Source organism: Salinivibrio sp. VGrn1 (assembly GCF_009377995.1).
Lineage (GTDB): Bacteria > Pseudomonadota > Gammaproteobacteria > Enterobacterales > Vibrionaceae > Salinivibrio > Salinivibrio siamensis.
Genome location: NZ_SATA01000005.1, coordinates 57,672 through 114,917 on the forward strand (window position 1 = coordinate 57,672; position 57,246 = coordinate 114,917).

56 protein-coding genes (1 of these 56 cut by a window edge) are annotated in these 57,246 nt (G+C 52.3%); 42 read left to right on the forward strand and 14 right to left on the reverse strand.

The window, feature by feature from the left end; genetic code table 11:
- The 8 genes from ftsY to EHW56_RS09205 all read left to right on the forward strand — a co-directional run.
- Nucleotides 1-20: the 3' portion of a signal recognition particle-docking protein FtsY gene (gene ftsY / locus EHW56_RS09170; protein WP_152800406.1), read on the forward strand. The gene continues 1,291 nt to the left of window position 1, outside the view; only the last 20 of its 1,311 coding nucleotides appear in the window; its start codon lies beyond the left edge, outside the window; its stop codon occupies nt 18-20.
- Between the two features lie 2 nt (nt 21-22).
- Nucleotides 23-691: a cell division ATP-binding protein FtsE gene (ftsE, locus tag EHW56_RS09175; protein WP_046074629.1), complete on the forward strand. Its 669-nt coding sequence runs from the start codon at nt 23-25 to the stop codon at nt 689-691.
- The gene (ftsX, locus tag EHW56_RS09180) at nt 684-1,622 is read left to right on the forward strand and encodes a permease-like cell division protein FtsX (RefSeq protein WP_152799634.1); all 939 of its coding nucleotides are present in this window, start codon (nt 684-686) and stop codon (nt 1,620-1,622) included. Before ftsE ends, ftsX begins: the two co-directional genes overlap by 8 nt.
- A 133-nt stretch (nt 1,623-1,755) precedes the next feature.
- Nucleotides 1,756-2,607, forward strand: coding sequence for an RNA polymerase sigma factor RpoH (gene rpoH, locus EHW56_RS09185; protein ID WP_370517153.1), 852 nt, complete (start codon nt 1,756-1,758; stop codon nt 2,605-2,607).
- A gap of 319 nt (nt 2,608-2,926) precedes the next feature.
- Nucleotides 2,927-3,262 carry a thiosulfate sulfurtransferase GlpE gene (gene glpE / locus EHW56_RS09190; protein WP_077638726.1) on the forward strand — a complete coding sequence of 112 codons (336 nt, stop codon included), beginning with the start codon at nt 2,927-2,929 and terminating at the stop codon, nt 3,260-3,262.
- Between the two features lie 23 nt (nt 3,263-3,285).
- Nucleotides 3,286-4,122 carry a rhomboid family intramembrane serine protease GlpG gene (gene glpG / locus EHW56_RS09195; protein ID WP_152799630.1) on the forward strand — a complete coding sequence of 279 codons (837 nt, stop codon included), beginning with the start codon at nt 3,286-3,288 and terminating at the stop codon, nt 4,120-4,122.
- Nucleotides 4,123-4,367: 245 nt separating this feature from the next.
- Nucleotides 4,368-5,729 (forward strand): glycerol-3-phosphate transporter, encoded by a 1,362-nt coding sequence (gene glpT / locus EHW56_RS09200; RefSeq protein WP_046074634.1) that lies wholly within the window; start codon nt 4,368-4,370, stop codon nt 5,727-5,729.
- Between the two features lie 87 nt (nt 5,730-5,816).
- Nucleotides 5,817-6,611, forward strand: a complete 795-nt coding sequence (locus EHW56_RS09205) for a DeoR/GlpR family transcriptional regulator (RefSeq protein WP_077638730.1) — start codon at nt 5,817-5,819, stop codon at nt 6,609-6,611.
- Here EHW56_RS09205 and EHW56_RS09210 read toward each other — a convergent pair whose 3' ends face one another.
- Nucleotides 6,612-7,028, reverse strand: coding sequence for a flagellar basal body-associated protein FliL (locus tag EHW56_RS09210; protein WP_046074635.1), 417 nt, complete (start codon nt 7,026-7,028; stop codon nt 6,612-6,614).
- A gap of 157 nt (nt 7,029-7,185) precedes the next feature.
- On the opposite strand from EHW56_RS09210, the gene EHW56_RS09215 reads away from it, so the two are divergent.
- Together EHW56_RS09215 and ubiA are read left to right on the forward strand one after the other, a co-directional pair.
- Nucleotides 7,186-7,728, forward strand: coding sequence for a chorismate lyase (locus EHW56_RS09215; RefSeq protein ID WP_152799628.1), 543 nt, complete (start codon nt 7,186-7,188; stop codon nt 7,726-7,728).
- Nucleotides 7,725-8,579: a 4-hydroxybenzoate octaprenyltransferase gene (ubiA, locus tag EHW56_RS09220; protein ID WP_069361981.1), complete on the forward strand. Its 855-nt coding sequence runs from the start codon at nt 7,725-7,727 to the stop codon at nt 8,577-8,579. Before EHW56_RS09215 ends, ubiA begins: the two co-directional genes overlap by 4 nt.
- A gap of 87 nt (nt 8,580-8,666) precedes the next feature.
- Here the strand turns inward: ubiA and plsB are convergent, their stop codons facing one another.
- The gene (gene plsB, locus EHW56_RS09225; RefSeq protein WP_077522062.1) at nt 8,667-11,117 is read right to left on the reverse strand and encodes a glycerol-3-phosphate 1-O-acyltransferase PlsB; all 2,451 of its coding nucleotides are present in this window, start codon (nt 11,115-11,117) and stop codon (nt 8,667-8,669) included.
- A 213-nt stretch (nt 11,118-11,330) separates the two neighbouring features.
- Here plsB and lexA point away from each other — a divergent pair, with 213 nt between their 5' ends.
- The 6 genes from lexA to EHW56_RS09255 all read left to right on the forward strand — a co-directional run bounded on the left by lexA (nt 11,331) and on the right by EHW56_RS09255 (nt 17,301).
- The gene (lexA, locus tag EHW56_RS09230) at nt 11,331-11,957 is read left to right on the forward strand and encodes a transcriptional repressor LexA (protein WP_152799626.1); all 627 of its coding nucleotides are present in this window, start codon (nt 11,331-11,333) and stop codon (nt 11,955-11,957) included.
- Nucleotides 11,958-12,077: 120 nt separating this feature from the next.
- Nucleotides 12,078-12,872: a class I SAM-dependent methyltransferase gene (locus EHW56_RS09235; protein WP_321166655.1), complete on the forward strand. Its 795-nt coding sequence runs from the start codon at nt 12,078-12,080 to the stop codon at nt 12,870-12,872.
- 308 nt (nt 12,873-13,180) lie between these two features.
- Nucleotides 13,181-14,296, forward strand: a complete 1,116-nt coding sequence (gene coxB, locus EHW56_RS09240) for a cytochrome c oxidase subunit II (protein WP_069361978.1) — start codon at nt 13,181-13,183, stop codon at nt 14,294-14,296.
- A 9-nt stretch (nt 14,297-14,305) separates the two neighbouring features.
- Complete coding sequence (gene ctaD, locus EHW56_RS09245; protein WP_069361977.1) at nt 14,306-15,907, forward strand: cytochrome c oxidase subunit I; 1,602 nt, start codon at nt 14,306-14,308, stop codon at nt 15,905-15,907.
- On the forward strand, nt 15,897-16,424 hold the full coding sequence (locus EHW56_RS09250; protein ID WP_069361976.1) for a cytochrome c oxidase assembly protein: 528 nt from the start codon (nt 15,897-15,899) through the stop codon (nt 16,422-16,424). The genes ctaD and EHW56_RS09250 overlap by 11 nt, the downstream gene beginning before the upstream one ends.
- Nucleotides 16,425-16,434: 10 nt before the next feature.
- On the forward strand, nt 16,435-17,301 hold the full coding sequence (locus tag EHW56_RS09255; RefSeq protein WP_077456799.1) for a cytochrome c oxidase subunit 3: 867 nt from the start codon (nt 16,435-16,437) through the stop codon (nt 17,299-17,301).
- 1 nt (nt 17,302) lies between these two features.
- Here the strand turns inward: EHW56_RS09255 and EHW56_RS09260 are convergent, their stop codons facing one another.
- A complete protein-coding gene (locus EHW56_RS09260; RefSeq protein WP_069361974.1) occupies nt 17,303-17,509 on the reverse strand; it encodes a DUF2909 family protein in 207 nt (68 codons plus the stop codon).
- Nucleotides 17,510-17,554: 45 nt separating this feature from the next.
- Between EHW56_RS09260 and EHW56_RS09265 the strand changes: the two genes are divergently transcribed.
- Genes EHW56_RS09265 through cyoE form a run of 4 tightly spaced genes read left to right on the forward strand, consistent with a single transcriptional unit; the run spans nt 17,555 to nt 20,682 of the window.
- The gene (locus EHW56_RS09265; RefSeq protein ID WP_172970014.1) at nt 17,555-18,262 is read left to right on the forward strand and encodes an SURF1 family protein; all 708 of its coding nucleotides are present in this window, start codon (nt 17,555-17,557) and stop codon (nt 18,260-18,262) included.
- Nucleotides 18,259-18,780, forward strand: coding sequence for a hypothetical protein (locus tag EHW56_RS09270; RefSeq protein WP_077485945.1), 522 nt, complete (start codon nt 18,259-18,261; stop codon nt 18,778-18,780). Before EHW56_RS09265 ends, EHW56_RS09270 begins: the two co-directional genes overlap by 4 nt.
- Nucleotides 18,781-18,782: 2 nt before the next feature.
- Nucleotides 18,783-19,805, forward strand: coding sequence for a heme A synthase (locus tag EHW56_RS09275; RefSeq protein ID WP_152799621.1), 1,023 nt, complete (start codon nt 18,783-18,785; stop codon nt 19,803-19,805).
- Entirely contained in the window at nt 19,780-20,682 is a 903-nt protein-coding gene (gene cyoE, locus EHW56_RS09280) for a heme o synthase (protein WP_152799619.1), read from the forward strand. The genes EHW56_RS09275 and cyoE overlap by 26 nt, the downstream gene beginning before the upstream one ends.
- Before the next feature lie 4 nt (nt 20,683-20,686).
- Here the strand turns inward: cyoE and EHW56_RS09285 are convergent, their stop codons facing one another.
- Nucleotides 20,687-20,935 carry a DUF3862 domain-containing protein gene (locus EHW56_RS09285; RefSeq protein WP_152799617.1) on the reverse strand — a complete coding sequence of 83 codons (249 nt, stop codon included), beginning with the start codon at nt 20,933-20,935 and terminating at the stop codon, nt 20,687-20,689.
- A 218-nt stretch (nt 20,936-21,153) separates the two neighbouring features.
- Between EHW56_RS09285 and dinF the strand changes: the two genes are divergently transcribed.
- Complete coding sequence (gene dinF / locus EHW56_RS09290) at nt 21,154-22,494, forward strand: MATE family efflux transporter DinF (RefSeq protein WP_152799615.1); 1,341 nt, start codon at nt 21,154-21,156, stop codon at nt 22,492-22,494.
- 60 nt (nt 22,495-22,554) lie between these two features.
- On the opposite strand, the gene nfuA is transcribed toward dinF, so the two are convergent.
- Together nfuA and EHW56_RS09300 are read right to left on the reverse strand one after the other, a co-directional pair.
- Nucleotides 22,555-23,214: a Fe-S biogenesis protein NfuA gene (gene nfuA / locus EHW56_RS09295; RefSeq protein WP_152795962.1), complete on the reverse strand. Its 660-nt coding sequence runs from the start codon at nt 23,212-23,214 to the stop codon at nt 22,555-22,557.
- 36 nt (nt 23,215-23,250) lie between these two features.
- The gene (locus tag EHW56_RS09300; RefSeq protein WP_077666391.1) at nt 23,251-23,982 is read right to left on the reverse strand and encodes a ComF family protein; all 732 of its coding nucleotides are present in this window, start codon (nt 23,980-23,982) and stop codon (nt 23,251-23,253) included.
- A 39-nt stretch (nt 23,983-24,021) separates the two neighbouring features.
- Here EHW56_RS09300 and bioH point away from each other — a divergent pair, with 39 nt between their 5' ends.
- The 3 genes from bioH to EHW56_RS09315 all read left to right on the forward strand — a co-directional run bounded on the left by bioH (nt 24,022) and on the right by EHW56_RS09315 (nt 25,797).
- Nucleotides 24,022-24,801, forward strand: coding sequence for a pimeloyl-ACP methyl ester esterase BioH (bioH, locus tag EHW56_RS09305; RefSeq protein WP_152799613.1), 780 nt, complete (start codon nt 24,022-24,024; stop codon nt 24,799-24,801).
- Nucleotides 24,802-24,899: 98 nt separating this feature from the next.
- Nucleotides 24,900-25,259 carry a hypothetical protein gene (locus EHW56_RS09310; protein ID WP_077485933.1) on the forward strand — a complete coding sequence of 120 codons (360 nt, stop codon included), beginning with the start codon at nt 24,900-24,902 and terminating at the stop codon, nt 25,257-25,259.
- A gap of 64 nt (nt 25,260-25,323) precedes the next feature.
- Nucleotides 25,324-25,797: a hypothetical protein gene (locus EHW56_RS09315; RefSeq protein ID WP_077456781.1), complete on the forward strand. Its 474-nt coding sequence runs from the start codon at nt 25,324-25,326 to the stop codon at nt 25,795-25,797.
- A gap of 57 nt (nt 25,798-25,854) precedes the next feature.
- Here EHW56_RS09315 and EHW56_RS09320 read toward each other — a convergent pair whose 3' ends face one another.
- Nucleotides 25,855-28,152 (reverse strand): Tex family protein, encoded by a 2,298-nt coding sequence (locus EHW56_RS09320; RefSeq protein WP_152799611.1) that lies wholly within the window; start codon nt 28,150-28,152, stop codon nt 25,855-25,857.
- A 90-nt stretch (nt 28,153-28,242) separates the two neighbouring features.
- Nucleotides 28,243-28,737, reverse strand: coding sequence for a transcription elongation factor GreB (gene greB / locus EHW56_RS09325; protein WP_046074656.1), 495 nt, complete (start codon nt 28,735-28,737; stop codon nt 28,243-28,245).
- Nucleotides 28,738-28,958: 221 nt separating this feature from the next.
- Here greB and ompR point away from each other — a divergent pair, with 221 nt between their 5' ends.
- From ompR to EHW56_RS09340, 3 genes are all read left to right on the forward strand, one after another.
- On the forward strand, nt 28,959-29,675 hold the full coding sequence (gene ompR, locus EHW56_RS09330) for a two-component system response regulator OmpR (RefSeq protein ID WP_046074657.1): 717 nt from the start codon (nt 28,959-28,961) through the stop codon (nt 29,673-29,675).
- Between the two features lie 2 nt (nt 29,676-29,677).
- A complete protein-coding gene (gene envZ, locus EHW56_RS09335) occupies nt 29,678-31,003 on the forward strand; it encodes a two-component system sensor histidine kinase EnvZ (RefSeq protein ID WP_152799607.1) in 1,326 nt (441 codons plus the stop codon).
- A gap of 99 nt (nt 31,004-31,102) precedes the next feature.
- Nucleotides 31,103-31,498 carry a GntR family transcriptional regulator gene (locus EHW56_RS09340; RefSeq protein WP_046074659.1) on the forward strand — a complete coding sequence of 132 codons (396 nt, stop codon included), beginning with the start codon at nt 31,103-31,105 and terminating at the stop codon, nt 31,496-31,498.
- Here the strand turns inward: EHW56_RS09340 and recG are convergent.
- The 5 genes from recG to gmk all read right to left on the reverse strand — a co-directional run bounded on the left by recG (nt 31,483) and on the right by gmk (nt 37,522).
- Nucleotides 31,483-33,561: an ATP-dependent DNA helicase RecG gene (gene recG, locus EHW56_RS09345; RefSeq protein WP_046074660.1), complete on the reverse strand. Its 2,079-nt coding sequence runs from the start codon at nt 33,559-33,561 to the stop codon at nt 31,483-31,485. The two genes, EHW56_RS09340 and recG, sit on opposite strands and share 16 nt — an antisense overlap.
- A 39-nt stretch (nt 33,562-33,600) precedes the next feature.
- Entirely contained in the window at nt 33,601-34,302 is a 702-nt protein-coding gene (trmH, locus tag EHW56_RS09350; protein WP_077666395.1) for a tRNA (guanosine(18)-2'-O)-methyltransferase TrmH, read from the reverse strand.
- Between the two features lie 82 nt (nt 34,303-34,384).
- Entirely contained in the window at nt 34,385-36,484 is a 2,100-nt protein-coding gene (gene spoT / locus EHW56_RS09355; protein WP_046074662.1) for a bifunctional GTP diphosphokinase/guanosine-3',5'-bis pyrophosphate 3'-pyrophosphohydrolase, read from the reverse strand.
- Nucleotides 36,485-36,511: 27 nt separating this feature from the next.
- On the reverse strand, nt 36,512-36,784 hold the full coding sequence (gene rpoZ / locus EHW56_RS09360) for a DNA-directed RNA polymerase subunit omega (RefSeq protein WP_046074663.1): 273 nt from the start codon (nt 36,782-36,784) through the stop codon (nt 36,512-36,514).
- Nucleotides 36,785-36,898: 114 nt separating this feature from the next.
- The gene (gene gmk / locus EHW56_RS09365) at nt 36,899-37,522 is read right to left on the reverse strand and encodes a guanylate kinase (protein WP_152795953.1); all 624 of its coding nucleotides are present in this window, start codon (nt 37,520-37,522) and stop codon (nt 36,899-36,901) included.
- 307 nt (nt 37,523-37,829) lie between these two features.
- Here gmk and EHW56_RS09370 point away from each other — a divergent pair, with 307 nt between their 5' ends.
- From EHW56_RS09370 to EHW56_RS09415, 10 genes are all read left to right on the forward strand, one after another.
- Nucleotides 37,830-38,339 carry a sigma-70 family RNA polymerase sigma factor gene (locus tag EHW56_RS09370; protein ID WP_069361956.1) on the forward strand — a complete coding sequence of 170 codons (510 nt, stop codon included), beginning with the start codon at nt 37,830-37,832 and terminating at the stop codon, nt 38,337-38,339.
- A gap of 3 nt (nt 38,340-38,342) precedes the next feature.
- Nucleotides 38,343-39,269 (forward strand): DUF4880 domain-containing protein, encoded by a 927-nt coding sequence (locus tag EHW56_RS09375; RefSeq protein WP_152795951.1) that lies wholly within the window; start codon nt 38,343-38,345, stop codon nt 39,267-39,269.
- Nucleotides 39,270-39,348: 79 nt separating this feature from the next.
- A complete protein-coding gene (locus EHW56_RS09380) occupies nt 39,349-42,321 on the forward strand; it encodes a TonB-dependent receptor (protein ID WP_152795949.1) in 2,973 nt (990 codons plus the stop codon).
- 93 nt (nt 42,322-42,414) lie between these two features.
- Nucleotides 42,415-43,143: a Slam-dependent surface lipoprotein gene (locus EHW56_RS09385; protein ID WP_152795947.1), complete on the forward strand. Its 729-nt coding sequence runs from the start codon at nt 42,415-42,417 to the stop codon at nt 43,141-43,143.
- 58 nt (nt 43,144-43,201) lie between these two features.
- Nucleotides 43,202-44,656, forward strand: coding sequence for a surface lipoprotein assembly modifier (locus EHW56_RS09390; RefSeq protein WP_152799605.1), 1,455 nt, complete (start codon nt 43,202-43,204; stop codon nt 44,654-44,656).
- 86 nt (nt 44,657-44,742) lie between these two features.
- On the forward strand, nt 44,743-45,579 hold the full coding sequence (gene exbB / locus EHW56_RS09395) for a tonB-system energizer ExbB (protein ID WP_077649610.1): 837 nt from the start codon (nt 44,743-44,745) through the stop codon (nt 45,577-45,579).
- A 4-nt stretch (nt 45,580-45,583) separates the two neighbouring features.
- Nucleotides 45,584-46,015: a biopolymer transporter ExbD gene (locus EHW56_RS09400; RefSeq protein ID WP_069361951.1), complete on the forward strand. Its 432-nt coding sequence runs from the start codon at nt 45,584-45,586 to the stop codon at nt 46,013-46,015.
- Nucleotides 46,012-46,887 (forward strand): energy transducer TonB, encoded by an 876-nt coding sequence (locus tag EHW56_RS09405; protein WP_152799603.1) that lies wholly within the window; start codon nt 46,012-46,014, stop codon nt 46,885-46,887. The genes EHW56_RS09400 and EHW56_RS09405 overlap by 4 nt, the downstream gene beginning before the upstream one ends.
- Before the next feature lie 210 nt (nt 46,888-47,097).
- Complete coding sequence (locus tag EHW56_RS09410; protein ID WP_152795938.1) at nt 47,098-48,015, forward strand: phytanoyl-CoA dioxygenase family protein; 918 nt, start codon at nt 47,098-47,100, stop codon at nt 48,013-48,015.
- A gap of 131 nt (nt 48,016-48,146) precedes the next feature.
- A complete protein-coding gene (locus EHW56_RS09415; RefSeq protein WP_216644451.1) occupies nt 48,147-49,250 on the forward strand; it encodes a glycerophosphodiester phosphodiesterase in 1,104 nt (367 codons plus the stop codon).
- A gap of 211 nt (nt 49,251-49,461) precedes the next feature.
- Here the strand turns inward: EHW56_RS09415 and EHW56_RS09420 are convergent, their stop codons facing one another.
- A complete protein-coding gene (locus EHW56_RS09420) occupies nt 49,462-50,772 on the reverse strand; it encodes an MATE family efflux transporter (RefSeq protein ID WP_152795936.1) in 1,311 nt (436 codons plus the stop codon).
- Between the two features lie 678 nt (nt 50,773-51,450).
- On the opposite strand from EHW56_RS09420, the gene EHW56_RS09425 reads away from it, so the two are divergent.
- The 5 genes from EHW56_RS09425 to EHW56_RS09445 are packed head-to-tail and all read left to right on the forward strand — an operon-like array spanning nt 51,451 to nt 57,172.
- Nucleotides 51,451-52,476, forward strand: coding sequence for an ABC transporter permease subunit (locus EHW56_RS09425; RefSeq protein ID WP_046074667.1), 1,026 nt, complete (start codon nt 51,451-51,453; stop codon nt 52,474-52,476).
- A 1-nt stretch (nt 52,477) separates the two neighbouring features.
- On the forward strand, nt 52,478-53,521 hold the full coding sequence (locus EHW56_RS09430; RefSeq protein WP_152795934.1) for an ABC transporter permease: 1,044 nt from the start codon (nt 52,478-52,480) through the stop codon (nt 53,519-53,521).
- A 46-nt stretch (nt 53,522-53,567) separates the two neighbouring features.
- Nucleotides 53,568-55,394 (forward strand): extracellular solute-binding protein, encoded by a 1,827-nt coding sequence (locus EHW56_RS09435; protein ID WP_152795932.1) that lies wholly within the window; start codon nt 53,568-53,570, stop codon nt 55,392-55,394.
- 8 nt (nt 55,395-55,402) lie between these two features.
- The gene (locus tag EHW56_RS09440; RefSeq protein WP_077606755.1) at nt 55,403-56,269 is read left to right on the forward strand and encodes an ABC transporter ATP-binding protein; all 867 of its coding nucleotides are present in this window, start codon (nt 55,403-55,405) and stop codon (nt 56,267-56,269) included.
- Nucleotides 56,270-56,284: 15 nt separating this feature from the next.
- Entirely contained in the window at nt 56,285-57,172 is an 888-nt protein-coding gene (locus tag EHW56_RS09445) for an ABC transporter ATP-binding protein (protein WP_152795930.1), read from the forward strand.
- Nucleotides 57,173-57,246: the final 74 nt, after the last annotated feature.

Below are 57,246 nucleotides of genomic sequence, written 5' to 3' on the forward strand. Positions count from 1 at the left end.
TCTTTAGCCGGGAGGAATAACCGTGATTCAGTTTCAGCAGGTAAGCAAAGCCTATCGGGGCGGTCGTCAGGCGCTGCAAAAAGTCAGCTTTGAGCTTCCCAAAGGGGATATGGCGTTGTTAACCGGCCATTCTGGCGCCGGGAAAAGTACGCTGCTGAAACTGATCTGCGCCATTGAACGTCCCAGTGATGGGCAGATTTACTTCAATGGCCATGATATTTCCCGCATTCCGCGCCAAGACATTCCGTTTCTACGGCGCCATTTAGGGATTATTTTTCAGGATCATAACCTGCTGATGGACGCGACTGTCTACGAGAATGTGGCGTTACCGCTGCGAATTGAGCAGCAGCCAGAGGGTGAAATCAAAAAACGCGTGTCTGCGGCATTAGATAAAGTGGGGCTGTTGGATAAAGCGCGTTGTTTCCCGATTCAATTATCAGGGGGCGAACAGCAGCGCGTTGGGATTGCTCGGGCGGTGGTGAATCGCCCACAAGTCCTGTTGGCGGACGAGCCAACGGGGAATCTCGATGCCGCTTTGTCAGCGCAGATTATGGAGCTGTTTCGCCTGTTCAACCAAGTGGGCGTGACCATTCTTATGGCGACCCATGACACCAGCTTGCTTGAGCAGTACCGCCACCTTAGGCGGTTTGATCTCCAGCAAGGCAGTTTGGCGGAGGTCAGTCATGGCTGAATCTTTTATGCAGACGCAAAAACGTCATGCCTCTACTGCTTGGCGGGATCTGTTTCAACGCCCGATGGGGAATCTACTCACCTTGATGGTGTTAGCGGTTGCACTTTCCTTACCCGCGACCTTCTACTTATTGGCCAAGAATGTGGTGGCAGTGAGCGCGCAGTGGCATAGCCCAGCAGAGCTCAATGTGTTCTTAACCCCCGAGCAATCGTCGCAGCAAGGTGAAGCACTGGCTAAGCAGCTGAGGGAGTGGCCCGCCATTGATAGCATTGAATACATCTCGCCTGACCAAGGTATGGCGTCGCTAAAACAGCAGCGAGGCTTTAATCAAGCGGTGAGCTTGTTAGATAATAATCCACTGCCTGCTGTGTTGGTGGTGGTGCCTGACGTGACCCCCGCAGATGGAGAAGACGCCATCTCTTTGACCGCGCGTGTGGAAGCCTTGTCCGACAAGCTTTCGGCACTGGCTGAAGTCGAGGAAGTGCGGTTAGATACTGATTGGCTGGCACGGTTGGACGCGATCAAAACACTGGCCATTACGCTTGCTTGGCTTTTTTCCGGGTTGATGTTGGCAGCTGTCGTGCTACTTGTGGGGAATACCTTGCGGTTGCAGGTACTCCATCATCGTGCACGGATCCAAGTGATGAAAATGGTAGGAGCCACCGACCGTTTTATCTTACGGCCTTATCTTTATATGGGCGCATGGTTGGGCGGACTGGCGGCGATAGTCGCGTGGTTACTCACCGGATTAAACACCTGGTTGATGGATGGGGCGGTGCGGCAATTTGCACAGCTTTATGACAGTCCCTTTACCCTTAGCGGACTCAATTGGGATGAATCTTTGCTATTGTTAATGGGCTCAATCCTACTAGGAGTGTTGGCGGCGTTGCTGGCGACGCGCCGACATTTAAAAGAAATTGAACCTGTGTAGGGTTAATACGGTCATAGACTCACAACAGACAGATAAAGGCTTGCAGTTTGCCCCTGCTTGGGTATATTTTTGCATGCTTAATCAGCAATTCGGTCTTCGACGATTCGGAAACGAGGTTTGAATGACAAAAGAGATGAACGCATTGGCACCGATTGTTCAAGATAACATCGACGGTTATCTGCAAGCGGTAAACAGCCACCCTATGCTCAGCGCTGAAGAGGAGCATTCGCTGGCCGAGCGTCTCCATTATCATGGTGATTTGGAGGCGGCGAAGTCGCTGATCCTATCTCACTTGCGTTTTGTTGTTCATATCGCCCGCGGATACACCGGATACGGTCTCCCGATGGCAGACTTGGTACAAGAAGGCAACATTGGTTTGATGAAGGCGGTGAAGCGCTTCAACCCAGAAGTTGGCGTGCGCCTCGTGTCCTTTGCTGTCCATTGGATCAAAGCTGAAATTCACGAGTACGTATTGCGTAACTGGCGTATCGTTAAAGTGGCAACCACCAAAGCGCAGCGTAAGCTTTTCTTTAACTTGCGTAAAAACAAAAAGCGCTTGGGTTGGTTTAATAACGACGAAGTGAATATGGTCGCAGAGCAACTCGGCGTGGAAGCGTCTGAGGTGCGCGAAATGGAAGCTCGGTTGGCCGCACAGGATGCGACTTTTGAAGCGCCGGCGAATGCCGACGATGAGCGCGAAAGCGGTCCAATGGCCCCTGTCTATTATCTGGAGGACAAAACCTCAGATATTGCCGCGTCGCTAGAGGCGGAAAACTGGGAGTCGCACGCAAACCGCCGATTGGCCAGTGCGCTATCCGCATTGGATGAGCGCAGTCAACATATTGTCCGTTCTCGTTGGTTAGACGACAACAAAGCCACGTTGCAAGATCTCGCGGATCATTATCACGTGTCGGCGGAGCGGATCCGTCAGCTTGAGAAGAACGCGATGAAAAAGCTTAAACAAGCAATGGGTGATGCGCTGTAAGATCGTCTTCGATCAAAGCTGAACCGGCCATGAGGCCGGTTTTTTTATGCCTGTTGTCAGGGAAAAAGAAAAGTGTTGAAGAGGTTATTCACAGCTTATCCTGGATCCTTACTACATCTAGTGGATCCGGTATGACGATCATCGCTTATCAACGCAATCCACACCTTTTTCCACAGTCGGCTAAAAAACGAACACTGTTGGCGGGGGGAAGCAGACGTGTGAGATCAAACTCAGGTACAATGCGGACTTGTTTCGAGGAGCACGTTATCCTCGTGTGACGTCAGCTGGGAATAACTTTGTGAGTGAAGGGGTAAAAGGTATGGATCAGTTTGCACACATCTCTGTGACCGATGCGTGGGAAATGCTGCGTGATGATCAGCAAAATGCAGTATTAGTGGATATTCGCGATCCACAAACGTTTCAGGTTGCGCACCCTCAAGATGCGTATCACCTAACGAACGATACCTTGGTGGCGTTTATGGATCAGGTTGACTTTGATCAGCCGGTGCTGGTGATGTGTTATCACGGGATCAGCAGCCAAGGCGCGGCGCAGTACTTGATCAATCAAGGCTTCGATGCGGTATATAGTGTCGATGGCGGGTTTGAAGCCTGGCAACGTCAAGCCCTTCCCACCGCGTCGGGTATCGATATTTAATAGGGGCCTCAATAGGACAGCTCATGCAAAAAATCGCGGTACTGCCAAATGCGCGCTTGGCTCAGGCGTTTGTCGATTATGCGGCAGCGCATCACGTCACTCTTGAACTCGCCCCTGAGCCGGAAACGCAGGTGGCAATTTGGTTGGTGAACGACAACGATAAAGCCTGGGTGGATAGCGAGCTGGAGCGGTTTATCGCTGACCCCATGCATAGCCGTTATCAAGCGGCGTCTTGGCAGGTGGCAGAAACCCGCCATGCCCGTTTTCACTACCCCTCTTCAGGGTTATGGCAAACGGTCAAAGATAAGTCTGGTCCGGTGACCTTGGCGGTGATGTGCGCCAGTGTGGTGTTGTTTGCGTTGATGACGCTGGGCGGGTTTGAGGTTGTCGTACGCAGCTTACTGTTTCCGGCTGATAGTGGTCAGCGCTGGCAGCTGTGGCGTCTATTCAGCCATGCGCTCCTGCATTTTTCCGCTTTGCATATTATCTTCAACTTACTCTGGTGGTGGGTGCTTGGTGGTCGCATCGAGCGCCTCGGCAGTAGCAGTAAGCTGGTTCAAATCTTTTTATTTGCCGCGCTTTTCTCGGGACTCGGTCAGTATTGGTTGGAAGGGCCTTACTTTGGTGGTCTCTCGGGCGTGGTTTACGCGCTGTTAGGCTATTTATGGTGGATGACTTGGCTGGCGCCATCGCGTGGCCTCACGGTCGAAAAGCCATATGTTGTCTTTATGCTGGCGTGGTTGGTGATTGGCTTTTTCCAGCCGATGGGCATGAACATCGCCAATATGGCGCATTTATTTGGTCTGATCATTGGCTGTTTGCTGGCGCTTTGGGATGCAAAACGCCATTCAACGGGCTGAAAGGGGTCTACACGTGGTGGGTTTATCCGCCGTTGATAGAAAAAAGAGCAGGTAACTGCTCTTTTTTTGTTCGTAAGCGCAATTTTATTGCGTCAGATCTATGTTTTTATGTTCGCTTTCACGGTTTTTGTTTTCAGTTTGAGTAATTATTCTACCCGTTGAGCGAATACGAAAATTTATTGCTCACTTCTTTGATTTTTATCCTTTTATAAATCCATCGCGTACATCTTACTGAGGACCCTCTCATGTTTGGAATCTTCCGTCCGGCTGCTCACCGGCAAAGATTGCCTCAAGCGCAGATCGGTGACACCTACACTCGACTGCGCTGGCAACTGTTTATCGGGATTTTTATCGGCTATGCCGGCTACTATCTCGTGCGTAAAAACTTTAGCTTGGCCATGCCGTATTTGATTGATGAATATGGCTTTAGCCGTGGTGATTTGGGGGTAGCGCTCGCCGCTGTGTCCATCGCTTACGGCTTATCAAAATTCTTAATGGGCAGTGTCTCTGATCGCTCAAACCCACGTTATTTCCTAAGTGCTGGGCTGCTAATGTCATCGTTGGTGATGTTCAGCTTTGGTTTCCTTCCTTGGACAACCAGCAGCATTACCATCATGTTTATCCTGCTGTTTATCAATGGTTGGGTGCAAGGTATGGGCTGGCCTGCCTGTGGGCGCACCATGGTGCACTGGTGGTCACGGAAAGAGCGTGGTGAGCTGGTGTCGGTTTGGAACGTGGCGCATAACGTCGGGGGTGGCTTAATTGGGCCGCTATTCTTGCTCGGCTTGTGGCTGTTTAATGATGACTGGCGTGCGTCTTTTTATGTACCTGCATTTTTTGCCGCATTGGTCGCGGTGTTTATCTGGTTAACGCTACGTGACACCCCACAATCGTGTGGCTTGCCACCGATTGAGGAGTATAAAGACGATTATCCAGAGAACTATGACGAGGAAGCGTTTGAAAAAGAGATGACCGCCAAAGATATCTTCGTTACCTACGTGATGAAGAACCGTTTGCTGTGGTATATCGCGATTGCCAATGCCTTTGTCTATTTGATTCGCTATGGCGTACTCGATTGGGCACCGGTTTATCTTGATGAAGCGAAAGGCTTTACCGTGGATAAATCCTCTTGGGCCTACTTCCTCTATGAATGGGCGGGGATCCCAGGCACCTTATTATGTGGCTGGATGTCTGATAAATTCTTCAAAGGGGCGCGAGCACCTGCCGGTGTGTTGTTTATGGTGCTGGTGACCGTGGCAGTGTTGGTGTACTGGTTTAACCCAGCCGGCAACCCGGGTATCGATATGGTAGCGTTGGTGGCGATTGGTTTCTTGATTTACGGGCCGGTGATGCTGATTGGCCTGTATGCATTGGAGCTGGCACCGAAAAAAGCGGCGGGCACCGCGGCCGGCCTGACCGGTTTATTCGGCTATCTGGGTGGCGCGGTTGTCGCGAACATTGCGCTTGGCTATACCGTCGACCACTTTGGCTGGGATGGTGGCTTTATGCTGCTCACCGGCGGGTGTGGGTTGGCTATCTTCTTCCTGTGTTTGGCATGGGTCGGGGAGCATCGTGTGCGTCGTGACACAGCTGTGCACGCTGTCTAAGTGATCTGTCTTGGCATCGCCTAGTGGCTATGCGTAAACTAGGAAGCCCTCGTGATCGCGGGGGCTTTTTTTGTAAGGGGAGAAGCAGTGAAGCAAAACAAACGTCATCAGCAAATCATTGATCTGGTTAAGTCACAAGGATACGTGAGCACGGAAGACTTGGTTGAGCGCTTCAATGTCAGCCCGCAAACGATTCGACGCGATCTCAATGAATTGGCGGCAGAGAACCACATTCGTCGTCATCATGGTGGCGCGACGGTGCCGTCCAGCTCAGAAAATACCGCGTATGCGACCCGTAAGGTGCTTCAGCAGCAAGAAAAAGACACCATCGCACAGGCCTTGGTCAAACATATTCCTGATGGGGCGACCTTGTTTATCGATATTGGTACCACACCCGAAGCGGTGGCACGTGCGCTACTAGACCATCATAACCTGCGCGTGGTGACCAACAACTTGAATGCGGCCGCGATCTTAATGCCAAAGCAGGACTTTACGGTGATTATTGCGGGCGGCGAGGTACGGAATCGCGATGGGGGGATTGTCGGTGAGGCAACGCTCGACTTTGTCTCTCAGTTTCGGCTCGACTTTGGCATTCTTGGCATCAGTGGTATTGATGATGATGGCTCATTACTCGACTTTGACTACCATGAAGTGCGCGTCAAAAAAGCCATTCTTGATAACAGTCGTTGTGTGATGCTGGCAGCAGACCATACCAAGTTTGGCCGCAATGCTATGGTGAATTTGGGCAATATAACCCAGCTGGATATGGTCTTTACTGACGCAACGCCACCAGCTCAGATCCGTGACATGCTGAGTGCACAGGGAAGCCACCTTGAGGTGATTAGCCACCCTGAGCCCGCCGCTAACGTCACGGCTGAGTGATTATTGATATAAGTATTTTGTGAATAACAGGTCGGTGAGCATGCGGCGATTGGTTTCGGCGAGTAGGTGCTCGTTGACTTTCTCTAAACAGGTTTTGCGAATCGTTTCTCGGCCAGACAACGACTTTATCTGGGTGGCGGTTTGCTGGTTTAGGGTTTCAATAATCACATCGCGGATCAGGGGAGAGTGATACTCCAGCTCACTGACGAGTTTGGGGTTATCGACCATCAACTCGACTTTCACCTTGATAAAACCTAATCGACGGCCTTCGGTGACATAGTTGGTGGTAATCTCAGGCTCTAAGGAAAAGTAACTGTATTTGGGGTTACCCTCACCCTCTTCTTGTGCATGGACGGCGGCACTAAGCCAGAACAACACGCTCAGTACGACCATTAATAGGGGTTGTTTTTTACTCATAGTGACCCAGTTATTCCGTTCATGGTGTGACAGGGATAGGCTGAGCGCATTCTCCAAACGCAACCAGCCTGATACAATTACCAGCCGAGTATAGCAACATTGTCCCCCTCTTAGCGGTAAGGACAGGCGAATTTTGCGCGATGTGGCACAGGAAACAATGTCGGAATTAAATCATACCTATTTAGAAGCGCTGCAAACGGCACGCTGGGAGCGACCAGATATTGCGGCGCTAAAGCGCACCGCAGAAGGCAGTTGGTTACTCGAATCACATTCGATGACAGCAAGGTTGAAGCAGCACTGTCATGACTTTGACGTGGATGTGATTGCCGTTTATCAATTAACCCCAGACAAACTGACTGACAGCGAAGTGGCGCTGATTGGCCAAGAGGCTTGTGTGGTGCGTGAAGTGGTATTAAAAGGCGATGGACTTCCTTGGTTGTGCGCGCGTACCTTGATGCCGGCCTCCACCTTAGAAGGACAAGGGGGACACTTGCATGCCTTGGGAACAGAGCCATTAGGCCAACATGTCTTTAAGCAGCGCGCCTCTCGCCGCGATGCGATTGAAACCGCCAATGTGGCGTGTCTGTCGCATCAGTTACATGCGCGTCGCTCTCGCCTTTGGCTTCACAATCGGCCAATGTTAGTGGCGGAGCTGTTTTTGCCAGACTCACCTGTGTATGGAAAGGAGATCCCGGCATGAGCGCAAAACTGGCGGCCTTTGGACAGTTAGCACGTTTAGACCGACCTATTGGCACCTTACTGCTGTTATGGCCCACTCTATGGGCTTTGTTTTTAGCCGCGGAGGGTCTACCGCCACTATCAACTTTAGCGGTCTTTGTGCTCGGTGTGTATATGATGCGCGCTGCAGGTTGCGTGATTAATGACTATGCAGATCGCCACGTCGATGGCCATGTTAAGCGTACTAAAGACAGGCCGTTACCGGCCGGACGGATCAACGAAAAAGAGGCCATTGGCTTTTTTATTGCGTTGGTATTGGGCGCTTTTTTGTTGGTGCTCACTCAAAACCGTTTGACCATTCAACTCTCTTTTGTTGGCGTTGCGCTGGCGTTTATTTATCCTTTTATGAAGCGCTACACTCATCTGCCCCAGTTAGTGTTAGGGCTGGCGTTTAGTTGGGCGATCCCGATGGCGTTTGCGGCGGCGCAAAATGCGCTGCCCCCCGTAGTTTGGCTGTTGTTTCTGGCTAACATTTGTTGGACCATCGCTTACGACACCTTGTATGCCATGGTCGACAGAGACGATGACGTTAAAATTGGCATCAAATCGACCGCTATTTTATTTGGCCGCTGGGATAAAGCGGCAGTGGGTGGCTTGCAATTATTCACCTTGGGGCTGCTGATGCTCGCTGGGCAGTGGTTAGCGCTGTCGCCAGCCTATCAGTGGAGCTTATTGGCCGCTTTTGCCTTGTTTGTTTATCAGCAATACCTTGCCAGAGAGCGCGAGCGAATGGCGTGCTTTAAAGCCTTTTTGAACAATAACTATGTCGGCCTAGTGATTTTTATTGGTGTATTGCTGGGTGTGTACGGTTAGCCCAGTTTGAAAAGAAAGATAAGAAAGGCGCTTCTTGGTAAAGCGCCTTTTTTTGATCAGGGCTGATTGGTGAACGGGCGGTTTCGCTTAGCTTTTGTCCGTCTTGTGCGTACCTAGTGGCTGATTAAGCACCGCTTGAATGGTCAATTGCACTTCCGGTGAAATTAACCCACACACCAGATCGTTGAGTGCGGCGATACGCTCGGCATTGGCTTTGGCATCATCATCTAAATAGCCTTGCTCACGGAGCGTATCGACGAAGGTGCTAAATACGCCTTTGTCAAAAAACTCAGGTGCATTAATACCGTGTAAGCGGCTCAGACGCTGTGCCAGCATTTGACTGTGTTTTTCCAAATCGCGCTTATCAATGTGTGGCTGGTGGCTGAATAAGGTGAGCGTAATCGCGTAGCGCTGCAGCGTTTCGGCAATGGTACGGCCAAGTAATTGCAGCTCACCGAGCTTGGCATTATTCATGGTCACTTTGCCATCGTCACAACACAGCAGCGACTGATCGTGCATCGCATGTAGCAAGGCATCGAAATAGCTTTCGAGTCCCGCGTCATCAAAACTCATAAAAAGTTCTGCTTTGAGCAAGGGATACAGCTGCTGTACGCAGGCGCGTAAGCCCGATTGGCTAATCGATTTGTGGGTCACTAATATTTGCGCGATCAGCGATGGCAGCGCCACCAGATGAATCACATTGTTGCGATAGTAGGTCATCAAGATCGCTTGCTGGCGATCAAGCGAAATGACTTCACCCATAGTGTCTTTTTCGACCACCAATTTGTTGAGTGATAACGCGTGATCGACCAAATCCGCCGGTGATGCTTGAGGCACACTGCTGCTTGGCGAGTAAGGCGCTTGCGTTAATAAAGCCTTATACACACCCAGTTGTGTTTCCAGTGCTTCACGGCTTAAGGCGCGCTGGCGCGAGGCGAGCAATGCAGTGGCACATAAGTTGAGGGCATTCGTGGCCGCCGCATCGTTAATGTGGGTCATCACCTTGGTGGCCAAATCGCTGACGACTGGGTTCATCCACGCCGGCTTTTGTGGCTCGATGGGATTGACGTAGTCGTGCCAATCAGGGACTTGTTCATTAAGGTGCTGATTGAGGGCAATGGGCTCGCCAAAGTTAACGTAACCGAGGCCATAATTACGCAGTTTGCGCACAATACCAAGCACCTGGCCAAAGCTTTCTTTCTCTTTGCGTTGACCTTGGAGCTCTTTGGCGTAGGTGTTGACCTCCATGACGTGCTCGTAGCCGATATAGACAGGCACCAAGGTAATGGGACGTTGTTGACCGCGCAGCATGGCTTGCAAGGTCATGGCGAGCATGCCTGTTTTTGCTGGCAGTAAGCGGCCTGTGCGAGAGCGGCCACCTTCGGCAAAGTATTCCACCGAGTAACCTCGGGCAAATAACTCGGCCAAGTACTCGCGGAAAACGGTGGAATACAGGCGGTTGCCCTTAAAGCTGCGGCGAATAAAGAAGGCACCACCACGACGGAAAAGCGGCCCAGCGGGGAAGAAGTTGAGGTTCACGCCAGCGGCAATATGCGGTGGCACCAACCCTTCTTTGTACAGCACATACGACAGCAATAAGTAGTCCATGTGTGAGCGGTGGCAGGGCACATAAACGATTTCATGACCGTCTTGTGCTAACTGACGTACTCGTTCGGCATTATTGACGTTGATGCCTTGATAGAGCTTGTTCCAAAGCCAGGTAAGAATGCGGTCACTGTAACGGATCAAGCGATAGGAAAAGTTAGCGGCGATCTCTTCCATCATATCGACCGCTTCTTTACGGACTTTCTCGACCGAAACGTCACGGCTTTGCGCTTCGTCGTGGACGACTTTGTCGATGGCCTTTGATGCCAGCAGGCGTTTGAATAGCAGAGCGCGATTAGGCAAACGAGGGCCTGAAGCCGCGAGTTTTTGCCGCGAGAAGTGGATCATCGCCACCCGCGCCAATTTATGGGCGATGGCTTGGTCGGTGCCGTGCTTGTCGGCCATGTAGCGCAGCGACACCGCTTGGCTAAGTCGCACCATGCCATCACGGCCACGGGTAAGAATGGTCCACAGCTTCTCGGGGCCATTCATCGCGCGCAGAATGGCTTGATGGCGCTGGGTCTCATTGCCCGGATCGCGCTGCCAAAGCACCGAGGCAGGCACAAGTTGAATATCTAACTCGCTGTCTTGCCGGTGTAAGTGGAGTAAGTCTTTAAAATGCGCGAGCGAGCGCGCAGGCAGATCGTCATCACCGGAAAACACCTTGCGTCCGTGACTAATAAACACGTAGCGCGGCAAGGTGACATCGCCAATGGTCAAGGGCGTTAACGGATCGGGAAGCCCTTGACGCAGACAGGTACGCCGTAAGGTTAATAAATCCGAATGAGACCGAAACGGCAACACATACACGATGGGCCGTGCGAGTGACAGATTAAGCTGTTCGACCGGTTCAGAGGGAATGCATTGGGTTTTTACCCAGGCAGAAAGCGGCAAATTCAATAGCTTGTAATAAATCTTTTGCCAGAGCGCCATGATTGTCAGTGCCTCAAATTCAAAATCCGCGCCAAGGATAGCAGAAAAGTGCCGCGAACTTGCAAACAAAGGTCGAGATTGACCGCGCTGCTGCGCGTCATCGGCGGCGTTCACGAGAATGAGATCCGCTTCTCGTGGGCATAATTAGTGCTTTTCAAGCTGCAGTTTACTGGATATACTCACAGTTAACTGTATAAAAAGACAGGTAAGAGCATGAAGCCGTTAACCGCGAGACAGCAACAGATCTTCGATTTGATTAAAGCACACATTGAAGAGACAGGAATGCCCCCCACCCGCGCCGAGATCGCCCGTCAATTGGGGTTTCGTTCGGCGAATGCCGCTGAGGAGCATTTAAAAGCCTTGGCCCGAAAAGGGGTACTGGAGATTATCCCAGGCGCCTCGCGTGGTATTCGTTTGATCAGTGAAGAAGAAGTGGTGACGCCGGAAGAGCAAGGGCTGCCCTTAATTGGTCGTGTCGCCGCCGGGGAGCCGATACTGGCGCAAGAGCACGTGGAAAGCCACTATCAGGTTGATCCTGCGCTATTCAAGCCTAATGCTGACTTCCTGCTTCGTGTGAATGGCATGAGCATGAAAGACATTGGTATCCTCGATGGTGATTTGCTCGCCGTCCACAAAACGCAAGATGTGCACAACGGCCAAGTGGTGGTTGCCCGTGTTGATGACGATGTGACGGTCAAACGGCTTGAGAAAAAAGGCGCACAAGTGGTCCTTCATGCTGAAAACGATGAGTTTATGCCTATTTCGGTGGACTTAGCCGCCCAGTCGCTGACGATTGAAGGCGTCGCTGTGGGGGTGATCCGTAATACCGACTGGATGTGATCCTGGCCTGGGCGGGCGAGAGCGTCCGCCATTAAAGCGCGGTTAAAAAAACACCTTTGCATTCTTGCTAAGTTAAACGATAATTATTATCATCAGTGATTATCGTGTGTGGAGGTGTCCGTGCGTACTCAACAGCATTCTGTTCCCAGTAAGCTATTTAAGCCAATGTGGCTGCGCAGTCGTGAGAGCCTGACTGACGACGGGGTGATCTATGATCCTATGGCTGCCGCGGCCTGTCAGGGGTGCGTGTTGCAGCCCGAATGCGATTGGCGCAACCTCGATCAAACCCAGCTGCTTTATGCCACACTCACTAGCCAATGTGATGCTATCGTCAAACAGTTTTTGGCCCAGCATCCCACTGCGTGGATTATTAACGTGGGTGGCGGATTAGATACCCGCTTTTATCGATTGGATAACGGCCGCTGTCGCTGGTTGGAAGTGGACGTGGACGAAACCCTGCTCTGGCGTGAGCGCCTCTTTCATACCAGTGAGCGGTTTCGGATGGTGCAAGGCTCGGTCAAGCAGCTTGACTGGTTGGCGCAGTTGGCGGTGCCGGCCGGTCACCCGACGATGCTGATTTGCGATCAAGCCTTGTTAGAATGCACTAACCAAGACATTTCTGCTTTTTGCCACCATATTAGCCGTTATTTCCCCCAACTTGAGGCTTGCTTGGTCTTGGCGGGGGACAAATGTCATACTCGCATGGGCCAAAAGCTCGGCTGTGAGCGCTACCAACACGGGTTCACCGACCCCAGAATGGCGATTATTAATGCGTTACCTTGGGCGTGTCGCGTGGAAGAAAAATCCCCGCTCGATAAGCCGTGTCCGCGTTGGCGACTGTGGCAGCGTGCGCTGGCGGCGATGCCGCGTTACCGTCTGCGTTTTACCCCGGTGGTTCTGCACCTAGAACTGTAGTGCGGCGTGGTTCGCCGCCTGCCGCGCCTGCGTGATGTATCAGTATGTGCTTGGCATCACGATCTTTTTCTGCTGTTTTTTTGTCCTTTAGGCAAACCTCTCCTAAATTGAATGTAAATAAAACGTTAATGAATGTGACCGGCTGTATCGCGTTTTTTCCTTAACGACGGCTTGCTGATATCGCCACTCTGACTGCTATCACGGCGTGAGACGTTGGTATGTGGCCATAGGCAGCGAGGCTTTGCATTGATGCCGTGAGGCAGGAGGGAGCCGTGCTGAGGCACCAACGACGAATCCTAGCATTGGGAATGGCTTTGCTCAGTGGCCCAGCGCTGGCCGCCGAGCGTGAAGGCTGGAACCTCACCCAAGGGGTGACGGCCATCAGTCAGCAGGTGTATGACCTGCATATGACCATCTTTTACATCTGCGTGGCGATTGGCGTGCTGGTATTCGGGGTGATGTTTTGGGCCATCATCCGCCACCGCAAATCCAAAGGCGCAAAGCCTGCCTCGTTTCATGAAAGCACCAAAGTAGAAATTGCGTGGACGCTCGTGCCGTTTTTGATTTTGGTGGGCATGGCAATTCCGGCCACCCAGGTGTTACTTGATATGGAAGATACCAGCGAGCCGGCACTCACGGTGCAGGTAACGGGCTCACAATGGAAGTGGCATTACCGCTATTTTGACCATGACGTTGCCTTCTTTTCACTGCTTGCCTCAAGTCCTGAACAAATCCGCAATGAGAGACAAAAGCGGGACACCTATTTGCTCGAGGTCGACCAGCCGCTGGTGTTGCCAGTTGGGCGTAAGGTGCGATTTTTGATTACTTCGCAAGATGTGATTCATTCGTGGTGGGTGCCTGCCTTTGCGGTGAAAAAAGATGCTAACCCCGGCTTTATCAATGAGGCGTGGACCAAAATTGATAAGCCCGGCATTTATCGCGGCCAATGTGCAGAGCTGTGCGGGAAAGACCACGGCTTTATGCCGATTGTGGTGATCGCCAAGCCCCAAGCGGAATTTGATGCTTGGGTGCAAGAAACCGCCTTAGCACAGCAAAAAGCGCGTGAAGAAGAGCAACGCTTGCTGGACATGGAAATGCCGATGGATGAGCTGATGGCGCTCGGCAAACAAGTGTATGACAGTCGTTGTGGCATGTGTCACCAAAGCGAAGGGCAAGGGATGCCGGGCGTGTTCCCCGCGTTGGCCGGCGCTGAGATTGCTACTCAACCGGATAGATTGGTCGACCATATCGATATTGTCGTCAACGGTAAAGCGGGCACTGCCATGCAAGCGTTTGGCCCGCAATTGTCGCTCAAAGAATTGGCAGCGGTGGTGACCTATGAGCGTAATGCGTGGGGCAATGACACTGGTGAGACCGTACAAGCTGCGCAAATTAACGCGGTGAAGTCAGGTGAAGATCTTTAGGAGCGCGTGATGACAGATACTACCCCAGATAACCTGCATGACGATCATCACCACAAACCACGTGGGATCATGCGTTGGGTGTTGACCACCAACCACAAAGACATTGGCTCCATGTACCTGATTTTCAGCTTCACCATGTTTTTACTGGGTGGGGCAATGGCGATGGTGATCCGCGCCGAGCTTTTCCAGCCCGGGCTACAATTGGTTGAGCCTAACTTTTTCAACCAAATGACCACAGTGCATGGCCTGATCATGGTGTTTGGCGCGGTGATGCCCGCGTTTACCGGTTTGGCTAACTGGATGGTGCCGATGATGATTGGGGCGCCGGACATGGCGCTGCCACGGATGAATAACTGGAGCTTTTGGATCCTGCCGTTCGCATTCTTGCTACTCATTGGATCCTTGTTTATGGAAGGCGGCGGCCCTAACTTTGGCTGGACGTTTTACGCGCCGCTGTCGACCACCTATAGCCCAGACAGTACCGGCTTGTTTGTCTTCGCTCTGCATATCATGGGGATCAGCTCGATCATGGGCGCCATCAATGTGATTGTCACCATCACCAATATGCGTGCGCCGGGCATGACCTACATGAAAATGCCGCTGTTTGTCTGGACGTGGCTGATCACCGCCTTTTTGCTCATTGCAGTGATGCCGGTATTGGCTGGCGCGGCCACCATGGTGCTTACCGATAAGTACTTTGGTACCAGCTTTTTCGATGCCGCGGGGGGCGGCGATCCAGTTTTGTTTCAGCATATTTTCTGGTTCTTTGGTCACCCCGAGGTCTACATCATGATTTTGCCAAGCTTTGGCATTATCTCGGCCATTGTCCCTGCGTTTTCACGCAAGCGCCTGTTCGGTTATAGCTCGATGGTGTATGCCACCGCCTCGATTGCGGGGTTGAGCTTTTTGGTGTGGGCGCACCATATGTTCACCACCGGGATGCCGGTGTTTGCCGAATTATTTTTCATGTTCTGCACCATGCTGATATCGGTGCCCACTGGGGTGAAGGTCTTTAACTGGGTGGCGACCATGTGGCGGGGATCCTTGACCTTTGAAGTGCCCATGTTGTTTGCGATTGCCTTTATTGTCTTGTTCACCATCGGTGGGTTTTCGGGCTTGATGCTGGCGATCACGCCGGTCGATTTTCAGTATCACGACACCTATTTTGTGGTGGCGCATTTCCACTATGTGCTGGTTTCGGGGGCGGTGTTCTCGATTATGGCCGCCGCTTACTACTGGCTCCCCAAGTGGACGGGTCATATGTTTAATGAAACCTTGGCCAAGTGGCACTTTTGGTGTTCGGTGATTTCGGTGAATGTGCTTTTCTTCCCCATGCACTTTCTGGGACTGGCGGGGATGCCACGCCGGATCCCTGATTATGCCCTGCAGTTTGCCGATGTGAATGCGATTGTCAGTATCGGTGGCTTTGCCTTTGGTTTATCGCAACTCATCTTCTTGGTGGTGGTGATTCAATGCGCACGGGGTGGCGCACCAGCGGCCGCTAAACCGTGGGAAGGTGCCGAAGGGCTGGAGTGGACTGTACCTTCACCGGCACCGTATCACACCTTTGAGACACCGCCTGATCTCAAGGAGGTGCGAGATGGCCACTAAATCAACCCGCTCCGCTCGCCGATTACTGCTACTCGCAGTGGTGATGTTTGGCTTTGCCTTTGCCTTAGTGCCTTTGTATGACGTGTTCTGTGAGGTGACGGGGATTAATGGTAAAACCGATACCGAGGCGGCCGCATCCAGCGCAGGCATTGACCAAGACCGCTTGGTGACCATTGAGTTTATCGCCTATATCAACCCCGGCATGCGTTGGACGTTTGAGCCCCAAGTCAACCAGATGCAAGTGCACCCTGGTGCGACTCACACGATTAATTATCTCGCAACCAATAACGCGCGCTACGACACCATTGGCCAAGCCGTGCCTTCGGTCTCGCCGGGTCTAGCGGCGCAGTACTTGAACAAAATTGAATGTTTTTGCTTTAACCGTCAGCCATTGCCACGTGGGGAGGATGCCTCTTTACCGCTGATCTTTTACGTGGATCCTGAGTTGCCGGATGACATTAACCACTTAACGCTGGCTTACACCTTGTTTGATGTGACCGCCAGCGCCGAGGAATAAGGAGGCGCTCATGGCGACGCCTGAACGTTATTATGTCCCAGCGGCGAGTATTTGGCCGATTGTCGGTGCCGTGGCGCTGTTTTTAATCGCTGCTGGCGCGGGGGCGACCGTGGGTGGTTTATTTGGTGGCAGTGGCCCTTGGCTGTTGCTGGCAGGCACCGTGCTTATTTTGATTATGCTCACCGGCTGGTTTCGCGACGTGATCCGCGAATCCATGCAAGGGCTGTACTCGGCGCAAATGGACCGCTCTTTTCGCCAAGGAATGAGCTGGTTTATTTTCTCTGAGGTGATGTTTTTTGGTGCCTTCTTCGGCGCGCTCTTTTATGCCCGTTTTATCGCTGTCCCTTGGCTCGGTGGTGCGAGCAATAACGCGATGACCGCGGCGGTGTTGTGGCCGGATTTTGTCGCTCAGTGGCCACTTACGTTGACCCCGGGCGGAATTGAAACCACTGCGATGCCGGCAATGGGACTGCCCTTGCTTAACACACTTATCCTACTGACCTCATCGGTCACGCTCCATATTGCCCATACCGCGATTGAAAAAAATCAGCGCGAGCGACTGAAAGGCTTTTTACTGGTCACGGTATTGCTTGGGGCGCTGTTTATGTTCTTTCAAGGTGAAGAGTATGTGCACGCCTATCAAGAAATGAATCTGCGTCTCGATTCCGGGGTGTATGGCAACACCTTTTATTTATTAACTGGCTTTCATGGCCTACACGTTACATTAGGTACCATCATGCTGTTGGTGGTGTGGCTGCGTGTGATGCGGGGGCATTTTAGCCCTGAGCATCACTTTGGCTTTCAAGCTAGCGCCTGGTATTGGCACTTTGTCGATGTGGTCTGGCTATGCTTGTTTGTCTTTGTGTATATCTTGTAGCTCAGTAAGGACGTGGGTTAGGGGCTATCCAGCCCATGGAGAGCGCAATCAGCAATAATACGAAGACAACCACGGAAAACAGCACACGCCGACCGAGATAACGCGATAAAGGCACGGAACTATCGCCTTTTAGGAGTACCGGCAAGGCACGAAAGAGATTAAACAGAATAAAAACCAGTAAACAAATCAGAATAGCTTTGACCAACATAAGCGCTCCTTAGCGCAATAGGTAATCATGAAACAAGGACGGCGAATGGGGTTTCTGATATTGACTGTGGTTGTGGTCTTGCTGCTCGTCAAGTTAAGCCATTGGCAATGGACGCGTGGCGAGCAAAAAGCCCAACATCTGGCACAGTTTGAGGCCAATCAAGCACCGGAATCGCTCTCAGGCTCGGTGCAAAAAGGGCAATACCTGGCGATTGATGGCCAGTTTCGTCCCGAGTTTGCCGTGTGGCTCGACAATCAGGCTCACCAAGGTCGCGTAGGCTACCGCCTTTTTCTTCCCTTCATTCCAAGCCAGCAGCCATCGCAATGGTGGCTAGTGGAGTTGGGCTGGATGGCCGCGCCTGCGCTGCGCCGCTTGCCACCCGTGCCAGAGTTGGCATCGCGCTACCAGCTGTCTGGTTTCGTTGACACACCGTCTAAGCGGGTGGTACTCAAAAAAGAAACGGCATCGCATGATTGGCCCGCTCGGAGGCAGCGCATTGACTTACAAGCCTTGAAGGCCCAATTGCCAACGCTGAATACGCAGTGGCTGATACGGACAGAAAAACTGGTGGATGTGACCACGCCGAGAACAGATGCCTTGGCGCAAGCTGGAGTGACGCCAGTGTGGCAGCCGGTGGTGATGCCGCCAGCAAAACATTATGGCTATGCTTTGCAATGGGCATTGATGGCGCTCGCGGTCAGTATTGGCGCAGGTATTTGGTGGTACAAAACAAAACAGAGGGAAGCGATGTGAAAGGACGCATGACGCTGGTGGCATTGATTGGCATTTTTGTCCTGCCCGTGGTGGTGGCGAAATTGGTGCTGGAGAAAAGCTGGTATGAAAAAGGGGTCACCAATTACGGACAGTTTCTCTCTGAGCCAGCGACCCTAAATTGGTTACCCGAACAAGGCCAGTGGCGGTTGATTTATCGGGTGCCAGAGCAATGTGATTCTGTGTGTGAACAAGCGCTGTTTCAGTTAACACAAATTCCCATTGCGGTGGGCAAAGAGCGAGACCGGGTCAGTAGCGTGGCACTGACGAGCACCGCCCAGAAAGCGCCGGAGGTACTGACACGGCAAACCCTGACGACGGAGCAGGCGCAGGCATGGCAGCAGCAAGCGTTTGATAAAAATACCATTTATCTTAGCGACCCGATGAACAATGTGGTGCTGGCCTATCCAGTCAGTGACGACAAAACGAAGTGGGTGGCGCAAGGCAAAGGCTTATTGCGCGATCTCAAACGGCTTCTCAAGTTGTCTAAGGTAGGCTGATTATGGCAACGCGTCGCTACCAACTCGCCGTCTTATCGACACTGATGCTGGCCGTGCTGGTGGTTGGACTCGGCGCGTATACCCGCCTGACTGAAGCGGGGCTGGGCTGCCCAGACTGGCCCGGCTGCTATGGCCATTTAGGAGTGCCGGCCAGTGACAGCGCGCAATCGGTCGCCATGTCGCGCTTCCCAGATGCGCCGCTCGATATCAATAAAGCGTGGAATGAAATGCTGCACCGCTACGTGGCCGGCACCCTAGGGCTGGCGATTTTTGCGTTGGCGGGGATTAGCTGGCGACGTCCTGACTATCAGGCGTTGCGACCGCTGACCACCTTGCTCAGTGTGGTGGTCATCGCGCAAGCCGCCCTAGGGATGTGGACGGTGACCCTAAGTTTAATGCCGGTGGTGGTAATGGCGCACTTACTCGGTGGTTTCACCACGGTATGCTTGCTGGTTTGGCTGGCGGTGGCAACAGGCGCGCTCCGATTGCCGGCAATTGCGGTGTCGTCTTCCGCACGTCGTGTGGGCACCTTGGCCTTGGTGGCGGTGATTATACAAATCGGACTCGGCGGCTGGACCTCCGCCAACTATGCCGCCACTGTATGCACTCAGCTTCCTATCTGTGAAAGCCCTTGGTGGCAGCTTTTCACCCCTTCCGCTTTTCATCCTGTCAGTCCTCTTAGCGATACCTATCAGTTTGGGGTGCTGAACCATGCCGAGCGGGTGACCATTCATGCCACGCACCGTCTGGGCGCCATGGTGGTCACCGCGTTAGTGCTCGCTTGGGTATGGGGGCTGTGGCGTGCTGGGGCGCGTGCGCTGGCAATGAGTGTCAGCGCCGTGTTGGCGATTCAAATTACGCTGGGCGTGACCAATGTGGTCGCGCTACTGCCGCTGAGTGTGGCGGTGGCGCATAACCTCGGTGGATTGTCGCTATTGGCCACATTGCTCCTCACCCGATTTTTATGTCTTTCAGCGTCGACCCGACAAGGAGCCCGTGATGGCACAGTTTCAACGTACCGCTAGTGTTTCGACACCTGCTGGCGCCAATTGGCGTGATTATTACGAGCTGACCAAACCGCGTGTGGTTGCCATGTTGCTTCTCACCGCGTTGGTGGGCATGTGTTTGGCAACCCCAGGTTGGCCACCTTGGGCGGCCGTGCTGGTGGGATTATTTGGCATTGGTGCGCAAGCCAGTGCGGCGGCGGTGTTTAATCACGTTATCGATTGGAAAATTGATACGAAAATGCAGCGCACTCGCCATCGTCCCGTTGCTGAGGGGCGAGTCAGTCAAGGTGCCGCGTTGGCCTTTGCCGTGGTGCTGATGGTGATGGGATTCATTGCCTGTTGGTGGCTGAACCCGCTTACCGCCTGGTTAACGTTTGCCAGCCTGGTCGGGTATGCGTTGGTGTATACCCAGTGGCTTAAACCTGCGACCCCGCAAAATATCGTGATTGGCGGTTTGGCCGGTGCGATGCCGCCATTGCTTGGCTGGACCGCGGTGACCGGAGAGATCCACGCGCACGCGCTGCTGTTGGTGATGATCATATTTACTTGGACGCCGCCTCACTTTTGGGCGTTAGCAATACATCGCCGCCATGACTATGCCAAAGCCGATGTGCCGATGCTGCCTGTCACTCACGGGGTAGGGTTTACCCAAACCATGGTCTTGCTTTACACCCTACTGCTGGTCATCGTGGGCATTTTACCTTGGCTGACCGGGATGAGTGGTTGGCTGTATCTGGTGGGGGCGACCACCTTAAATCTGGTCTTTGTCGGCTACGCTTGGCGACTGAAAACCCAGTCGCAAAAAGGCATCGCGTGGCAGACCTTTAAGTTCTCGATATGGCATATCTTCGCGACCTTTGTGGTGCTGCTTGCCGACCACGCGTTGCGCTATTGAGAGGCTACTTTAGCCCTTGCGCCGACAACACGGTGGCTTTGTCGGCGACAAACGAGACTTTGATATGTTTACCATCGCCGCCCCATACACAGTGTGTTAAGCCCATGGTGTCGTCGCATTGGCTAGGCTCGCCAATGTGGCTCACAACCACGTCATAGCTCATGCCGACTTCAAGTTGATCATAGTTTTGCTTGGTGACTTTCGAGCAGCTCGCGAGTAATACCACCAACACACAAGCAAAAAATACACGCATAACCCTTCCTTATTCATTCAGTGATGAGGGCAGTTGACGCAGTGTAACTGGCGCAGTGAGGCTGCCGCTCGTCGATGAGATTGCTGCAATGGTACACTGCTGCACCCATCAGGGCTACCCAAGGATGTGAGCGCTTGTCGATGCAATCATGTTCTTTATCAAAAATAGATTATGTCCCCCACTCAGTGTGGGTTCTTTAAGATTCAAAACGAGGCAGTATGTGGCAGTCTTTAACCCAGCGTGAGCTTCACTGGCGGGTCTTATCGCTGGCTTTACCCATGGTGATCTCCAATATCACTGTTCCCTTGCTAGGGTTAGTCGATGCTGCGGTGATCGGCCATTTAGACCATGCATGGTATTTAGGTGGTGTGGCGGTTGGCAGCACCATGATAAATGTCACCTTTTGGCTGTTGGGCTTTTTGCGTATGGCGACCACCGGGTTTACCGCGCAAGCCTATGGCGCCAATGATAACCGTGAGCTGGCGGCCACCTTTGTGCGTGGGGCGACCTTGGCGGGCCTGTTGGCTGCGCTATTAATCGCACTGCATGTGCCTATTTTAGAGGGGGTGATGCACGTTAGTGATGCCAGCGCTGAGGTGAAACATTACGCGAGCCAGTATTTCTCCATTCGGATCTTTAGTGCGCCGGCGACCTTGATGAACTTGGTGATCATGGGCTGGCTACTGGGGGCGCAAAATGCACGTCAGCCGATGTGGCTGCTGATTGTGGTTAATAGTGCCAATATTATCCTTGATTTGCTGTTTGTGGTGGGTCTCGATATGAAAGTCGAGGGGGCCGCGGCGGCGAGTGTGGTTGCCGATTATCTCGGCCTCATGCTGGGGCTCTATTTTGTTAAAGGCATCTGGCAATCTCGCCAGTTACCGACCGTTCGGTCGGTGTTTGAGCGCGGGCTGACTGGGATGAGCCGTTTGCTAAAGCTTAATCGAGACATCTTTTTGCGCAGCCTTAGTTTGCAGTTGGCGTTTACTTTTATGACCTTCCAAGGGGCTACGCTTGGTGACGAGATTGTGGCCGCCAATGCGGTATTGATGAGCTTTCTGATGCTGATTTCCTTTGCGATGGACGGCTTTGCTTATGCGATGGAGGCGATGGTGGGTAAAGCGGTTGGCGCGCAGAGTAAGTCTGCGTTGTTGGTGTCACTGATAGGCAGCACTTTTTGGTCGTTGGTGATTTGCTTGGCGATCACGCTGGCGTTTGGCGTGGCAGGCCATCACATCATTGCGCTGATTTCCGATATTGAGGCGGTGCGTGACCAAGCGGCACGCTATTTACCTTGGCTAGTAGCTATGCCTTTGGTGTCGATGTGGTGCTTTTTGCTCGACGGTATCTTTATCGGGGCCACGCGGGGTAAAGACATGCGCAATGGGATGTTTGTCGCCACTGCAGGTTTTTTTGCTGCCTGGTGGTTAGCGCAAGGGTGGGGCAATCACGCCCTGTGGTTAGCGATGCTTACTTTTATGGCGCTACGAGGGCTCAGTCTCGCGGTGTGCTTTGTTTACCATTGGCGACGAGACAGCTTTTTTGATGTCACCCACTGAGTCCTATCAACCAAAAAAACAGGCCAGTTGGCCTGTTTTTGCGATGGAGGGGACAGCGTCTTAGTAGTAAGAGTGATCGCCACGGGCATGCTCGGTGACATCACGCACGCCGTTTAACTCACCGCTGAATTCGGCCAGCAACTGCTTTTCGATCCCTTCTTTTAAGGTCACGTCTACCATTGAGCAGCCATTACAACCGCCACCGAATTGCAAAATCGCCACCGCGTCATCGGTGATTTCAATCAAGTTCACATGGCCGCCATGGCTGGCAAGCTGTGGGTTAACTTGGCTTTGAATCACGTAATCAACCCGCTCCATCAAGGGGGCATCGGAGGCGACTTTACGCATTTTCGCATTCGGTGCTTTCAGCGTCAGCTGTGAACCCATTTTATCGGTGACAAAGTCGATTTCCGCTTCGTCTAGAAATGGCAGGCTCATCTCATCGATAAAGGCAGAAAAGCCGTTGAACTTAAGTTCGGTATCGCTGCTTTCTATCGCTTCGGGTGGGCAATAAGAAACACCGCACTCGGCGTTTGGCGTGCCTGGGTTAACCACAAACACGCGAATATTGGTGCCCTCGGGCTGCTGCTCAAGCAGCTTCACAAAGTGGCTTTGTGCATTTTCTGAAATATTGACTTCTGACACGACAAATACCTGACTAATCCAGTGTGTTTTATACAGTGTACTCCGGTTTGCGTTGGCTATCACCCCTTGAAGCATGTGGCTACTTTATGAGCATGGATAGCACGCTTTCCGTTAGGGTAGATCGGTACGTGCTAAACAGTAAATATCGATCGTTTCTGCTCCCGCACGGCGTAATAATCGGCACAGTTGTGACACCGTTTGTCCAGTCGTGACCACATCATCAACAATCGCCACATGCGAACTTGGCAGCTCGCCCCTGATCGCAAACGCATGTTTCAGATTAGAGAGCCGCGCCTGTCGGCTTAAACCTTGTTGTGGCGCAGTATGGCGATGTCGGACTAACACGTTATCGACAACTTGAGTATCAAGGTGGTCGGCCAGCGCCCAAGCTAAATGCACACTTTGATTAAAGCCGCGTTGCCAGCGACGCCGCCAATGGAGAGGGACAGGAAGCAGCACGGGAGCGGGGTGAAGGATACGCTCGCTTAACTGACGTGCAAAGGGCAAGGCCAACTCGAAGGCCTGCTGGTATTTGAATGCATGGACAAGTTGCGGCAAGGGATCATGGTAAGCGCTGATGGCAAACAGGTGATCCCACGCCGGTGGGTGGCTCAGGCAGGCACCGCATCGCGCTTGGGAGTCGGTCACCGGCAAACCGCAACACTGGCAAAGATGATATTGATAGTGGGCGTCCCAGCATGCGTCGCAACACAAAGCCTGTGTGGCCCCCACCGACGTGGTCGCCAGTGATAAGTGGCAAACAGGGCATTGCAAGGGCAAGATCTTGCCTCTCCAATGGGTCAGCCAACGCGTCAAGCGCCGTGGGTTGATTGCTGGTATCATAGGCACCTTGATTGAAAAGCAACCAAGGCAGTGTAAAGCATGGCGTTATGTGATTGGCAATCTTATGGTCAAGGCCCCGATCTGGTTCTCATTCACGGCTGGGGGATGAACAGTGCTGTTTGGTCGCTGTTACTGCCTTACCTGACCGCGCATTACCGTGTTCACTGTGTTGACCTACCAGGTTTCGGCCTCAGCGCCCACCAACCGGATCTTAATATAGAGAAACTGGCACAAGTGTTGCTTAAAGAATCACCAGCGCATGCAACTTGGATCGGTTGGTCGCTGGGCGGGTTAGTCGCCACACAGGCGGCATACTTATCGCCACAGCGTATGAGTGGTTTAGTCACCGTGGCCAGTTCACCCAAGTTTGTTGCAGAGCCAGGATGGCGCGGAATCAAGCCGGCAGTATTGACCGACTTTGCCGACCAACTTGAGCGTGATTTTTCGCAAACGGTGGAGCGCTTCATGGCGCTGCAAGCCATGGGATCACCCACGGCGAGAAAAGATGTGAAAGCGCTCAAACAAGCGGTGTTTTCGCGGCCGGCGCCCGACCCTCGTGCTTTGGCAGATGGATTGTCGATGCTGGCAAACACGGATCTGCGCCAGCAGTGTGAGGCGATTTCCGTGCCGTGGCTGCGGTTATACGGGCGGCTAGACGGTTTGGTGCCTGCGTCGGTGGCGGAAGCGGTGTCTGCGTTAGCGCCTCATTCGCAATGTGCGGTATTGGCACACAGTGCTCATGCCCCCTTTGTGACGGAGCCTGACGAAGTGGTGGACAAGCTACTTGCCTTTTTAGGCACAAACTTGCCGCCCAAATAGTGTGCGCGGATCGTTTTTTGGTAGAATTGACTAAATCCTGTCATGGTTCTGCCGATAAGTTAACTATGTCACTTGCTCTGACATTAGGAGAGACCATAATGAACGTAGGTAACGTTGGGCAGTCTCAGGCGTATCATCAACAAACGATGAAGCCAAAAGCGCCGACACAACCGCAACAAAATGCGGACAACGCGGCCAAAGACACGAAAACAGCCAAGGCGGCTGAGACGCTTTCCGCTGCCGAGGCAGCAAAAGAAAGCAAAGATGTGAAAGCAGCGAAAAACGCTGAAGGTGTTAAAAAGCCAGAAGAGAAATCATCGGTTGAATCCTTTACCTATGGTGCGTTGGGCATGGACCACCCGGACAAAGTGAAAGAAAACGATGATGCGGCCTATGGTGCGGGACAATTTTTGTCTGCGCTGGGCACAATAGGTACCATACTTGCGGTTGTCGTCTAAACTATAAGGAGACGAGGCCGCACTGACAATTAGGCCTTCAGCTGATGTTGGGAGGTAGCATCAGATGAATATATCGCCAGCAAGCGTCAGTATCCCAACTGTCGCGCCATCGGTGAACCCGCCAACTGAACAAGTTGCGCGGGATAATCGCATGCGCGAAAAAATTGTCCCTACCAAGCAAGCCCCAGAGCCAGAACACGGCAAAGCGGCGACCGATCAAGGTAAGCAGCTCGGCCGCTCATCCTGGGATCCGTCACAGCACCCTAATTATTCGCTCGACTACAGTCGCGAGTCCTTGTCCGACGCTGATTACGACGGCGCTAATATTGCTGGGCGTGTTGATGCCATGGCACGTAATGAGCCTGGAGAGCAAGCACGCAAAGACAACGGCTACCCCTTGGGGTTGAAAATGCCGGAAGAGGTGCTGGAGAAAGTTGAAGAGCTGAAAAGGTTCGAGCAAACGCGTGCGGTGGTTGCCATGCGTTATCAGCAAGCAACCGTGGCGAACATGCCCTCAGAAGTGCTGATTGTGATATAAGTGGTGTCCATGATGCCACGATGAAAAAGCCCCACGATGTTGCGTGGGGCTTTTTGGTTAGGAGCGCTTGGCGCGGGCAAAGGCATCGGCCATGCTGCCCATTGCGGCGGGTTTGTCCTGGCGCTTTTTCGGACTTTTGTCACGCGGTTTAGGGGCGGCTGCTGAGGGTTCGCTGGCGGCTGGGGTATCGTCGAGGCGCATCGATAACCCAATTCGCTTGCGCGGCGCATCCACCTCCATGACTTTCACTTTCACCACGTCACCGGCTTTGACCACGTCGCGTGGATCGCTAATAAAGCGGTTTGATAGCGCGGAGATGTGTACGAGGCCGTCTTGGTGAACGCCGATATCGACGAACGCACCAAAGTGCGTGACATTCGTGACCACGCCTTCGAGTTGCATACCTGGTTTTAAGTCACTGATTTGATTGACGCCCTCGGCAAAGGTTGCGGTTTTAAACTCAGGGCGCGGATCGCGGCCGGGTTTGGCCAGCTCGTTCAATACATCGGTGACGGTGATTTGGCCAAAGGTGTCATCCGCGTAGTCACTGGCGGTTAAGCTTTGTAATAAGCCCGTGTTACCCACTAAGGCATCGATGGCCTTGCCAGTCTTTTGGGCGATATGTTTGACCAATGGATAGGTCTCTGGGTGGACACCCGAGCGGTCAAGCGGGTTGGCGCCATCCATTACCCGTAAAAAGCCAGCGCATTGCTCATAGGCTTTGGGGCCAAGACGCGGCACCTTCAGCAAGGTTTTACGATCGCCAAATCGACCATTTTCATCGCGAAAGGCAACAATGTTTTGCGCCATGGTTTGGCTAAGGCCTGCCACCCGGGTGAGCAGTGGTGCGGACGCGATATTTAAATCAACCCCTACGGCGTTCACACAGTCTTCCACCACGGCATCGAGCTTTTTGGCAAGCTGACTTTGAGAGACATCGTGCTGATACTGACCGACGCCAATCGATTTAGGATCAATTTTAACCAGCTCGGCGAGGGGGTCTTGCAAGCGACGGGCAATGGAAACCGCGCCACGTAGTGAGACATCGAGATCGGGAAACTCATTGGCTGCCAGCTCTGACGCCGAATAAACCGAGGCACCGGCTTCACTGACCATCACGGTTTGAATGCTTAAGTCGGCTTGCTTGAGCATGGTGGTGACAAAGTGTTCCGTTTCACGTGAGGCGGTACCATTGCCGACGGCAATCAAGTTCACGCCATGGCGATCAATAAAACGGCGCAGGGTTTTGCTTGCCCCTTCAATATCGTGTTTAGGCGCGGTGGGATAAATCGTGGCGGTGTCGAGCAGTTTGCCCGTGCCATCCACCACCGCCACTTTACAGCCGGTACGTAGGCCTGGGTCTATCCCCATGGTGCAGCGAGGGCCAGCCGGTGCAGCCATCAATACATCTTTTAAGTTCGCCGCAAACACATCAATGGCATCATTTTCCGCGCGCTCTTTCAGATTGGCCATGAACTCGGTCTCGAGGTGCATCAAGATTTTTACCCGCCACGCAAAGGCAATCACCTGCTTGCGCCAACGGTCAGCCGGTGCGGTGCCTAAAGACAGCTGGTAATGCTGAGCAATCATGGTCTCGCACACGCTTTGCTTGCTGTCTGGTGCTTGGTCGGGATCAGCAACCAGTGCCAGCTGTAGCACGCCTTCATTGCGACCACGAAGCATGGCTAAGGCACGATGAGACGGTACTTTGGCGATTGGCTCTTGGTGAGCAAAGTAGTCTTTGAACTTGGCACCGGCTTCTTCCTGGCCAGCAACCACGGTGGCGCGCAGCACCGCGTATTGCTTAAGGTATTGGCGCAGCGTCTCTAATAAGCTCGCATCTTCGGCAAGGCGCTCCATCATAATGGCGCGGGCCCCCTCGAGTGCCGCTTTGGTGTCGGCGACGCCCTTTTCAGCATGGATGTATTGCTCAGCAAGTGTGTCAGGGTTGTGTGAGGCGTCTTGCCATAAGGCCTCAGCCAAGGGTGCTAGGCCGGCCTCAATCGCAATTTGGCCTTTGGTTCGGCGCTTGGGTTTGTAAGGCAGATAGAGATCTTCTAAGCGGTTTTTACTCTCGGCAGCGAGAATATCGCGGCGCAAGCTCTCGGTCAGTTTGCCTTGCTCGTCAATCGATTTGAGGATGGTGTCGCGCCGGGTATCCAATTCGCGCAGATAGACCAATCGCGTTTCTAGGGTACGCAACTGCGAGTCATCCAGGCCCTGAGTCGCTTCTTTACGATAGCGAGCGATAAAAGGGACAGTGTTACCATCGTCAAGCAGCTCAACCGCTGTCTTAACTTGACCTGGTGCGACATTGAGTTCGTGCGCCAGGGTTTGTGTAATGGATGTGTGCATGTGTTTCCTTTTCTCTACAAGCACGGCAGGGGATACCCTGCCAAGGGATAGCATTTTTGACCGCGATGGAGGCGAAGGTTCCCTCCGTGATTACTGAGCGTCGGTGTCATTGGGCTTTGGGTAGGTAATGGTATTCACAAACCACTGCTTTTCACCTTCAGGGGTTGAGACCACCACTTCGTCATCAACGGCTTTTTTTAATAGCGCCCGCGCCATGGGGGCATCGATAGAAATGTAATCTTTGCGTTCATAAATCTCATCAGGGCCTACGATTCGAAATTGCTTGGTGTCGCCGGCTTCGTTTTCAATTTCCACCCAGGCGCCAAAAAAGACCCGTCCTTCTTGCTCGGGCGCGTAATCAACAATAGTTAAGTCATTGAGGCGTTTGCGCAGATAGCGAACACGGCGGTCTATTTGGCGTAACAAACGTTTGTTGTAGGTGTAGTCGGCATTTTCTGAGCGATCACCCAAACTGGCGGCCCAGCTGACAATTTTGGTCACTTCTGGGCGCCGTTCGTGCCACAGGTAATCGTGCTCGGCTTTGAGCGCGTTAAACCCTTCTCGGGTCACCAATTTGGTTTTCACGTTACCTCTCCTTTCGCTAGCCATTCGGCGTCGCGCGATATAACCTTGTCCAGGAAAGTACAAGAAGCGGGCAAACTTGTCGAGGCAACACTCGGTAACAATTTACCCCTCGCTTGGCGGCAGACAAACACGCGGTCTGAAAGAGAACTGTGGCAAAATTCAGTATGATATAAGTGACGGTCAATCCATGGCCGGGCAACGATCAGCATTGAGGGCTTAGCATGCAAGAGAACTATAAAATTCTAGTGGTGGATGATGATATGCGTCTGCGCTCGCTACTGGAACGCTACCTGACCGAGCAAGGTTTTCAGGTGCGTAGTGTGGCCAATGCCGAGCAAATGGATCGCTTACTCGCGCGTGAAGCCTTTCACCTGATGGTACTGGATCTGATGTTGCCGGGTGAAGATGGCCTGTCTGTGTGTCGCCGTTTGCGTCAAGCGAATAACCAGTTGCCGATTTTGATGCTGACCGCCAAGGGCGATGAGATTGACCGCATTGTTGGCTTAGAGGTGGGTGCCGATGATTACTTGCCCAAGCCTTTTAACCCGCGTGAACTATTGGCGCGGGTACGGGCGGTATTGCGCCGGCAGACCATTGAAGCGCCAGGCGCGCCGAGTGCAGACTCAACCACGGTGACCTTTGGCGAGTTTCGCCTCAACTTGGGCACGCGAGAAATGTTTCGCAATGATGAGCCCATGACGCTTACATCTGGCGAGTTCGCGGTGCTTAAGGCCTTGGTCACCAATGCGCGAGAGCCTTTGTCACGAGACAAGTTGATGAACATGGCGCGTGGCCGTGAGTATTCGGCGATGGAGCGCTCGATTGATGTACAAATCTCGCGTTTGCGTCGGATGATAGAAGAAGACCCGAGTAAACCGCGTTACATTCAAACCGTATGGGGGCTCGGCTACGTATTCGTGCCGGATGGAGAGGTATAGCGATGCGGATGTCACCGCGGACTAACTTTGCACGTACCTTGTTTATCTTGGCTGGCTTATTAATTGCCAGCCAAGTTTTTTCTTATCTAACCATCGTTAATTATGCCTTGCTGCCCAGTTTGCAGCAGTTCAACAAGATCCTCGCTTTTGAAGTACGCTTGATGCTGGAAGAAGACTGGTATCTTAAGGATGGTGAAGTCCTTCACCTGGGTGAACCCGTGCGGCGGCAATTGTTGGAGCAGATTGGGGTCACCTTGCATGCGCCCAACAGTGAGCCTGCGGCGGCGTTTAAAGACGCCATGGAAATTGATTATTTAAGCGAGCATATCAGCGAGGAATTGGGCACCCAAACCGAAGTGCGCTTGGTCAGTGGTGAAGACAGTTACGTGCTGTGGCTGAAGTTTGACCAGATTGACGATTTTTTAATGCGGATCCCGCTATCGGAACTGCATCAAGACGACTTTGCGCCTTTATTTCAATACAGCTTAGTGATTGCCCTGTTGGTGATTGCGGGCGGGTGGCTATTTATCAAGATGCAAAACCGTCCGCTTGTGGCACTTGAGCGCGCGGCGTTAGATGTGGCAGATGGCCGTTTTCCCGATCCTGTCCCACCACGAGGGGCATCAGAAATTCAGGCGGTGACGGTCGCGTTTAATAAAATGTCAGCCGGTATACGCAAGTTGGAAGAAGATCGCGCCTTGCTGATGGCGGGCGTCAGCCATGATTTGCGCACGCCACTGACGCGCATTCGCCTTGCCACTGAAATGATGTCATCGGATGACGCCTATCTGGCCGATAGCATTACCGAGGACACCGAAGAGTGTAATGAAATCATCAACCAGTTTATGGACTACTTGCGCGCTGTGCAGCAGCAAGACCCTGATCCTGTCGACTTGGCGAGTATTTGCCGCGATGTGGCGAGTAATCAGCAACAAATGGGGGTCGATATTGATCTCGACTTAGGGGCATTGCACGGAGAGCTATTTGCTAATTCGGTAGCGTTAAAGCGTGCGGTGACTAACTTGGTGGTTAATGCGGTGCGATACGGTCATGGCTGGGTCCGTCTCGGTTGTGGCAGCAATGCCGATCACACCTATCAGTGGGTGGAAGTGGAAGACAATGGCCCAGGGATCGATGCCAACTTAGAAAACTCGCTATTTCAACCCTTTACACGCGGCGACACCGCACGCGGTAGTGAAGGGACAGGCTTAGGGCTGGCTATCGTCAAACGCATTGTGGAACAGCTCCATGGTGATATTCGTCTTTCTTCACGAACCGAAGGTGGGCTGAGAATTCAAATGACGTTTCCCGTGGGCAATAAAAAATAACCCCTCGTGTGCGTGTGACCACGTTTTTAGCGGCGGAAGTCGCGGAATGCGGGCGTTAGGCCATACTGTCATAGAGATTCAATACACTGGGAAAAGGCTATGCGTTTATCGCTAGACAGTCAGGATCCGACGCCTAAATTTCAGCAGCTTATTGACCAAATTCAACGGCAAATTGCCAGTGGTACACTTTATCCGGGGGCGCGCCTCCCCTCGGTGCGGCAATTGGCCAAAACACTGGCGATGAACCCAATGACGGTATCGCGCAGCTATCAGCAATTGGTTGAAGACGGGTGGCTAGAGCGCTTGCCCGGCGTGGGTATGCAGGTCAGTGATGCCATGCGTCCTGCTGAGCCAGAGCAACGTCTGCAATATGTTGAAGCAACGCTGGCGCAATTTATTCATGCGACCAGCGAAGCAGGCTACAGTAAGTCAGAAGCCATGGCGCTGATCATGACCCATTGGGAGCGTTATAGCGGTGATCAGGCGTTGGAGTAATGGGTTTTATGCCCCAGCCAGCGGCGAATAATCGCATCCGCATGTTGTGGGTAATGTTGATGGATATGGGTCGCCAGTTTTTGTACTTCAGGGATCAGCGCTTGGTCTCTCACCAAGTCGGCGATTTTAAATTCGGCCAAGCCCGTTTGCCGAGTCCCCAATAGTTCACCCGGCCCGCGGATTTCGAGATCGCGCTGGGCGATAACAAAGCCATCATTACTGTCGCGCAGTACCCCCAGCCGCTGACTCGCGGTTTTAGATAAGGGTGCATGATACAGCAGCACACAATGACTGGCGACTGCGCCTCGGCCGACACGGCCACGTAACTGGTGCAACTGTGCGAGCCCCAGCCGTTCTGGGTTTTCAATGATCATTAAACTGGCATTGGGCACATCGACCCCCACTTCAATCACAGTGGTCGCTACCAATAACTGCAGTTCGCCTTGCTTAAAAGCGTCCATCACCGCTTGCTTGTCCGTCGCTTTCATTCGCCCGTGAACCAAACCAATTTCCAGGTTGGGTAGGGCGTCTTTGAGTGCGGTGGCCGTGTCTTCGGCGGCTTGCGCTTCTAAGGCGTCGGACTCTTCAATCAAGGTGCATACCCAATACGCTTGTCGACCGGCGGCACAGGCGGCACTGACGCGGGCGATGATATCGTCACGGCGGGTGTCGGGGACGGCAACGGTTTGAATGGGGGTACGACCTGGGGGTAACTCATCAATCACTGAGGTTTCTAAATCGGCATAGGCGGTCATCGCCAAGGTACGAGGAATGGGGGTCGCGGTCATGATCAACTGGTGTGGATGCGCACCTTGTTGCTCGCCTTTTTCACGCAGCGCAAGACGCTGATGAACGCCAAAGCGGTGTTGCTCATCAATAATCACCAGTGCTAAGCGGTGGAACCGGACACTGGCTTGAAATAACGCATGAGTACCGACCACCATTTGTGTTTTGCCATCGGCAACTTGTGCCAGGGTGTCTTCGCGTGCTTTTCCTTTTAACTTGCCAGCCAGCCAACCAACCTGAATCCCCAATGGCTCAAGCCACTGGGAAAAGTTGGTGGCGTGTTGCTCGGCCAAGAGCTCGGTCGGTGCCATCAATGCCACTTGATGGCCTTGCTCAATCGCTTGCAAGGCAGCGAGGACGGCCACCAAGGTCTTACCCGCGCCGACATCCCCTTGCACGAGGCGCATCATTGGAAATGGTTTGGCCAAATCGGCACTGATCTCGCTCACCACTCGGGTTTGTGCGCCGGTGGGAGTGAAAGGCAGGTTATCTAAAAGACGCTGTCCCAGTGACTGACTGGGCGCGAGTGCAAACCCTTTCACTTGCTGTGCCTGGTGGCGCACAGACAGCATCGACAGGTGCTGGGCAAGGAGCTCTTCAATGATTAAGCGCCGCTGGGCGGGATGTTGACCGGTTAATAGATCCTCTAGCGCGGTATCTGGCGGCGGGCGATGTAATAGGTGCAACGCCTCGCGCAATGAGAGTTGTCGATCGTACAAGCCCTCGGGCAGCAGCTCGTCGACGCCACTTTTATCCAGCAACGCCAGCGCTTGATCGGTCAGGCTGCGCAGGGTCGCTTGGCGCAGCCCCTCCGTGGTGGGATACACGGGGGTCAGGGTTTCTTCCATCACCAATTCGGTGGGCTCAGAAAACACCTGATACTCGGGGTGAATGATCTCCAGCCCGTGCTTTCCGCGTTTGAGTTCGCCGTAGGCTTTCACTTGCTTGCCGACCGCTAAACTGTTTTTCATCGCGGCATTAAAATTGAAAAACCGTAGTGTTAACGCGCCGCTGCCATCTTGCACCCGGACGGTGAGCATCCGGCGGCGACCAAATACGGTATCGTTGTGGGTGATCTCACCTTCGATAGTCGCATGTTGGCCAGGTAAGAGGCTAGCGACCGGCCAGACACGGGTGCGATCTTCATAGCGATAAGGCAGGTGAAACAACACGTCCTGCACTGTATGCAGGCCAACTTTTGCCAGTTTTTCTGCCATCTTGTTGCCAACACCGCTTAAGGTATCGACAGTAACGGCACTCAGCATGGAAGATCGCATCCGTTTCTCTATTTGGTTAGCGCTGGCTATTGTACATGACTACCGTGCGTGTTTAGCCGCTTGCATCTGTGCCCACCACGCCTCGTCCGCCACGATTTGACCATGTTCATCTAAAGGCGGATAAGGCAAACCTTTTTGTTTTGCCACCCGGGCAAGTACCGGATGGCCGCGCTCGAACAAAATGTGGTGGACCTCGTGTTCGGGTAAGCGGGTTTTATCCTGTTGATACATGCCAGCCGCTTGGCGCTGGCGCTGTGCTTCGTACAAAATCAAGGCACTGGCGACTGACACATTAAGTGACTGTACCATACCCACCATAGGAATGAGGATGTCTTGGTCTGCTTTATCCAGTGCTTCGCGACTGATGCCTTGTTTTTCTTGCCCCAGCACGATGGCAGTCGGACGGGTGTAGTCAATCTCGCGAAAATCGACCGCGGTATCCGATAAGTTGGTGACTAACACCTGCATCCCTTGGGCTTGCATGGTATCAAACGCTTCTTCCGTGGTGTTGTGAGTCACCACATCTATCCAGTTGCGTGAACCGGCCGATGTGCCCCCGAGGGTGCGCATCTTGGTGCCTTCTGGCCACACGGCATGCATGCGATGAATCCCCACAGCGTCGGCAGTGCGAATGATAGCGGAAATATTATTGGGTTTATGAACTTGCTCCATGCAGACAGTGAGATCAGGCTGGCGTTGGGCCAAGACCTGATGAATGCGTTCAAAGCGTTCAGGGGTCATGATTCAATTCCGTAAATGGCAGACGAAAAACAAATGCGCCCGCCAAAAAGGACGGGCGACGGGCAATAGTGTATTGAGGCGATCAGTTTTTCTGGCGGCTAACCTTCACCACGTTAGGCATCACCCGCAGGCGGCGCATGATATTGGCTAGGTGCACTCTGTCTTTGGTCGTTAGGCGAACAAAGATAGTGTACAAGCGGCCATCGCGCTCTTCGGTGGTTAGCCCTTGGATATTGGAGCCGGTTGATGCAATGGTATTGGTTAAATCTGCCAGCGCCCCTTGATGGTTTTGCATATCCACACGCACCCGTGTGCTGAACTCTTGTTCAAAATCATCCGCCCACTCGACGGGCATATATTTGTCCGGCTCTTGGCGGTGACCACGGATGTTGGCACAGGTCTCACGGTGGATAACCAAGCCTTTACCTGGGCTGACATGGGCAATGATCGGGTCACCTGGGATTGGACGACAGCAATTGGCATAGGTGACCAAGATACCATCGGCACCACGGATAGGCATTTTGCCCTCGGTGGGGGCCGCCGGGTCTTGATCTAGCAAGCGACGTGCGATCACCACGCTCATGAGTTCGCCAAGGCCAATCGACGCGAGTAAGTCGTCGCTGGTTTTCAGCTTTAAGTCACTCAGTACTGCCTCAACCCGTTCAGGGTTGATATCCGGCAGGTTTTGCTCTCCAAGCGCATGATTGAGCAGACGACGCCCTAAGGTCACCGACTCTTCACGGCGCATGGTTTTCAGCACTTGACGAATTTTCGTCCGGGCCCGTGCAGTCACCACATAGTTAAGCCAAGCCGCGTTGGGGCGCGCGCCGGGTGCGGTGATAATCTCTACTGTTTGACCATTTTTGAGCGGCTGACTTAGCGGGTAAGGTTGACGGTTAACCCGCGCCCCGACACAGGTATTGCCCACATCGGTATGGACGGCATAGGCAAAGTCGACCGCGGTGGCATCGACAGGGAGCTCGACAATCCGCCCTTTGGGGGTAAAGACGTACAGCTCATCGGGGAAGAGATCCGACTTGACGCTCTCAATAAATTCAAACGAGCTACCGGCGCTTTGTTGGAGCTCAATAATGTTTTGCATCCAGCGCTGCGCCCGTTTCTGTGCGGTGGTGCCAGAGGGCCTGTCGGCACCGCTTTTATACGCCCAGTGTGCCGCGACCCCTTTGTCGGCCATTTGATCCATGTCTTCGGTACGAATTTGTACTTCCACCGGGACACCATGTGGGCCAATCATCGAGGTGTGCAGTGATTGATACCCGTTGGCTTTAGGCACCGCGATATAGTCTTTGAGCCGGCCTGGGCGTGGCTTATACAAGTTATGCATTTGCCCTAGCACGCGATAGCAGGTATCAAGATCACCCACAATCACTCGAAACGCGTATAAATCCATGATGGTATGGAAACGCTGCTCTTTATTCTTCATCTTGTTATAGATGGAGTAGAGGTTTTTCTCTCGGCCCAGCACACGGGCGTTAATCCCGGCATCTTCCAAACGACCTTCAATTTCCGCATGGATTTTTTGGATCATCTCTTTGCGGTTCCCCCGCGCTTGCGCGATCACCTTTTTAAGGACGCGGTAGCGATTAGGGTACAAGGCCTCAAAGCCGAGCTCTTCAAGCTCCACTTTTATATTATGGATACCCAAGCGGTGGGCGAGAGGGGCGAAGATTTCTAGCGTTTCACGGGCAATACGGCGTTTTTTGTCTGGGCGGAGGGCGCCCAAGGTACGCATATTGTGGGTGCGGTCACTCAGTTTTATCAGGATCACGCGAATGTCATGGGCCATCGCCATGACCATTTTGCGAAAGTTCTCGGCTTGGGCTTCTTTACGGTCGCGAAATTTAAGCTTATCAAGCTTAGAGACGCCGTCGACCAAGTCAGCCACCACATCACCAAAGCGTTGCTGCAGATCGTCTTTGGTCACCTCAGTGTCCTCAATGACATCATGCAGCAATGCCGCCATCAGGGTTTCACAGTCCAAGCGCATTTCCGCCAAGATCCGTGCCACCGCGATGGGGTGAATGATATAAGGTTCGCCGGTTGAGCGAGTTTGCCCGTCGTGGGCATCCCTGGCTACTAGGTAGGCTTGCCGAAGCGCTTCAAGCTGTGACTCCGGCAAATACTGGCTAGCAACTTCTTTCAGGCTATCAAATAGATACAAACGGCCTGTCCCTGATAAATGCAGCGTTTAACGTTGACCCGAAATGGTGCTTACCGCGGCCATTTCAGCGGCTTCTTGCTCTTGCTTTTCCTGACGCTCACGCGCGTCGAGGACTTCTTTGTTGATCAGTCCTTCTTCAACTTCACGCAAAGAGATCACTGTGTACTTGTCGTTTTCTTCTGCGACGAGGGCATCTTTGCCACCCGTTTGCATTTGACGGGCGCGGCGAGCCGCAACCAGAACGAGATCGAAGCGGTTACCAATTTTTTCAACGGCGTCTTGAACAGTTACGCGTGCCATGAAGTACTCCAGCTATGTCATCAATAGGTCATTCAAAATGACCGAAAAGTATACAAAAGGCCGCGACCTATTGCCAGCGTTGGCTGGGGCAATGGCCACGTCTCAATGTGGTGGTTAGTCAGCCAACAGTTCGTCGATCATTGCATGATACTTGCTGGCTTGTTTGGCTTGTGCCATCCGCTCGGCACGGATGATGGCCTTAATATCCATCAATGCGACATCAAAGTCATCATTAATAATCAGGTAATCATAATCAGCATAGTGAGAGATCTCGGAGCGTGCTTCCTGCATGCGTTGCGCAATCACTTCCTCACTGTCTTGGCCACGTGTCGTGAGGCGTCTTTCTAACTCTTCACGGCTTGGTGGCAAAATGAAAATACTCTTGCTGTTCGGCATTTGCTGACGAATTTGCTCAGCGCCTTGCCAATCGATATCGAGAAAAATATCGACACCATTATTAAGCATTTTTTCAATCCATACGCGCGAGGTGCCGTAATAATTGCCAAACACTTGTGCGTGCTCTAAGAACGCTTCCTGTGCAATCAGTGACTGAAATTCTTCCTCGGAGACAAAATGATAATGCACACCGTTTTCTTCACCAGGACGCATAGCGCGCGTCGTGTGAGACACAGACACTTTCATGTCATAGCGAGGGTTATCATTCAGCAGCGCTGAAATCAGACTAGATTTGCCCGCGCCACTTGGGGCGGAAACAATGTAAAGCGTACCTTGGCTCATGGATTGATCACTTTCACTGGCTGACGCCCATCCGCAGTATAGCGTATACGTACAGGCGTCGATCGACGAATAGATAGTTGTTCCCCGTGGGAGGCGCGCAGGGTAGCACGAACCGGCGGGGATTTGAACGCTAGAGCGTGAAGTTACTGACTCGATACACGCGTGCGCGATTGCCGGTGTGACACAAACTGTGCGCTGAGTCGATAAAGCATGGCTCTATCTAGAACATGCTTGCATATACGCAATTATTAATGATAATTGTTAGCGTTTGTATTTAGTGGTCGATTAGATGTAGGGAGCACATTCAATGATAGGGAGTCAGCAGGCGTTACATCAGGGTGTTACCTCGCTGTATGTGTCACATCAGCGCTGGCTTTCGGGCTTTATTCAGCGACGAATGGGTTGCCCGTCAACGTCGGCAGATTTAGTTCAAGACACCTATTTGCGTTTGCTTAACTCTGGCCGTTTGCCTGATACAGACAGTGCGCGTGCTTACCTTACCCATATCGCCAAAGGCTTGATCATCGATTGGTATCGCCGTCGTCGCGTTGAGCAAGCTTACTTAGACTATCTGCAAGCGCAGCCAGAACTCATGGCCAGCTCGCCCGAGCAACACCAACAAACCATGGAAGCCTTGGTGGCGGTTGATGCGTTATTAGGGCATTTACCGGTCAAGGTGCGGCAGGCTTTGCTGATGCGCCAGCTCGAGGGAATGAGCTATAAAGACATCGCAAAGGCGCTTTCTGTCTCGGTTTCCTCGGTAGAGAAATATGTTGCCAAGGCACTGGCTGCCTGTGTACTCGCCGCGCAAGAGTGATTCATGATGTCGTCTTTATCACCTCATGTGGTTGAGCAAGCGGCACAATGGATGGCCCGTATGTGGGCGGACGATGTGTCTGAGCAGGATAAACAAGCGCTATCACAGTGGCGACGTGCTCACCCTCATCATGAAAAGGCATGGCAAGCGCTGGAAGGTGTGCAATCCCAGCTTCAGGATGTCTCGGGACATCATTCGGTCTTATTGCGACAAAGTGGCTTGTCGCGCCGGCGGTTTTTGGTGCTCGGTGGCATTGGTATTGGCGCAGGGTGCTTATTGGCATGGCGCTCCAATGCGCAGCGTTACGAACAGGGCGTTGCCTTGGCAAGCCGAGTCGGGGAACTTAAGCAGTTCACCTTGCCGGATCAGAGTCGTATCGCGCTAAACACAGATTCGCGGGTGTGGGTCGATTATCAAGGCGGGAAAAAACAGATTTTCCTTGAGCGCGGTGAAGTGATGCTCGAGGCGGCATCGCCTTTATCGGTTCTCACCGCCCATGGTCAGGTGTGGGTTGAGGAGCAAGGCCAGCTTGCTGTGCGCCAGTTTGCGCGCTTCAGTGCCATACAATTGTTATCGACCAACGCGCGTATTCAGCCGTATCAGGGTCAACTGCGTCACATTCCCGCCGGGCATTCGGTGCAATGCACAGCCAATAAGGTGCAGCATCTTGCACCTTTAGAAACTCACGCGGTGAGTTGGTTGGAGCAAAAACTTGTGGCTGAACGCATGCCGCTTTCGGCGCTGGTTGAAGAGCTCTCACGGTATTTCTCAGGCTGGTTGCGCTTAGATGCACAACTGAATGATCTAACCGTGACGGGGGTATTTTCCACCCGTAATATCCAGCAAACGCTGGCGAATTTAGAAACCATTCTGCCTATTGCCCTGCGCTTTCGTACTGCGCTCTGGGTGCAAATTATTCCAGCCCAATAAAAAATGACACTCATCTTTACGGATCTCACGCCTTCGTTCGGTGTATCGGTTAGTTCATTCACTTAAGTGGAGCCGTATTGTGAAACTGCAGTCATCGATATTGTGTCTATCGTTAACCTTGGGCGTGCCTTTTTATTCCCCCGTTTATGCCCAAACAGACACGGTAAATACCTACCAGATTCCCGCCGGAGAGCTTGATGCGGTATTAAAAGCCTTTGCGCTGGCATCGGGTATCGAATTTCATCTGGATGCGCGTTTGTCCGAAGGTTTTTACAGTGCGGGGCTCGACGGACAGTTTACTCCAGAGCAAGGCCTCAACACCCTGCTGACCAGTACGGGGTTGACGGCACACCGACAAGCCGATGGCAGCTATCAAATTACCGACAGCACAGAGTCGCTGACGCTCGATACCCTAGATGTGTCGTTTTCGGAAGGGGAGATTAGTCGCGATGAAGCGGGTAAATATGCTGTTTACGATGACAACCGGTCAACGGTGTACGCGGGCAAAAAAGAGGTTGAGCGATATAAAGGTAAAGATGCGGCTGATCTCTTTAAAGGTATGCCCAATGTGTACAGTGGCGATGCGCGCAACGGCGGAGGCATTGACCCAAATATTCGTGGTGTCCAAGGGCCGGGTCGTGTGCCTGTTCTCATTGATGGTACAGAGCAAGGGCTGACTGTCTGGCGTGGCTATCGCGGTGTCTCGAATCGCAGCTATATTGATCCCAACTTAATTGGTGGTGTGCAGGTCATCAAAGGCCCCAATACTGTGGCGAATGTCAAAACATCCACAGGCGGCGCGGTGGTCGTCAATACCCTCTCTGCGCAAGATATTTTGCTGCCGGGAAAAGACTTTGGCGGTGAGTTCTTGATTGAAGGTAGCAACAATGCGGTTGCGCCCACGTTAGGGACCTTATACACAGGGCAAGACTATCGAGAAGTCGACGGGTTTCCGTCCACGCCGCAATACCCTTACGCCGATCCTTCGCTTTGGCAGCCGATGAGCCACAACAAGAACAACAATCCTTTCTCGGGGGATGACTACGCTTACCGTCTTGCGCTGGCGAAACGGGGCGAAAGCATGGAATGGTTAGCTGCTTACGCTTATCGCTATAAAGGCAATTATTATGGGGGCAAACATGATAGTGGTTTTTATAAAAGCGGCGATTCGAAAGAAGCCTATATGACCAAGATCGATCCAGAGACCTTGGCGCTGCGCCATCTGCCGGGCGCGGAAATTCCCAATACGTCCAGCGAAACCGAATCTGTGTTGCTGAAAAGTACATTCCTTTTCGAGGGCGCGCAGCAATTGAGCCTTGGTGCGCGCTACACCGATGCCGAGTATGGTGAAATCATGGCGAGCCGCTCTGGCGACTTAGTCGATGGCAATAAAATGGCGCAATGGCCACTTAGCCAAGTACGAGCGCAAGCTTATAACCTTGATTATCATTGGTCGCCAAAGGACCCTTGGATTGATTTAACGGCCAAGTTATGGACCACCTACACCGTCAGTGATACCAATACCCGAGGTGGGTTTCCTAACTATGCCAATAACCATGACCTGTTACCGGGCTACAGCACCCTGTTGCGCAATACTGCTGCGTCCAATGCAAAAGATAGCCGTATTGGCCTGAATATCAGCAATACCATGGCGTTCAGTGACACCTTATCTATGACTGCCGCAGGACGATACCAATACCGAGAGCAACGTTCTGATGATACTTATGATGCGAACAAAGCCGATGGTTGGGTGCACTTTCCACAAGAAGGGACCTATCAAGAATTTGATGCCAGCTTACAAGCCACTTGGCAGCCACATACCCAATGGACGCTTAACGCTGGTGTGAAGTTTCAAGGCTTTGATGTTAAAGATGACTTCCTTGCAGCGCGCCAAGCCGAAGGGGGCGATACCCTGTTCATGCAGCAGGCTGTCTCACCGGGGCTTGAAGCCAGCTATAAAGTGCGAGTGTTCCTGAGTGAGGCTGAAATTCAGGCGATACTGGACAGTTATCGTAGAATGCTGGAGGATTTTGGGTTCCCTGAGAGCCAGATATTGGCTGATCTTGCTGAAGAAGAAGCCAAGCTGCGCGAAGAAGGTCAAATTGAAGAGCGCACACAAGCTTGGTTACATGATGGAAACGGTAAATATAGCCGTGCGCAAAACCCCTGTGACCCCGCTAATGGACTATTACCAGACAACTACATTGAAGGGACGTGTCGTGCGACCAATCAATTGAATACCAAAGTGAACATGCGTCCCAAAACACACGATCACGGGCAGGGTTGGTCACCGTTTGCCTCCGTGGCATTTTCTCCCACGCCGCAAGACCGTATTTACTATCGCTACAGCCAAATGTTGCGCTTTCCAAGCCTCTTTGAAAGCACACTTAGCTTTTCCGCGTTAAATAATGCGTATACCAGCCTCAAACCCGAAGCAACCGTGAATCACGAGTTAGGCTACATTCATCATTTTACTCACGGTGATCTGAAACTGGCTTACTTTCACCACCTCACTGAAAACGTGATCGAGCGAGATGACATGCTGCGCTTTAGCAATATTGATTCGCAGACGCTGGCAGGATTGGAGCTGCAAGCGAACTACGATGATGGTGATTGGTTTGCCGATTTAAATGGCGCTTACATGCTCACCAATAAAGTCTGTGATGAGAGCTCCGTCGTCACACGTTATCGCCCCGACGAGCCAGAATATTACCGCAATTGTCTGTTTGGCGGTTTTCCTGGTGGATATTTAGAATCGCAAGTCCCCCCAGCGTGGTCGACGTCACTGCAACTGGGCCATCGCTTTTTCAATCGTCAGTTAGAAGCTGGGATCAAAGGCGCGTACCTTGCTAAAGCCAAGTCAGATGAGGTGGTCCAGCGCGACGATACCTTAACGTTTGATGCATTTGCCAATTATCAGCTATCACGCCACATCGCGCTTGAAGTCGTAGGGACCAATTTAACCGATGTCTACCACATTGACCCACTGGTGCGTTCCAGTGTACCGGCGCCAGGGCGCACTATTAAATTGATGCTAAAAGCAAAATTTTAACGACGCGGTTACGGGTTTGCCTGAACTAAACGGTAAAGAGGATGAAGCAAATAATTTGCTGGACGTTGAAATCATTTACCTAGGAGTCACATTATGCCTTACAAAACCGTCGTGATAGCACTAAGTGCCATTTTAACTACCACATCTGCTTTGGCTGATATTGTTGGCACACAAAGCGATGACGCCAACATTGAAGTCGGCACATCCAATGTGCCTTTTGGCCCCCATACAATGGGTAAGGCGGGGATTGGTAATGACAACCGTATCTCCTCGAAATTCAAAGTGGACTTTGAAGGGTTGACCCGTGCCAGCAGTACCCAAAAGCAAGGCGACATTTACACCAATGGCACATCACATGCCGGGGATGCGGGAGTGTTTAACTTTGCGCAGGCCGGTGCGGGCGACGTGTGGTTTGGTGAATGGTCGCAAGACTTTGCCGGTAATGGTCAAGATCGCAGTGTGTATTATGCGGGCGATAACACCCAAACGAGTCTGCCCACGTCGGGCACGGCATCTTATGCAGTGACTGGCTTGAACCGCTTTACTGGCAATAATGCGTTGACTGGTGAGTTTAACGCAGACTTTTCCGCTAAAACTGTTCGTGGCACCATCAGCAATGCTGCGATGAAACTAAGCATTGATGCAGGTATTGATGCGAAAACTGCGGCGTTTGAGGGTAAAGCGGTTGCTTTACATGGAGGTCAAGGGGTTAAAGGTGCTACACAAGGCCATTTCTTTGGTACAGACGCCGCAGCCCTTGCTGGGATTGCAACCTTTGCCGACCGCGATCTAAATACCGCCTTTGGTGGCACCAAAAAATAGCGTTTATTTTTTATGATGCAGAGGCGATGTGCCTCTGCTTTTTATTTGCGGGTGTTGCATGCGGTTTTATTTACTCGTCGGCGTTATTAGCTTGATGATCACGCCCACATTGGTATTCAGTAGCCAATCCGAAACAGACCTTCGTATTGAACAGCGTCAGAGACAACAACAAAAACAATCGGAAGACAAAGCGCTGGCAGAGGCCGATTTAGCACTGCCCAGCACACCATCATGGCATGTTCCTTTGGAAACATTGGATGTGAATGCATTGGGAAGAGCGCTCTACCAAGCGATACAGCAACACGCTTGGGATAGGGTGGCTGAAGGACTGCCTTACTATCAAACATTACCCGGCCACGATGCGATGTTAATCCTTTATGCCAAGGGGGGCTTAGCCCGACAGGCAGGAAACCTCGCCCAAGCCGAGCATTTCTATCAAGCTCTACTTAAGCTTAAGCCTGATTTTTTACTGGCGCAGTTATCATTAGCGCGCGTGTTATTTGAAGATTATCAAAGCCGGGAGGCTAAACAGTACTTTGAGGCTATCGCGACAAGCATTGCTGGTATGCCTCACGCAGCTGGTGTTCAGCGAACCGTCTCGGCCTATTTACAAGCACTGTCTTTGCGTCAGTCATGGCAAGGCTCGTTGGCGATTGGGCCTGAGTATCACACCAATATCAATAAAACGTCTCACAGTGAAACCTGTTTGCTATCGGTGGCTACAGGGTGTGCTTACGTACGAAAAACGCCGGACGCGATTGCCAGTTATGGCTGGGGAGCCACGCTCTCGGCAGCAAAAACATGGGCTGTATCTGGTCATCATCATGGCTTTATCCGTGGTATGGCATATGGTGCGGATTACGATAAAAACGATACCTATAACCAGTGGGACACCCAGTGGCTGATTGGGTATCGGTATCAAAATGCGGCGAATCAACTCTCAATAGGCCCCTTATTGGAAGGCACTTGGCAAGGAGGCTCTTGGATCTCCCATAGCTTTGGCGTCAACCTTGACTACTTACGTATCCTTACTCCTGCATCGACGTTTAAGGGAACGGTTGTCAGCAAAGATATCCGTTATCAAGGCGCACAGCTGAAGGCGCTGTCGGGGCAGGAAACCTATTTGTCCGCAACATGGTTCTCTCAGCTTCATCCCAACTGGTTAGCTTTTATCGGTGCAAACTACACGGATAGCCAAAGTGAGGATACTGTCTTTGACTGGCACAGCCTAGGAGGACGAGTCGGAGTGAGTTTTCAGCCGACGCCCGAACTCGATGGCCTGTTTAGTTATGCCTATCAAGATCGTAACTATCAAGAATACAACGCCATGTTGGGGGATAAGCGGCATGATATTCAACATACGCTGGTATTGAGTTTGCGCCTGCCTACGCTAACTGTGGCGGGTTTTTCTCCGGTGATCACAGGCCAGTATCATCAAACACGAAGCAATGTTGATTGGCTCTATAGCCATGATTACACGCGCATCCAAGTCCAGTTTGAAAAACAATTTTAAAAATTTTTACGGGTTTTCGTTATTCGTTCGGTATAGCGGGTAGATAACCGATATGGCGTATTACGCATGGATAATAAGGACTCAAAATGAAGCGATATTGGATAGGACTGGGGCTGTGGCTCTTGGTCATCACGGTGCATGTGCAGGCGAGTGAATCCACGGCACCTGCGGAGAGCGGGTCAGTGGTGACCGCTTCAGGCTCGCAGGCCACCCATTTGTCCGTTGATGCACTGTCTCCGCTCGGTATGTATCAGGCTGCGGATCCTATCGTTAAAGCGGTCATGCTGATATTGCTGGCGGCTTCCGGCGTGACATGGGCTGTACTCGTCACTAAGCAGTGGCAACTCGGTCGTGCACGTCGCCGCTTAGCGCCACTGGTGTCACTTTGCGCTCACGCTGAAAGCTTTGCGGCGGCCAAAGCGGCGGCATCATGTCATCAGGGCACTGGGCTGGCGTTTCTTAGTGCGGCGCAAACCGAGCTTGCCCTATCCGAACAAGTAGATGCAGTCAGTCAAGGCGTTAAAGAGCGGGTACAAGCACGGTTGGAGCGGGTACAGGTGGCACAGGCTAGCATGATGAATCGCGGCACAGGAGTGCTGGCATCGATCGGGTCCGTCGCTCCCTTTGTGGGACTGTTTGGTACTGTGTGGGGGATCATGAATGCGTTTATTGGCATTGCGCATACGCAAACGACTAATTTAGCCGTGGTGGCGCCCGGGATTGCTGAAGCCCTGCTGGCAACCGCTCTTGGCTTGGTCGCGGCTATCCCAGCTGTGATTGTGTACAACTATTTTACCCGTGCATTGGCTGCGTATCGTGCTCAAATGGGGGATTTAGCGGTGGCTATTTTGGTACTGGTGAGCCGCGATCTCGACAGTGAGCGCAATGCGCAAACTGAACTTGCGTGGCGACAGGCAGGGTAGAGAGATGAGCTTTCAATTTTCCTCGTCAGACCATGAACTACAAGAAAACCATGAGATTAATGTGACACCATTTATCGATGTGATGTTGGTGTTACTGATCATTTTTATGGTTGCGGCCCCGCTTGCAACCGTCAGCGTGCCGGTGGATTTACCCACCTCTTCGGCGAAGCCGAATGCATCGCCCAGTCAGCCTGTGTATTTGTCTGTAGGCTCTGGACAAATGCTGCAAGTTGATGAGCATCCTGCGTTCTCCCTTGAGGAAGCCAGTCAGAAGTTGCCTCAATGGGTGGCGAACAAACAAACCCGTTTATATTTGCGGGCCGATAAAACCTTGCCTTATCAGTCACTGTTGGAAGTCATTAATACGCTTAGTCAAGCGGGTTATCAGCAAGTCGGTCTGGTGGGCATTGCGCAGTCAGCATCGCGTTCCTCATGACGGTATTGGCTGGGTTGCCGCAAGGCTTTGAGTTAGACCGCACGCGAAAAGGCTGGTTAGTGGGGGCGGCAGTGAGCGTCAGTCTCCACCTTGGGGTGGCGATCGCGTACTTTTGGACACCGGCGCGCACGCTCGCACCGCCTCCCGCCGCGATGCCGATTGCCATTTCTGTCATCGCACCAGAGGTGTCAGCCCCAAAGGTGGAACAGCACGATGTGAAAGAGGGCAAACTGCAACGCGCCAGTCAGCCTGCTCATGCATCTGAGACGGTGCCGGAAAAAGTGATGTCGACGCCAAACGCGACGCCTGTGGTTCAAGATGAGAAAAACGCGCAAGTGCAAAAACAGCCGCAGTCTGTCCCACGTCCTGCCGAGGAGCAGCCTAAAGCGATAGAGACGAAAAAAACGGTTGAGACACACAAGGTGCAAACGACTGAGCCTCGCCCCAAACCAAAGGAAAGCCCCAAAACGTCACGTGCATCGTCGGTCGCGCAAGAGGCGAGCGCGCCGAAACATGTTGATGCGCCAACACACAGTGAAAAAGTGACAGGCCCAGCGCAAGGACAGCTAACCGTAAAGGGAAAGGTTGCGAAGTTGAATTGGCAGCGACGGGTTCACGCGCACTTGGCTTACTATAAGCGCTATCCTCGATTTGCTCGGAGACTCAAACAGCAAGGCTCGCCTCGGGTAACCTTTACCGTCAATCGCCAAGGCGAGGTGCAATCGGTCAAACTCCAAACCTCGAGCCGCTTTGAGAGTTTGGACGAAGAAGCTAAGGCGCTGGTACAGCGTGCGTCCCCGTTGCCGACGCCGCCAGATGCCTTGCCGGGCTCGACAATAACGGTTACTGTCCCTATTCGTTTTTCACTTTAAAAAGAAGAGGATATCTTTTGTCCGCGAGCATGGATGACAAAGGTTCACTCTCGATTGCTAACCTGTTAGGCTGCTCCCGAAACTCGCTTCGGGGTTGATTTCTATCGAGTCGCCCCGATGTGAAGCTGTATTCCACTCAATGCCCGTTTGGGCCCCAAAAAGAGAGAAGATATCACCAAAAAAACGAACGACATGAAGGAGGTGTCAATAATGGAAGGTACTCCCGATTTGTATCCCTCACGCGTCAATGGACAAGAAACGCTTTCCCCACGTCTAGACCCTGTTGTGTACGGTAGTGTGCAACCAGAGGTACCGCATAGCTTGAGCCAAGGTGATCTGGATGCGTTTGCGCATCAAGGCTTTCTGGTGATGGATAATTACATGCCGGAAATGGTGGCACCGCTTAAACGTGAAATCACCCGTTTACGCGATGATATGGCCGGCTATGAAGAGCTATATACCGAGCCGGATAGTGACGATCTGCGCACCATTTTTAAACCTTTTGCCTACAGTGATTTGATTGATCGCTTCTCACGCGATCCGCGCATTCTCAATAAAGTGCGGCAAATTTTGGGCTCGGACGCATATTTGATGCAATCGCGCGTCAATATTAAGCCTGCGTTTAAAGGCAAGTCGTTTCCTTGGCATTCTGACTTCGAGACTTGGCACGTTGAGGATGGAATGCCACGGATGCGAGCCGTGACCGTATGGCTGATGCTAACCGACAACACCGAGCACAATGGGCCTTTGTATGTGATCCCCGGCTCACACCATCACTATGCGTCTTGTGAAGGCAACACCGGCGAAAAAAACTATCAGCAATCGCTGAAAAAACAAATGCTGGGTGTGCCCAAGCCAGAGACCATGGAGGCATTGTTAGAAGACAATGGCATTGCCTCGGTAACGGGACAAGCCGGTACCTTGGTGTTCCATGATTGTAACTTGATGCATGGTTCACCCGATAATATCGCCAACGACCCACGCTCAATTTTAATGTTTGTCTATAACAGTGTGGAGAATAAACCGGTGACGCCCTTTAGTGGGTTGTCACCGCGCCCCCACTATTTATCCAATCCCGACCAACGCCCCCTGCAGGCGGTTGAGTCACTCTGGCCGCTAGCTTCCTAGCCCGACTAACGCCCACGTAGTTGTGGGCGTTTTTATTTTTTCTCTTTAAATCAGGGTTTTGCTATGCTGTCTCGATAATTGAACAAGCGTTTAATTATCTCGCCAATTTCAACGACATTAAGGAGTTTCCGTTGAACACATCATTAAAAGCGACCTTGAGCGTGACGGCCACTGCCCTGAGTGTGGCCAGTGCCTTATCTTACCCTTCTTTTGCCCAAGCCAGTGACAGTGCGCTTGGCGAACAACTTGGCATTGCTGATCACGCCGTGATTGCCCACCGTGGTGATTCTTACAATGCACCAGAATCAACCTTGCCGGCCTACCAACTTGCGTGTGAAGTGGGGGCCGATTATCTCGAGCTTGATCTGCAACGCACTAAAGACGGCAAACTGATTGCGGTGCATGACGACAACCTTAAGCGCAACACTAATATTGAGACAGTTTATCCTGAGCGTGCCGACGACCCGGTCAATACCTTTACTTGGGCAGAGCTGGAAAAGCTGGATGCGGGCAGCTGGTTTAATCAGTCATACCCAGAGCGTGCGCGTGAGAGCTTCCGCGGCTTGAAGCTAGTGACGCTGGATCAGGTACGTGAAATCGCTGAAGACTGTGCCCATCAGCCAGGACTTTATATCGAAACCAAGGTGCCGGAGTTTTTCCCAGGGATTGAGCAGGATTTGAAGCAAGACTTGACCGAGCATGGTTGGTTAGATGACGACGCCAAAGGCAAAGTGATCCTGCAGACTTTTAATAAATCGAGCCTTGAAGCATTGCAAGATGTGATGCCAAACGTGCCAAAAATCTTGCTGCTATGGGCAGGCGATGGCTACATTCCGACCAAAGACAGCGCGCCGAAAGCGGATGATGAGTCCTACGCTCAGTACTATGCGCGCCAAGAAGTGGCCTCGAAAGCCGACTACGCAGAGTGGTTGGATTATGCCAAGGAGCACGGTGCCATCGGTGTAGGCCCGTCGGGCACGCAAGCCAACTTCGATGATGCCTGGTCAAGCCAATTTAGCTATATGGACCTGGCGAAGACCTGGATGGTGGACATGAGCCATGAAAAAGGCTTATTGATGCACATGTACACCTTGGACGATCGCGAAGATTTGATTCGTTACCGTGAGCGTGGCGTGGATGGCTTCTTTACCAACCGTCCTAACGTGGCGGTTAAAGCCTTAACCGACAGTGACGGTAAAGACATTGAAGCGACCTTAACGCAACTGGGTTATTAACCCCGCGCGTTAACCGTTTTTATCCTTTGAGCCCGCCTTATATTTGGTGGGCTTTTTAGTTGGGGGCGAACGCTGGAGGGTTTGATGATCGGCTTAGTTCGCTAAGCAGACCCTCCGCGCCATGGATGGCGCGGCGGAGCCTCCAGGGAAGGATTGACGGCGTGTCTGTGTGCGAACTGAGCCGATGCCCCAAGGTTGACGTTTTGGCTCTCTATTCGCTCGCCATCAGTTTGGCCAGCGTACGTCGGTACATGGCATAAGCCACGGCGCCTGCGAGTAGGTTGCCGATTAAGGCACCGGCAAACAGGCCAAATAGCTCGCCGATTTGTGCGCCTAACCAGAGGCAGGGCAGGAAAAACGCAAATAGGCGGAGCGCAGAAATGGTTAGGGCGGTGTATGAGCGACCTAATGCATTGGTAATGGACACCATCAACATACACACCCCCAGAGCGCCAAGACTAAACGGCACTAGCGTGAGGTGGGTGTACAAGATATCGGTGACTTGTCGATCGCTGGTCATCAAGTCCGCCAAGGGAGCGGCAGCAAGCCAGGTCACCACGGCAATCAGCAATTGAAAGCCGAGAATAAACTGACACGCTAACTTAACCAAATGGCGCACTTCGGTCAGATCGCCTTTACCCAGCAAACGACCCACCATGGGGGGCATCGACATGGTTAATGCCAGCACCGAGACAATGGCAAAGAACTCAAAGCGTGAACCCAATGCCCAGGCGGCCACTGCCGCTGAGCCAAAGCTGGCGAGCAGCTTGGTGGCCAGCATAGATGACACCGGCGGCAGCAGCTGGCTGATCATCGCCGGTCCCATAATGTGGCCAATCGAACCCACACTTTGTTTGATGTCTAAGTCCTGCCAGTCAAACGAAACCCAGCCTTTGCCGAACACGCGAGGCGCGACAATGGCAATGCCAGCGCCAAACGCAATCAAGGTTGCCACGGCCGCGCCATTAATGCCCCAATCGAGCCAAAAGATAAACACCGGGTCGAGCGCAAGGTTTAATAAGCTGGTGACCACCATCATGGAGCCCGGCAACATGGTGTTGCCATTAGCACGTGCTAGGCTGTAAAAGAAGTAAAGCACCGCGCCTGTCCAGGCACTGATCAACCAAATTTGCCAGTAGCTATCAATCACCGGAAATACCTTGTCTGGCGCATCGAGCAACATCAAGATCGGGTGGCGTAAGGCATAGAGCAAGCCGGCAAACAATGCCACGCCTGTGGTGCCGATAAATAAAATTAAACCGCCTAGTTGTTTGGCATAGCGACACTGATCGGCCCCGAGCGCGCGCGAGATCACCGCCGTGGTCGCAATCCCGAGTCCGACTTGAATGCCGATAATGATCATCTGAATGGGCAAGGTGAAGCCTTGTGCCGCGAGGGGGAGCACGCCCAACTGACCAATGAAGGCACTATCGACAAGTTGAAAACTCATCAGTGACAGTACGCCAAACAGCATGGGTAGGGTGGTCGAGAACAAGCGTTTTGCGCGAGAAGCAGACTCCATCAGGCACTCTTTACATTAATAGGGTGAAAAAAGCCGAGCAGGAAGAGGCTCGGCATCACTCGACCAATTGTAGAGGATTGCTAAAAATTACCAACCCCTAATAAATGCGGGTATTCAGTGTCAGTGAGCCTGACCCTAGCGATGCGATGGACGTTCAGGGGGCGACTGCACACAATCATTGGGGTTAGTGATTCATGCTGGTAGTTCTGGTTTATAGTGAAACAAGTCACTATCACTGTTGCACTGATCCTGATGAATGAATATGAGATTGAGGATGGAGCGGGAGGATGGTTGTCTGTTTATCAAGGCAGGCACTGTGGTGGGTTTTCGGTGCGTGCAATCACAAGAAGATACAAGGTTTCGGTGAAATGTCATTTTTATTGCATTTTAAACCAAACCTTTTTAACTATTGATTGAAATATTTATTGCTTTTAGCGATAAGCAAGCTAGCACAACACAGTAATTAGTGCCGGAATAACGTCATTGTTTTGTCGCAAAAAATGACTTTTGACAGCGTGTTATCGTTGATCGTGACCAAAATTCAAGATAAATATAGACCACTTTATATAAGTGTGTAATACGTATTGTTGCTTTCAGTGCTTAGGATGGCCAAGAGAACGCAACGGCAGGCGCAGTGCTCTGCAAAAATATCAGACAGTGGACAGGGAGTAGTGGACTATGCTGTCGTACTTTTTACGCCGGTTACTGTTGGTGATCCCGACGTTTCTCGGCATTACCATTTTGATTTTCGGTATAACCCGCCTAGTACCAGGTGGGCCGGTTGAACGGATGATGACGCAAATGCAGGCTCAAGCCGATGGTGGCTCGAGCTTGCAGCGTGCTGGCGATAGCTCAGCGTTATCAGACGATCAGATTGCCGAACTCAAGGCATTTTACGGCCTCGATAAACCCGTGCTCGAGGCCTACGTGGATTGGCTCGGCAAACTGGCCAATTTGGACTTGGGCGAGTCGACCCGCTACTACGAGCCGGTCACCGACATGATTGCCGAGCGTCTGCCCGTCTCTTTGTTTTATGGCGGGATGACCTTCTTCATCAGTTATTTCATTTCTCTTCCGCTTGGTTATTACAAAGCCCTCAAACACGGCTCGGTGTTTGATTCGTCCTCCTCTGTGCTGATATTTATTGGTTTTGCCTTACCCGGCTATGTGGTCGGGGTATTGCTGATCACCTTATTTAGCTATCACCTCGAATGGTTTCCGATGGGGGGCTTTGTGGGGGACGCTTACTACGATGCCACCAGTTTTTGGGAACGCGCCAAAGATGTGATGTGGCATGCGGTACTGCCGCTGATTTGTTATCTGATTGGCGATTTTGCCACCCTGACCATGACGATGAAAAACAACCTGATGGAAAACTTGTCGGCGGACTATATCCGTACGGCTATCGCCAAAGGGTTACCGTTCCGCTCGGCGGTGCGCAAACACGCGCTGCGCAACAGCTTAATTCCGATTGCCAGCCATTTTGGCAACTCCTTGTTGTTCTTTATGACTGGTGCGTTTTTGATTGAAGTGATTTTCAACATCAATGGCATTGGCTTACTTGGCTATGAGTCGATTATGGAGCGCGATTATCCGGTGGTGATGGGCATTGTCGCCATCAATGCGCTATTACTGCTGGCCGGCAATATTATCTCCGATATCTGTGTTGCCTTGGTTGACCCTCGCGTGAAGTTTGGATCTTGATATGTTGACGTTTAGCCCTTTGACTCAAAAGAAAATCCGCAGCTTTAAGCAAATTAAACGCGGTTACTGGTCGTTTATCATCTTGACCACCATGTTGGTGTTATCGCTGTTTGCCGAGCTTTTTATCAACAGTAAAGCGTTAATGGTCAAATACGACGGTGAATATTATTTCCCGGTACTGAGTGATGTGTACTTGGCGAGCGACTTTGGTCAAGTGGGCACCAGCGAAGCCAACTATCGTCAACTTGCCAAAGCCTTTGAGGCACAAGGCGGTGACAATTATGTGGTGATGCCCCTAGTGCCGTGGAACCCGCTTGAGCAAGATTTCAGCGGTGACTTCCCACCGACCATGCCGAGCGCTGAGCATCAGCATTACCTTGGCACCGATGAGATTGGTCGCGACATCCTCGCTCGCTTGGTGTATGGCTTTCGTATCGCCATGGGCTTTGCGTTGCTCACCATGGCCGCTTCCTATGCGATTGGCACGGCTGTCGGCTGTGCGATGGGCTTTTGGGGCGGCAAGTTTGACCTTTTCTTCCAACGCTTTATCGAAATCTGGTCGATGGTGCCTTTTTTGTACGTGATCATGATTTTGGTCTCGATTCTCCAGCCCACTTTTGCTCTGTTTGTGGGGATTAACGTGTTGTTTGGCTGGATGGCGATTACTTGGTATATGCGCACCATGACCTATAAAGAGTCAGCGCGTGATTATGTGATGGCCGCGCGTGCACTCGGTGCCTCGACCAGCCGGATCTTATTCCGTCATATTTTGCCCAATACCATGGTGATGATTGTGACTTTGGCGCCCTTTACCATCGCACTCAATATTACCGCGCTAACGGCGCTGGATTATCTCGGCCTAGGACTGATGCCGCCGACGCCAAGTTGGGGCGAGCTGTTGCAGCAAGGCAAATCAAATTTGGACGCGCCATGGATTGTTGCGTCCGTGGTGACCTCACTGGTGGTGGTATTGGTGATGGTGACTTTCATTGGTGAAGCGGTGCGCGCTGCTTTCGACCCGAAAAAATTCACCCGTTACGACTAACGTTAAACACAATGTGCAATGTTTGAATCACGATAAGGAAATCACGATGAAAAAACTGATCCTTGCGACCTCAATCTCAATGTTTAGCCTGACTGGCTGGGCGGCGGATTTGCCTGAAAACCTCAATTGGCAAACCAACTGGGATGCGCCTAAAATCGGCTCTCCCGACGCCAAACGTGGCGGCGTTTTGCGCTCACACTTAAGCTCCTTTCCCCAGACGCTGCGCACGGTTGGCCCAGACTCCAACTCAGGCCTGCGCAGTTATTTTCTCGATGAAATGCCTTCATTGGTAAAGCGCCACCCAGACACCTTGGAATGGATCCCGGATTTGGCCAACGAGTGGGCCTATGGCGACGACCATAAAACCATCTACTTTAAACTGAACCCAGAGGCGACCTGGTCGGATGGCGAGCCCGTCACCGCTGATGATTTTGTCTTTATGATGCAGTTCTACCGCTCGAAAGACATTGTTGCCCCTTGGTACAACGACTACTACACCAACACCATTGGTGGGGTAGAGAAAATTGACCAACACACCATTACGATCTCGACCGCGATAGAGAAAAGTGACGAAGATCTGATGTATACCCTGGGTAGCTTGGTCCCACGTCCCGCGCACTTTTACGCCAATCCGCGCAAAGATGAAAACCACGATGGCATTGCCGACGACTTTGTACGCCGCTACAACTTCAAACCGACCCCCACCGTGGGCCCGTACGAGTTAGCGCGGGTGCAAAAAGGCCGCAGCGTTACCTTTGAGCACGTGGATGACTGGTGGGGCTACACCAACCCCTATTATCAGCACCGCTATAACGTCGACAAAATTCGTCTGCGGGTGATCCGAGATAACGACATCGCCATGAAGCACTTTGAAAAAGGCAACTTGGATGTGTTCGACTTGCTATTACCGGATGTGTGGCACGACAAAACCCAATCTGAACCTTATAAAAAAGGCTATATCACCAAATTCTGGGGCCACAACGAATTACCGGTTGGCGCGGGGGGGTTATGGATGAATACCGCCATGCCGCTGCTGGATGACATCAATGTGCGCAAAGGCATCATCTATGCCACGGACTTTGATGGCATGATTGAAAACATTACCCGTGGTGACTACTCACGCAAGCCCCATGCAATGGGGCATGGTCATGGTGAGTACGATAACGATGGTGCGACGCCACCACCGTTTGACCCTGAAAAAGCGATCAGCTATTTCGAAAAAGCCGGCTTTGACCAAGTGGGCCCTGATGGCATTCGTGTTAACGACAAAGGCGAGCGTTTAAGCTTTGCGATTACTTATGGGTATCAGCATCACACGCCGCGTATTGCCTATTTGAAAGAGCAAGCGAAGCAAGCGGGGTTGGACTTTACCATTCATCTGGTTGATGGCTCATCGGCGTTTAAATACGTGCTGGAGAAAAAGCATCAGCTAGCGTTTCTTAATATGGGCACCTCAGAAATCCCGGCCTATTGGGAGTACTTCCACTCGGATAACGCCAATAAAAAGCAAACCAACAACCACACCAATTATAGCTCCCCGGCGCTGGATAAGTTGATCATGGCGTACAAGACCGAATTCGACATGGCGAAGAAATACCAGCTGTCGCACCAGATCCGCGCTAAGATCTCAGAAGCTAGTGTGATTGTGCCCGGGTACATGGTGCCCTATGTGCGTCAAGGTTTTTGGCGTTATGTGCAAATCCCAGATAACGCAATGACCAAGCGCACCGAGAAGATGGTGACCAGCGGCCGCGTGATGGGCTTTGGCACCTTCTGGATCGATGAAGAGATGAAAGACGCCACCGAAGAGGCCATGGACGATGATAAAGCCTTTGAGCCGGTGACCATCATTGATGACAGATACAAGCTGTAGAGGCGCTTATGACCCAGGATGTCATTCTTTCGGTTAAGGATTTGACCGTTAATTTTACCACTGACGATGGCCCCCGTGAGGTACTTCACGGGGTGAGCTTTGAAGTAAAAGCCGGGCGCACGCTCGGCTTGGTGGGCGAGTCGGGCAGTGGCAAAAGTGTCACGGCAATGTCGATCATGGGCTTGCTCCCTAAGCCTTACGGACAGGTGACCGGCGGCGAGATTCTGTATCGCGGGACAGACTTGGTGACCTTGCCCGCCAAAGAGCGCTATGCAATGCGCGGTAATCGGATCTCGATTATCTTTCAAGACCCAATGACGGCGCTGAACCCTGTGCACACCATTGGTCGGCAAATCAATGAAGTCTTGACGCTACACCGCCCAGAGCTCGACAAAAAAGCACGTGCGGCGTGTGCGCTCGATATGCTGGCTAAGGTGAAAATCCCGATGCCAGAAAAGCGACTGAACGAGTATCCGCATAACCTATCCGGCGGGATGCGTCAGCGGGTAATGATCGCGATGGCACTGGCCTGTAAGCCTGACATCTTGATTTGTGATGAGCCAACCACCGCCCTAGATGTGACGGTGCAGGCCTCGATTTTGGACTTGATCAACGAGCTGCAAGAAGAAACCGGCATGGCGGTGATTTTTATCACTCACGATCTGGGGGTGGTCGCAGAGGTGTGTGACGATGTGGCGGTGATGTACGACGGCCAAATTCGCGAACGCGCTGATATCTTTACCTTGTTTGATCATCCAGCCCATCCGTATACCAAGCGGTTGTTGGGATTAATGCCGGGGCGTCACCATCAGCCCAAACAGATGATTGATATTCGGCCGCTGGAAGAGTTTGATGCCGCGCCATCATCCACGTAGTTGCAGGAGAACGCGATGAGCAAGGAAGTCCTCAGAGTAGAAAATCTGAAGCAGTATTTTGTCTCGGGCAAGGGCCTGCTTCGTCAAGGCTACACCATTAAAGCCGTCGATGGCGTATCGCTCTCGGTATCCCAAGGCGAAACGCTCGGGCTAGTGGGCGAGTCGGGGTGTGGCAAAAGCACCCTTGGCCGTACCATGCTTAAGCTGTTTGAGCCGACCGAAGGGAAAATTTTCTTTGAAGGTAAAGACATCACGCATTTATCGCCACGTCAGATGCGGCCACTGCGTAAAGACATGCAGATTGTCTTTCAAGACCCGCTCGAGTCGCTCAACCAGCGCCATACCATTGGTGGGATCTTAGAAGAGCCCTTTATTATTCACAATATTGGCACCGCGAAAGAGCGTCGCCAATGGGTACTTGAGCTATTAGATAAAGTCGGCTTGCCCCACGATGCGGTTAACCGCTATCCGCATGAGTTCTCGGGCGGCCAGCGCCAGCGGATTGGTATTGCGCGAGCGATTGCCCTTAAACCGAAACTGCTTATTTGTGACGAATCTGTCTCCGCCTTGGATGTGTCGGTGCAGGCACAAATTCTTAATCTGTTGCTGAAGTTACAGCAACAGATGAACTTGGCGATGATTTTTATCTCCCACGACTTATCGGTGGTTCGCCATATCTCCGATAAGGTGGCAGTGATGTACTTTGGTCATGTGGTGGAAGAGGGTCTGACCGAAACCGTCTACCATCAGCCGCAGCATGAGTACACCCAAAAGCTACTCTCCGCGATCCCAATCACCCATCCCAAATATCGCAAACACAAACGCCGCGCTGAGCAGCCGGCCGCTGACGCGGATATTCAGCACGAGTCGGTGGGCGAAAAAAAGCCTGAAACCACCCGCTAGCACCGTTTCCCACCCTGTTTCAGGGTGGGCATCGGTTCATGCTTACGCTTTTTACCGAGGACGCTAGCACGACA

Coding starts and splice junctions, on each gene's coding strand:
- ftsX (WP_152799634.1), top strand. CDS start 684: ATGGCTGAATCTTTTATGCAGACGCAAAAACGTCATGCCTCTACTGCT.
- rpoH (WP_370517153.1), top strand. CDS start 1,756: ATGAACGCATTGGCACCGATTGTTCAAGATAACATCGACGGTTATCTG.
- glpE (WP_077638726.1), top strand. CDS start 2,927: ATGGATCAGTTTGCACACATCTCTGTGACCGATGCGTGGGAAATGCTG.
- glpG (WP_152799630.1), top strand. CDS start 3,286: ATGCAAAAAATCGCGGTACTGCCAAATGCGCGCTTGGCTCAGGCGTTT.
- glpT (WP_046074634.1), top strand. CDS start 4,368: ATGTTTGGAATCTTCCGTCCGGCTGCTCACCGGCAAAGATTGCCTCAA.
- EHW56_RS09210 (WP_046074635.1), bottom strand. CDS start 7,028: ATGAGTAAAAAACAACCCCTATTAATGGTCGTACTGAGCGTGTTGTTC.
- EHW56_RS09215 (WP_152799628.1), top strand. CDS start 7,186: ATGTCGGAATTAAATCATACCTATTTAGAAGCGCTGCAAACGGCACGC.
- ubiA (WP_069361981.1), top strand. CDS start 7,725: ATGAGCGCAAAACTGGCGGCCTTTGGACAGTTAGCACGTTTAGACCGA.
- plsB (WP_077522062.1), bottom strand. CDS start 11,117: ATGGCGCTCTGGCAAAAGATTTATTACAAGCTATTGAATTTGCCGCTT.
- lexA (WP_152799626.1), top strand. CDS start 11,331: ATGAAGCCGTTAACCGCGAGACAGCAACAGATCTTCGATTTGATTAAA.
- coxB (WP_069361978.1), top strand. CDS start 13,181: ATGGCTTTGCTCAGTGGCCCAGCGCTGGCCGCCGAGCGTGAAGGCTGG.
- ctaD (WP_069361977.1), top strand. CDS start 14,306: ATGACAGATACTACCCCAGATAACCTGCATGACGATCATCACCACAAA.
- EHW56_RS09250 (WP_069361976.1), top strand. CDS start 15,897: ATGGCCACTAAATCAACCCGCTCCGCTCGCCGATTACTGCTACTCGCA.
- EHW56_RS09255 (WP_077456799.1), top strand. CDS start 16,435: ATGGCGACGCCTGAACGTTATTATGTCCCAGCGGCGAGTATTTGGCCG.
- EHW56_RS09260 (WP_069361974.1), bottom strand. CDS start 17,509: ATGTTGGTCAAAGCTATTCTGATTTGTTTACTGGTTTTTATTCTGTTT.
- EHW56_RS09265 (WP_172970014.1), top strand. CDS start 17,555: ATGGGGTTTCTGATATTGACTGTGGTTGTGGTCTTGCTGCTCGTCAAG.
- EHW56_RS09275 (WP_152799621.1), top strand. CDS start 18,783: ATGGCAACGCGTCGCTACCAACTCGCCGTCTTATCGACACTGATGCTG.
- cyoE (WP_152799619.1), top strand. CDS start 19,780: ATGGCACAGTTTCAACGTACCGCTAGTGTTTCGACACCTGCTGGCGCC.
- EHW56_RS09285 (WP_152799617.1), bottom strand. CDS start 20,935: ATGCGTGTATTTTTTGCTTGTGTGTTGGTGGTATTACTCGCGAGCTGC.
- dinF (WP_152799615.1), top strand. CDS start 21,154: ATGTGGCAGTCTTTAACCCAGCGTGAGCTTCACTGGCGGGTCTTATCG.
- nfuA (WP_152795962.1), bottom strand. CDS start 23,214: ATGCTTCAAGGGGTGATAGCCAACGCAAACCGGAGTACACTGTATAAA.
- EHW56_RS09300 (WP_077666391.1), bottom strand. CDS start 23,982: ATGATACCAGCAATCAACCCACGGCGCTTGACGCGTTGGCTGACCCAT.
- bioH (WP_152799613.1), top strand. CDS start 24,022: ATGGCGTTATGTGATTGGCAATCTTATGGTCAAGGCCCCGATCTGGTT.
- EHW56_RS09310 (WP_077485933.1), top strand. CDS start 24,900: ATGAACGTAGGTAACGTTGGGCAGTCTCAGGCGTATCATCAACAAACG.
- EHW56_RS09315 (WP_077456781.1), top strand. CDS start 25,324: ATGAATATATCGCCAGCAAGCGTCAGTATCCCAACTGTCGCGCCATCG.
- EHW56_RS09320 (WP_152799611.1), bottom strand. CDS start 28,152: ATGCACACATCCATTACACAAACCCTGGCGCACGAACTCAATGTCGCA.
- ompR (WP_046074657.1), top strand. CDS start 28,959: ATGCAAGAGAACTATAAAATTCTAGTGGTGGATGATGATATGCGTCTG.
- envZ (WP_152799607.1), top strand. CDS start 29,678: ATGCGGATGTCACCGCGGACTAACTTTGCACGTACCTTGTTTATCTTG.
- EHW56_RS09340 (WP_046074659.1), top strand. CDS start 31,103: ATGCGTTTATCGCTAGACAGTCAGGATCCGACGCCTAAATTTCAGCAG.
- recG (WP_046074660.1), bottom strand. CDS start 33,561: ATGCGATCTTCCATGCTGAGTGCCGTTACTGTCGATACCTTAAGCGGT.
- trmH (WP_077666395.1), bottom strand. CDS start 34,302: ATGACCCCTGAACGCTTTGAACGCATTCATCAGGTCTTGGCCCAACGC.
- rpoZ (WP_046074663.1), bottom strand. CDS start 36,784: ATGGCACGCGTAACTGTTCAAGACGCCGTTGAAAAAATTGGTAACCGC.
- gmk (WP_152795953.1), bottom strand. CDS start 37,522: ATGAGCCAAGGTACGCTTTACATTGTTTCCGCCCCAAGTGGCGCGGGC.
- EHW56_RS09370 (WP_069361956.1), top strand. CDS start 37,830: ATGATAGGGAGTCAGCAGGCGTTACATCAGGGTGTTACCTCGCTGTAT.
- EHW56_RS09375 (WP_152795951.1), top strand. CDS start 38,343: ATGATGTCGTCTTTATCACCTCATGTGGTTGAGCAAGCGGCACAATGG.
- EHW56_RS09385 (WP_152795947.1), top strand. CDS start 42,415: ATGCCTTACAAAACCGTCGTGATAGCACTAAGTGCCATTTTAACTACC.
- EHW56_RS09390 (WP_152799605.1), top strand. CDS start 43,202: ATGCGGTTTTATTTACTCGTCGGCGTTATTAGCTTGATGATCACGCCC.
- exbB (WP_077649610.1), top strand. CDS start 44,743: ATGAAGCGATATTGGATAGGACTGGGGCTGTGGCTCTTGGTCATCACG.
- EHW56_RS09400 (WP_069361951.1), top strand. CDS start 45,584: ATGAGCTTTCAATTTTCCTCGTCAGACCATGAACTACAAGAAAACCAT.
- EHW56_RS09405 (WP_152799603.1), top strand. CDS start 46,012: ATGACGGTATTGGCTGGGTTGCCGCAAGGCTTTGAGTTAGACCGCACG.
- EHW56_RS09410 (WP_152795938.1), top strand. CDS start 47,098: ATGGAAGGTACTCCCGATTTGTATCCCTCACGCGTCAATGGACAAGAA.
- EHW56_RS09420 (WP_152795936.1), bottom strand. CDS start 50,772: ATGGAGTCTGCTTCTCGCGCAAAACGCTTGTTCTCGACCACCCTACCC.
- EHW56_RS09425 (WP_046074667.1), top strand. CDS start 51,451: ATGCTGTCGTACTTTTTACGCCGGTTACTGTTGGTGATCCCGACGTTT.
- EHW56_RS09430 (WP_152795934.1), top strand. CDS start 52,478: ATGTTGACGTTTAGCCCTTTGACTCAAAAGAAAATCCGCAGCTTTAAG.
- EHW56_RS09435 (WP_152795932.1), top strand. CDS start 53,568: ATGAAAAAACTGATCCTTGCGACCTCAATCTCAATGTTTAGCCTGACT.
- EHW56_RS09440 (WP_077606755.1), top strand. CDS start 55,403: ATGACCCAGGATGTCATTCTTTCGGTTAAGGATTTGACCGTTAATTTT.
- EHW56_RS09445 (WP_152795930.1), top strand. CDS start 56,285: ATGAGCAAGGAAGTCCTCAGAGTAGAAAATCTGAAGCAGTATTTTGTC.